Consider the following 57,671-nt stretch of genomic DNA (forward strand, 5'->3'; position numbering starts at 1 on the left):
ATATTAAGGCTGCTACGGGTTCGAAAACGCTGATTGTCGTGCCAAAGGGAACTCTACTGAAAGATGTATACTGGGGAAATGGCAGCAAATACTCTCATTGGGCTCTGGTACAATACAAAAACAAAACAGGCTGGATATACGGCAAATTCCTGACACCAAACGATATGCGGATAAAATAATGAAAAGCCATTACAGTTCATCACTTGACTGTAGTGGCTTTTTACTGGTAAGGAATATTACTTTTGGAATGTTATCTTTTTATAGCTTATGCAAAACAACTTTTTTCGCTAAGTTAATTAAGATACGTTTATTAAGATACGTTTATTTTTATACCGATTGTAAGCGATCAGTTTATTAAGATCCTTTAACATTAACTTGTCAGGCGTCACTGCAAGAGTGTATTGATTACTAACTTTAGCGATAAGAGAGAGCAAATTCTATTTGCTTGGCAGTTAAAGATAAATCTTCAACAGCAGAGGATGGATGTTTTAGAGACAGCATGGTCTTTTAGCCGTGCATCCACCAATGCTTCAATTTCCTCCTGGCTGAATGGTTTCGTTTCTGTTTCCATGATCTTTTGCTTAGGATTTTTCAGCTTCTCTAGTAATCTTTTGAGCATACTTTCACATCACTTTCTTTGAATCAGACGTTTCTTTGGATATTTGAGTTCATCCTTTGATTTTAACATTATATATAAACTGATAATTATTTACATTTTAATATGTTGCTTTTAGAAAAATTTGAAGCATTAAAAAAAGAAGGGCAGGCAATTGGCCTATCCTTCTTTCAATATTTACATTCACATTTCGCCGTTGTCAAAGTTGATTTGCCAGTGAATGCCGAACTTATCAGTTAGCTGTCCATAAAGCTTGCTCCAAAATGTTTCCTGAAGCTCCATAGTAACCTTGCCATCATCGCTCAGCTTGCTAAACACCGATTTTAGTTCTTCCTCGTTTTGACTGTTATAAGTAAGGGTGATATTATTTCCTTCCACATAAGGCGAACCAGGCATAGTATCGGAGAACATAACTGTGCTGCCGCTTATTGTAAGCCTTGCGTGCATAACCAGGTTCTTTGCTTCCTCTGCGAGCGGATAATCCGGATGCTGTGGTGCTTCTCCAAATGTCATAATCTGCGGTTTCTCTGTGTTAAAAACCTCTGAATAAAATTCCACTGCGTCTCTCGTATTCCCGTTAAAATTCATATAAACATTAATAGACATCGGCGCCACTCCCAGAAATTTATAATAATACTCCATATATATTAAGCCATTTTAATAGTACAATCAAAATATTATTGAAATTTTCGTTCGACAATTACTATTTGAAAAATCTATGTTTTTTGACCAAAAGAGTGGTCAGTGTATCATGAAAAATGGTTATATAATATGGTGATGAATTTTTAAGTCCGGAAATTTTAAAATTGTACACAAAAAGCAATAGAACCTTAGAATCAAATGAAGTTCAAACCATCATTCAATCAAAAGAAAATGAAATTGATCTACATATTTTTGTGAAGAAGGATGATGACGAAGGGTCCGATTTTTATTATTTAGGTAAGGCCAGTCCAAACCAAAGCTCTGTACAGAAGGATAAATTGCAGGACGGCCAGCCGGTTGTCCATATGAATATGGTTATGGAACCATCAATTGAGAGCAAGCTTTACCATTACCTTGTAAATGAGAGCCAAAATTAAAGGGGGAACAGTTTTTTGCCGGTTTATAATAAGTTAGTCCGAGACAGAATTCCAGAAATTATTGCTCATACTGGAGTCCAGTTTTCTACTAGAATACTGGAGGATGAAGAGTACCTGCAAGAGCTCAAAAACAAGCTTAAAGAAGAGCTAGAAGAGTATCTGAACACAGATAACGATAAGGATGCTACGGAGGAATTAGCGGATTTGCTGGAACTTATACATGCACTTGCAGATAGGCATGGATCCTCCTTTGAAAAGCTGGAGGAAGTCCGTGAAAAGAAAGCAGAGAAACGCGGTGGATTTAAGGAGAAAATTTTTCTGATTGAGACTGGAAATGAGTAATCTTGAGCTCATCACCAATCAGCTCGGCCGGCATATTTTGAAGGAAGCGAAAAAAGCAGAAGCTATTTGTATACTTACGTCTTTTACCATGAAATCTGTTGTTGGGAAGTCTCGCTTCTTTATATCGGCATGACCCGGGCCAAGGAATATTTATGCTTGTCCTACTCAGGTGAATCAGTGTTCACAAGATATATGGATCATGTATTGAGAGAGCGGTGGGTTGCTGAACATATCATTAAGAGTGTGAAATAGAGGAAGGGTGAATCCAGGAATGTATCTGGGTTCACCCTTATTTTCTATCGTGATATAATAAAATGGGCTCTAAGGAGAGTATCCCGGCCAGAATGGGGGAGGAACGAATGAGCAATCTGAATACATTATTCCGCAGAAGAATAGGTTTCCCTGAACATGAAGAAATCACTTTTGAAAAACTGGATATCATTCTTGAAAAAACGGCGAAAAGTATTCCTTTTGAAAATTTGTGCATTATCGGTAATAGAACAACTTACATTTCGAAAGATCATTTAATAAATAAATTGCTTACAAAGAATGAAGGCGGGCTTTGCTATGAACTGAACGCACTCCTTTATTTCTTTTTAGCACAAAACGGGTTTGATATTACTCTTGTTCGAGGGGTGATATTTAATCAGCAGAAACAGCGGTGGAATACGATCGGCAAAACTCATGTGACAAATCTGATTACACATAATGGACAGGTTTTCCTTGCAGATACCGGATTCGGCGGAAACCTGCCATTAAGGCCTGTTCCATTGACGGGAGAAACGACCTCGTCAGCGACTGGGGAATTTTGCGTTAAGAAAGAAGAAAGTGATTATGGAGAGTATATCTTTTATATGAAACTGAGAGATAAAGATAAAGAGTGGAAGAAAGGGTATGCCTTTGATTCTGCCCAAGCGGTGGAGGATGCAGCTGAACTGAATGATGTTCAAAAAATCATATTGGAGCATCCGGAATCTCCTTTTAACAAGAAAAAACTGATTACTATGCTGACAGATCGCGGAAATGCAACTTTAACGGAAAGTTCATTTACCGTATGGAGAGATGGAAAATCTGAAAAAAAGGAAGTAGGTCAAAAGGAATTTACGGAGATAGCAAAGAAGTATTTTGGCCTTTCAGATTAATAACACTCAAATGTGTTCGTTAAATCAATCCGCTTTTAAGCCGGGACATCCATAGGGGTGTCTCTTTTTTGGAAAAAATCAGCCGCATTCTTGAAGGGTGCATTAGGGGCTGTAATGTGCTGGAACATGGTGGGAATCATTCCCTTCCTGTTTATCATGATATAGCGCGGGTATAAATATTCTAGAAAGTCAATAACGACTATGGAAATTCATCCAATATTTTAAGGGAGGAAGTTATCATGGCAAAAAGTATTGTTGGAGTTTATGATTCATCTGAAGAGACTGTTAATGCAATCGAAGGCTTGACTTCAAGAGGGTATGATGCCGGAAACATCTCGGTTATTACGAATAGAGAAGATACCGATTATGTAGAAGACAAAACAGGCACTGTTGTAACAAGTTCGGCTGATGATGGGAAGCAGCATGAATCTTTCTGGGATCGATTAAAAGAATACTTTGTTATGGATGACACTCCAGGTGCGGAAAGCGATAAATTTGCAGACTTGAATATTCCCAGAAATGAACTTGATGCATATTCTGCTGACCTCAAAGACGGAAAATTCCTTCTGGCTGTGGATGTAGACGCAGCGAATGATGCAGTAGTGAGATCTGCTATCAGAAATGAAAGCGGGGAAGCTGGCACTGTAAATGCCTTCACAGGCAATGCAACTACTGCTGGTAGGGAATTGCATGATGACAGCACGAACACAGCTTCACCAAATGGTCTGAAGAGTGTGGAAGATTTCCAAACAGATGGTTCAAGAACGGCCGGCAGCATAAATAACTCACAAACTGCAGGATTGGATGATAGTGAGAATACGGCCTCTTACAATAATCCGAGAACAGGCAAATTACAAAACAGCCTGGCAACAGATAATATAAATGGCATGAACAAAGAAAATTTCAATGATACCGCCAGAGCCCAGCGCGGGAATGACAGCCTCGGCACAGATTACGGAAATAATCTGGACGGAACAGATGATAAAGATAAAAGTGAAAGAGAATATGGTTATGCCCCAAACCCGGACACAGATAATAAGGATGGATTTGATGGCGAGGGAAAAAGAGAGAATGGGCTTTTAGAGAATGATGAAAAAAACCATGTAACTTCCCAAAGAGGTTTTGGAAGAGAATAGCATCAGCTAATTCGCACCGTAAAACGATGCGGCAATATATATAATCTATCAAACGGCAGGCACTCAAAGGGGTGCCTGCCGTTTTTGTATAATAACCTCTTCTCCTGATGGATTCCTCTGTTTAAGGACTTTTCTGCCAAATTCCAATTTTTAAAAAAATTTTTTTAGAAAAATGGTATGCTTTATCAGCTTTAAAAAATAAAAATTAAGCCGATAAAGAAATGGTCACCGTATTGTATAGATATGTAAAGAGAGGATAGTTGATCCATGGCATTATTTGAGACCAATCAAAAAGCGAAGGCATTCATTATTACACTGGGCGGTTTTGCTGAAACAGATAAAGCTTCCAACTTTGTTGATTTATTAAAACAAGAAACTGCAAAATTGCATGTGAAAGATTTCACGTTAATTGTGGATTCATCCGAATTGAGGACGTTCAAGCACTCGATACTGCCTGTCTTGGAGCAAAGCTATGCTTTGTATATGAGTCTGGGCTTCAAAAAAATACTAATGGTAAAGCCGTCACATGTAACACCGCGTTTGCAGCTGAAAAGAATAGCCAAGAATACAGGGTTTACCGGCCAATTTGTGGATAGCCGGCAGGATGCATTAAGCCTTTCCGTGAGCCAGTAAACGAGACACCTTTCAAGCGGCTGAATACGGCCAATCTCAAACAATCACTTAATAAATAAAGGAGAGCAAATATAATGTCAGCCAGCATCGTACTGAAGGAAGTATCTGTATACCACCCCAAAAAAGCTGTAAATAATCAATATTATATCAATCATTTTAACAAGCAGGGTTCCGATATTACCCGTTTGCTGGATGCTCTTGGCAGAGAAAATAGATTTGTGGCAGATGATTCTGAAAATGCATTAACGATGGCGGTTGAAGCGTCTAAAATAGTCCTTGAAAAAGCGGGTATGACCGGACAGGACATGGACATGATTGTTTTTGTTTCTGGTACACCTGAGTACCTGTGGCCGCCGAATTCAGTTGCGGTCCATCATGCGATTGGCGGAAAAAGAGAAGCGGTTGTGTATGACATGAATACAGCATGTGTCGGCATGATCACTGCGGCAGAGCAGGTGAGCCGGAATATGTTATCAAGCCCCCACATACAGCGTGCATTGATTGTCGGCTCTGAACTGATGCACAGATACAGCAGGCGTGAAGAAGCAGTTACATATGCAAGCTTTGGAGATGGTGCCAGTGCTATCATCTTAGAAAAAAACGAAAATAGCAAAAGCGGCTTTATAGATTCGGTTTTTAGTGTAAATACAGAGTCGCTTGAGCGGATTGTATTTCCCGCCTGTGGGATATCTAACATGTATGATGAACAGACAAGTGATTTTGAAAAAAGGGTTCAATGGGAAAATGTCAACAATGACCGGGCATTTGAATCCACCTTGGAGCTTATCGGCACTTTATTAGATAGAAACCATTTAAAAGCTGCAGATATTTCTGTCTACTGCTTATCCCAGCTTTCCCGGAAGAATATCTATAAAATACAGGAAGCACTGAATGAAAGTATAGAAAAATTTCCTATAACAGGGACTGAATATGGCTATACTGGCGCTCCCAGCCCCTTCATGGCTTTTGAACGTGCCATAAGCAATGGCGGGATTCAAAGGGGAGATTATGTCATTTTCTGGTCAGTTGGCGCAGGCTCCGTATCTTGCGCATTATTGTTTAAATATTAAGGAGTGAAAAAATTGGCAGGCAAAAAAACAGCGAAAATAGCGGAAGCAAGCCCGTATAAAATAATCATGATGCCTTCAGTTATTTTAGGGATTTGTATACTTCTCAGCACATTATTCAAAAACCGGCATATTGAAATAACCCTATTAATAATCAGTGCAGCAGCTATCATTGGGCTGGGCACCTGGATATCTGTAATCCTGGCAAACAACCTGAATAAAGTGAAAGAATATGCAAAAGCACTGGAAGCAGGGAATTTAACAGGAGTCACAGATACGGAAGGCTATGATGGTTCTTTGATTCGTTCCCTGCATGATGCAGGAAATACAGTCAGGCATTTTATAGCTGATCTGAAAAAAAGAATTGAACATGCAGATGGTAATTCTGATGAACTGACTGCAATCATGACAGAGCTCATATATATTATGCAGGATATTAAAGAAACCACGAAGGAAATGACAGAGGGTTCAATCGAATTAAGTGCAGCCACTCAGCAATTAGGGGCTTCTGCGGAAAGTATTGAATCATCAACCAAACAATTAGCTGTAAAAGCAAACGAAGGGGGAAGCATAGCTGAGGAAATCAAATCAAGAGCATCCCAGGTAAGAGAAGATGCCAAAAACTCTGCCCTTGCTTCCTACAATATTTATACAAGTCATGAAGATAAAATAACAAAGGCAATAAATGAAGTGAAAGTTGTGGAAGAAATAAAAATTCTGGCAGATACCATTGGCAGCATTGCCGGACAGACCAATTTGCTGGCTTTGAATGCTTCCATCGAGGCAGCAAGAGCAGGAGATGCCGGTAAGGGATTTTCTGTAGTAGCGGAAGAAATACGCAAGCTCGCTGAACAGTCCACTAAATCAGTGGAAAACATCCGCAATGTGACTGGACAGGTGCAGACAGCATTTACAAATCTCACCATCAATGCAAAAGACATTTTGGAGTATATGGATAAAAAGGTAAAACCGGATCTTGAAAAAATGGTTCACATCGGCGTTCAATATGAAAAAGACGCAGAATATATAAGCCAGATGTCTAATGGAATTGCTCAATCTTCAGACGAAATGGCGAATGCCATACAAGAAGTAAACTCGGCCATTCAAATGGTATCCTCCACCTCCCAGCAAGCAGCATCAGGTGCCGAAGAAATCCTTGAGAACGTGTCAGAAGTTTCACTGGCCATCAAAGAAGCACAAGAAAATGCAAAAAACCAGCAGGGAAGCATTGAGCAGATTCAAAAGCTTTCACAGAGCTTTACCGTATAAGCTGAACGGAAAAATGGGTATTTGTGAACATTGCCGATTTTGGGATTTCCTAAACATTCATAAAGCCGTACTTATTCACATTTTTTGAGAATAAGTATGGCTTTTTTCATGTCTATCCTTTAACGCGAAGTGGTATGGGGGATTCCTGTAAGGACTATTAGTACGCTGTCATTATGAGAACTTGCAGAGGGTAATATCCATTTTATGGTATAGTTTAGTGTAAGTAGTTTGTTAAACAAACAAGGCAATTTAGTTAGATGAATAGTAAGATGACCACCCAATATATCAATGAAGTAAGAGTGGAGGTATGGACAATGAGACAGATTATTGCCTTGGGCGGCGGGGGTTTTTCTATGGAGCCGGAAAACCTTTTACTTGATAGGTACATAGTAGCTCAAGTGAAGCAAAACTCACCTAAGGTATGCTTTGTTCCAACAGCTAGTGGAGATCAAACAAATTATATTGAGAGATTTTATAAAGCTTTTAAAAATCTTCCTTGCCAGCCATCCCACTTATCTTTATTTGAGCCGGAATTTACCGATTTAGAAAACTATGTTCTTGAGCAAGATGTCATTTATGTCGGCGGCGGAAATACGAGAAATATGCTTGTACTATGGAAAGAATGGGAATTAGATACGATTTTGAAAAAGGCATATGAAAATGGAGTTATTCTTGCAGGATTAAGTGCTGGTTCCATTTGCTGGTTCGAAGAAGGATTAACGGACCCTCTGAATGCCCCTTTGTATAAATTGGATGGGTTAGGGCTTTTAAAGGGCAGCAATTGTCCCCATTATGACGGAGAAAGCAAAAGAAAGCCTTCCTATCACCAATTAATCTTAGAAGGCAAAATAAAAGGGGGCTATGGGGCTGATGACGGTGCGGCTCTTCACTTTAAAAATGAAACCTTATCTGCTTCTGTAAGTTCCGGGCCGAAATCAAAAACATACTTTGTTAATTGTATAGATAGTGAAATTATTGAAAGGGAGCTGGAGACCCATTACTTGGGGACATGATTAGAGGTGCAATTAACAAAAAGGGCGTGGAAGTCTGCAATCTCAGTAATACTTTCATTCTGGTAACTCATGATCCCCTTAATAAGATCTTTTTTATATGATTTATTAATGCATATTGGCCTCCTGGCTCTCATAGATACACGTAAGAAAGCTGACGCTGAAAAAAGACATAGATATGGTATGCGATGAACACTTCCCTTTTTTGAGGAGAGGTGTTTTCTTTGTGACTATTTACCTGTTTTGGACAATTGAAAAGAAGTCAAATTTCCTATTAATTTAAACAACTATGTACCCTATAATGTAAAATATGGAAATGATTGAATGTGCTGTTATTCTATTAAGATAGGATAACCGTTTAGGTATGTTCAATTATTCAGGGATCAATGGGAGAAGATTTTTAGAATGTCGGCCATTATTTATAAGATTTGAGCAATATGGTATGTAATGGGAGCTGGAGATAAAGCTTAAGCGTTTAAGTGTAAACAGTCAGCTGTTAAAAAAAATTTAGAAATTTTAACACTGCATGCTCCGGCAATACTAACCGTTTTCACAAGTCATGGAGGTGGAAGTATAGCATTATTGGCCAAAGGCGATATGCTATCGTCCCAAAAAAACGAGGATACAAAAGCAGATGCTGATTTAATGCAGCACCAGAACGAGGGGATAATCAGGAAATAAACAGGGAAGGGCCTGATACAATGGCAAATGCCAAAATTTATGAACATAGTACACTGATAGCGGCCATGAAGGAACGCGCCAAGCAATATGAAGAACTTGAAAAGCAAATCACCGCGCTCAAAAAAGAATTTGAAGCCATTGTCAACATGGATGATGAGCTTCAGGGAAATGGCGCAAAATCGATTAAGGGATTTTATGGGGCGCAAGGAGATCTTGCGGATGCCTGGCTGGGGCTGATAAAGGCCAACATCGCCTTTTTCAAAGGAGTCAGCGACTCTGCCGAGGATGTCAAGCTCTCAGGAGACACCGTCGTCATGGAACCTTTTCTAGAGGACGAGGTTTCAAACGGACTGAAAAAGTCAAAGGAAATCGTAACGGCCCAGCAGGACGATTTGAAGAAGATTTTTCAGACAATAGATGATATTCTATCTTTACAGGTATTTTCAAAAGAAACCTTTGAAGATGAAATTGATAAAGCGGATAAAAAAAGAGACAACACCATTAAAGCGGTCAATAAGTTCGATGCCAATCTGCTGACTGAATATGGGGTTTCCGAGCAGCAGGAAAACTACCTGATTAGACTTCTGGGCACCATCATGAACTCAAGCAGTCAAGGCGGCAAGATCTCGCCCATGTACTTTGACAGCAAGGCCTATAAAAACAATGACGTGTACAAGCAGATGGATGATGTGAGAAAAGCGAACAGCGATTATCTGACATTTAAAAAGGACCAGGCTAAGGCCAGGAAACAGGCAAAAGAGCTCCAGGAACAGGAGAATCGCCCATGGTATGAAAAAGCCTGGGACACAACAAAGACCTTTACCGGCGAAATAACCGGATATTACGATTTTATCAGGGCGACAGAAGGCGTCGATCCTGTTACACATGAGAAACTGACCACGGCGCAGCGTGCTGCGGCCGCGGCCATGGCGGCAGCCGGATTCATCCCTGTAGTAGGCTGGGCAGGCCGTGCAGCAAAGGGCGGAGTGGCCATCTACAGAACGGCCAAAGTCCTGAACGCCGCCGATCATGCCCTGGATGCCTATAAAACCACCAAAGGCTTCGCGGCGCTCCAGAAGACTGAAAAAGGGCTCTATGGGATCACCGCAGCGAACGGCATGGCAGAGGGTATCACAGGAAGAGACTTTCAAGGAAACAAGCTGACAGAAGAACAAAAGCAGCAAAGCCTGATTCAGGCATTCAGCATACTCGGACTTGGGGCAGCAAGCAAATTCATTGGCGGAAAGCCAGCAAATATCCCGTTCAACACCTACAGCAAACAATACGCCCAAGCCACAGCAAAAAATGCCCAAAACATACTCCGGGAAATCGGCAAACAATTCGGCAAAGTCGATGTCCCAGTGGGCGCAAAAGTACTGAAAATGGCAGGCAACGGTCCTATTCAGCCTAAAGTCCTTGTGGTCGAAACCAAAACCCTTAGTGAAGTGAAACAGGGTCTGGGGGAGAAGCTTGCGAAGAAGAAGGAACAAAAGCAGGTTAATAAGGAGTTAAGTGGTGGTAGAGATAATGGTATTACAAAAGATGAATATAAGAATTTGAGGAAAAAGACACCAAGTAACGATATACGTAAAATGGTTAATCCAGAAGGTCCTAAAGTAGATCCAGTGTACGGGTATGAGGTTGATAAGTTTGAAGCAGATCATATTGTTTCGATGAAAGAAATAACTGAAATGGATGGATTTGGTATATTAACCAGAGAACAACAAATAGAAATTTTAAATCTAAAAGATAATTTTGTTGGTCTTGGAAAATCTTCGAATGCATCTAAGGGGGCTCATAGTTGGGCTGATTGGAAAGGACATTCTAAGATGGGAGAGGTTCCTGTAAATGTTAGAATGGAAATGCTAGAAAAAGAGAAACATGCTAAAGAAGCTCTAAAAGTAGCTATAGAAGAGAGGTTGAAAAAATGAAGAAATTTGAAAAGGTTTTAATGGATAAAACCATTATAGTAAGTGCCGAAAAAGAATTAGAACCTCAAATTGAAAGTTTGTTCGCTATATTAGAAAAGGTAGACCGTAATAAATTAATTCATGGATTCTCTTTACAAGTTGGTTGGTCAGTCTATTATTTACATGAGAGAGAAACCGGGAATTTTATATTGACTACTCCTGATTACACTAGAAATCCATTTGAAGATATAACAGAAGATTTAACTTTAGCATTATGGGTACAACTTGAACAAGGACATTTTTTAAGAAAGATGAATGTTAATGGTTTATCAATAAAATTTAGTGATAAAATCATACTTTCTAAAGGTGTACTAGAACTAGAAAAAATATTTTTACAAAGAAATGGAGATGTTGAAAAAGGAGACTCAGGTTGGTATATAGGTCCTGTAGAGGATGATAATACTACCGATTTTTATGCTCTTTATGCTTATCAGCTTCTAAAAATTAAACCAGAAATCATTCAAGTTCTTGCTTTACCAAATGACTATATGGTTGTTTTTGAAGGTAAAGAAATAAAAGCAGTGCTAAACGAAAATGATGTAGATGTTTATATAGGCTCTAAATAGATTTTAATTTTATTTGCAGAAATATCAAATTATACAACTTAACTTTACAGAAATTAGAACATTGAATATGGCACTTGAATGTCTACTTTAGGCAACAAGTGCTTTTTGTTTTTGGGAAAGAACTTTATGTTGCTACCGCTTAATATTTGAGATTTATTTACTAATGACGGTTTTATAATACTAGCTATCATTATTGCAGTTTTTTTAATTGAATTCAGTATGAAAAAGTCTAGGACATAGCGAAGACCTTTACCGGGGAAATCACCGGATATTACGACTACATCAGGGCGACAGAAGGCGTCTATCCTGTTACACATGAAAAACTGACCGCAGCCCAGCGTGCCGCAGCCGGATTCATCCCAATAGTAGGCTGGGCCGGCCGGGCAACAAAAGGCGGAGTGGCGATCTACAGAACGGCCAAAGTCCTTAATGCCGCCGATCATGCCCTGGATGCCTATAAAACCACCAAAGGCTTCGCCGCTCTCCAGAAAACTGAAAAAGGCCTCTATGCGCTCGCCGCCGCCAATGGTTTGGGGGAAGGCATCACAGGAAGAGACTTCCTAGGAAACAAGCTGACAGAAGAACAAAAGCAGCAAAGCTTGATTCAGGCATTCAGCATACTCGGACTTGGGGCAGCAAGCAAATTCATCGGCGGAAAGCCAGCAAACATTCCATTTAACACCTACAGCAAACAATACGCCCAAGCCACAGCGAAAAATGCCCAAAACACACTCCGGGAAATCGGCAAACAAATCGGCAAAGTCGATGTCCCAGTCGGTGCAAAAGTACTGAAAATGGCAGGGAACGGTCCTATCCAACCCAAAGTCTTAGCCGTTGAAACCAAAACCCTCAGCGAAGTGAAGCAGGGTCTTGGGGAGAAGCATGCGAAGAAGAAGGAACAGAAGCAGGTTAATAAAGAGTTGAGTGGTGGTAGTAAGGGTACGGGTAAAATTGATTATAGTGACATCAGAGCTTATCGTTATATTGATATCGAAAAAGTACCGATAGAATATAGAGCGGATCCTAGACTTGTCTCTGAAATGAACTATAAAGGAAAGAAAAAAAGTGGAGCAAATGCAGCAGGATGGGAAAGGAGTGCCTCTAAGCATTTTAATGAATTATTAGACAAGCACCCTGAATTTTTTAGTGAAGCAAATATTGAGAGAATTGAAAACGGATTAGTTCCTGTAGTAGATGATCACTTTATTGAGCATTTTCCTCAATATAAAGATTGCAAGGATGATAAATTGATACATCATCATATAGGTGGTGGAGGTCAAGCTGCTGCTGTGCCACAATCATTGCATAAGGGCTTTGGGGGCATACACAATTTTGAGAAAGAACACAAAATTAGAGACAACGACCCTTTGACTAAGATTGGGGAGGTATTTACGTCTCAAAAGAAGCCGTAAATACTAATATAAACATGAATGAATTGAAAATTAATGATATATAGTGGAGGTATAAAAAATGATTTCACCACAAGATTTTTTAGACGATTGGAATAAAGACCTATATGGTTTGATCAATTATGATGAAAAAATAATTAAATCATTTACCTTATCTCAAGAAACTAAAGATTTTTTAATTGAAGCAGGTTTTCCTGAGTCTGCTCCTCCGTTTCTAACATTTGAATCTGCAGTTAACGGTGGTGGAGAAAAATTAATTAAGAGAAATAATAAATTAAGCAAGATGTATGACAAGTTTATATATTTTGGATTTACTGGTAGCGGATATCCAATATGTATTGATGAATCCAACTCAGAGCTCGTATATATAGATTATGATAATGAGAATAAGGTTGTACTAATAAATTCTACGATAACAAAATTTGCGGAAGCTTTACTTGTCTACGTAGATTTTATAAAGAAAGTAAAAGCTGTAAATGGAAGAAGAGCGTATCTCGAGAAAAATGCAACTAAAGATTTGTTAGAGTGGATTTCTGGGGCACTTCAAAAAATCGATGCTATCTCGTTAACTGAAGGGGCTTTTTGGGAAGAAGAGCTTAGTAGTTTTGGCGAATAGACTATATAGAGTGAAAGTGAAAATGCAGTCGGGTTTATTATTATGATATTCAAATTGCGATTTATCCTAAAGAATTTTCATGAAAAATAGAAGAGAATTAAAATTATAAATATTACATGGAGTTACTCGTTGATAAAAACATAATAAAACTCACACCTAGATTGGCTTTATGCCTTTTAAGGTTTTTTACTTTAATTTGATATTTAAATGGGACAATAAGAAATTGATGGTAAATGGTATAGAGAAGTTTTCATAAATTAAACTTAGGAGTGAAAAGTTGCATGAAAAAATTTGAAGATCAGTTTAGCGAATTGCAAGCGGATATGATTTCAATCTGTATGGAATTTGTTGAAGACCGAGCAGATAAAGTGTATGTGTATGCTTCATGTGAAAAGCCAGTTTTTTTATTTAATTAATAATATGTATGTCGAGCCCCATAAAGTGAATGATGCCCTGGAGTATGGAGAAGAACCATATGATGCATCTTCAGAACGTGGGTTTATGGTTTTAGATATTTTAAATAAAGATATTGAACAGTTAAAGGTATTATGTGAAGAGTACGTTCGAGACATGCCAACCGAAATGAAATTAATTTATGATGTTAAAACAGGCCACTTTAAAGCTGAGTACAAATATGATTTAGTGTATCTAAATGATGAGTATAAAGTAGCTAGTGACATTGCTGTTGAGTGGTTTGTGGCAGTGAAAAATAATAATCTTTAATTTTGTATGTATAGTTCCCTGAATGATACATGATACTTGGGCATCGCAAGACTGAAAGTAGACAGAAGAAATTTAGATTCGCTCAAGGGTTCAGTGTTTTATATACACTGAACCCTTTTTCCTTCTAAAGAGGTTAAAAGAGTTCGAAAGCTTAGTAATGCAACTACGGAATCACTCATATAGCTCAACAAACCGCTCGAGAAGAAGCATTTTCTGATAAGATTGCAGAACTTATGGCTCACGGAAAATCGTTTGATGAAGCAGAAAAAGAATCTACAGAATGGCTGAATACACAAGCAGCACTTCATAATCCAGATCAAATTGCAGGTGGAAAACCAGATAAAATTGGTGGAATGGGTCATAAGGGCATTAATTCTTCAATTGGTTCCCAATGGAGATATAGAATTGATGTGGTTGATGAACAAATAAGGGAAATGGCAAAAAATATGACACCTGAGCAATTAATAAACACTTATTTGAATGTAAAACTGACACACTAAGGAGAATTATTTATGGAATATTAATGAATTTGATATGGCTATCAAAAAATTAGGGCTCAATCCAAAAGAGGTGGAAGGAACTTTAGTAGTTCATCAGTCAAACCCAAGAGGTGTATGCTCGATTTGTACTCAAGGTATGACTAATCCGAATAAAGAGGCAGGAATATTTATGAAGTTAACAAAAAAATCCTAATTTAACAATTAAAGTTACAACTGAAGTCAAAGATGGCATAAGGGTTTCGGGAAAGGAAAATTTTATTTTACGAAATGGAAAATTAGTTGAGTAAATGAGGGATATATTATGATAGATATTTTTGAAAAATTGGAATCGGATAGACAAGTTGCATTTTTGTTAGGGCTAAGTGAAACAGTTGTTGATTTGTTAATTTCTTCTTCAGCATATAAGGATATAAATAGCGCTCTGAAAGTTTGCTGGGAGTGGCTAGAAAATAAGCGATATTCTGGAGATGAAATCTATTACTTATTAGACGATGGGACGGAATTCACGGGGTTATTTATGCAAATGCAGGATGAGAATGATCCATTAAAAGAATTAGTTTGGGGTTGCATTGTAGATGCAATATCTTTTTCTAATTGGAGAGCTTATCAGTTTGATAATGAAGAATATTTACCTGCACCAATAGAAAATGTAGACGAAAGTATATTACAGCAGTTTCTAGATGGTTTTTATGACATAAAATTGATAAATAAAATAGTGGCTAAAGAGTTCATGAATTATTTAATGGATAGCAATAATTCCTTAAAGAAAGACGATATTATCAACTTTTTAAAAGGGTTGCAATAAAATTCAAACACACTTGACTGTCAATTGAAGGTAACAAGTGTTTTTTTGTACATAACACCATGCAGAAGTTTTTCAAATGAGAAAGACAAACAACCAAAATACTATGACCAAATAAAAGGAGAAATTCTTTGGGCGCCTAATGATTGATTTGTTTCGGGAACTCAAAAACCTCGAAGCATTACATACTGGAATGAGATTAGATGATAGACGATAAAGCCCGGTAAACCAAGGTCGAACTTTACTCCGCCTGTGCAGGAGCCAATGATTTCGTGATTAAAGAGAGCAATAAAGACACAAATGTATTGCCATTTTCCATTGACTCTTACATAGGTTAAGTCGCTTACCACGAACGGAAGCTCTTCTGCCTGGTTGTCAAGGGCGGAAGGGCCATGCAGAGGAAGGAGTTCTGAATGAATTTGATACAGCAGTAATAAAAGCAGGTATAAAACCAGAAGACGTAGCAGGAACATTAAAACTACATCAATCAAATCCTTCAGGTGTATGTAGAAAGTGTTATCAGGGTTTAGCGAACGATAAAGTCCCGCCAGGTGTGTTTAAGCAATTAAGCGCAATTAAGTATAAAATACCCTAATCTAAAATTGAAGTTACATCAGAAGTTGATGAAAGTATTAAAGAAACAGGTAGGCTTTTACGATTAAAAGTGGAAAATATATAGATTAAATGGAGGTTAATTATGGCTAATACTAACTTTAGTAGCTTAACACAAGATGGTAAAGTGATATTTTTTCTTGGACTTTCAGAATGGATTTTGCCAGTGTTTTCTAAAGAAGAAGATCAAATTATAGCCCGGGAAGTTATAAGTAAATGCTGGGAGTGGTTAAAAGGAAAAGAAAATATAGGAGATATTCTTTACGAACTATTAGATGATGAGGAAAATGGTATAACAATAATTCAAGAAATGTCAGATAATGAAACAGATATCACAGGTTGGAATTGTATTATTGATGCAGTTGCTTATACCAGTAGAAAAGCATTTGATAGAGAAGGTGTAATATATTATCCAGAACCAATTGCTTTAGTAGATGATACAGTAGTAGACCATTTCATGGATTGTTTTGAAAAGTGTATTGAGAACTCAGACATTTATATTCAAAGAATAAATACTTTATTGAATGATTATAAAAATGGGGATATTGAAGCTGACTTGCGGACAGAAGTTTTAAGGAAATTATAAATACAAGTTAACTATTATTCTATTATTTTGTGACCTTTGTTGTGTTGAGGTATCTAATTATAAAAGGCTGTTTACTATTTTGAGTGTTGAAGAATTCACTATAATGCAACGAAAAGACTTGATATCTTTTTAGGTAACAAGTGTTTTGTTTTCTAATAAAGTACTGCTTCCGTTTCAAATGGTAACTACAAGTAAAATACAGAATATGAACTTGGACGTATAGTCAATGTTGAGGCTCCTGAACTTATATTAAAAAGGCTGACAGAAACAAATATCCACAAGCAAATGTAGGAGATAAAGATAGATTACCAGATGATGATGGTGGTCATTTAATAGGTACACAATTTAATGGCCCTGGAGATATTGATAATCTTGTACCCAAAAATAGTCAAATAAACAGGAGGGGTGGAGTTTGGAGTGGCGGATGCATTAAAATAGGTGCCTCCTAAGAAAGTATCTGTTAACTTTGAAACCATTTAATTCTAATAATTCTATGCGGCAGGATTCTTTTATGGTTGAATACGAAATTGATGGCAAATTACCGATAATTCGTGAAGTTGCAAATAATCCTGGAGGTTGAAACTAATGAGTTTTGAAATAAAATTAAATAGGTTATATCATAAAATTGCTCAACAGATTAGTGATATGATTCCAACTGAATGGGATAGTTTTAGTTTTAATGGAGAAGTTATGGAGGAATCAGGAGGGGTTTTCTTCTTTTTTAAGCCTAAAAATGAAGAACAATATATTTATTCTCACTATATTCCTAAATTATATAGTGTAGATAAGCGAGCTTACAATAATGAACTGCATAGATTATTTGAATTAGCCATTGAACTCCAAAAAGTTTTTATTCAAAACGATCAAGAACCATGGTTTTCTGTTACATTGTTGAAGATAAACGTAAATTGACCGTGAATTTCGATTACACTAATTGGCATAATAGCGAGTTTGGCCCATCAGCTAGAATTGAATATTTTGAGTACAAGTACTTAAACAAAAATAATGAACAGCTAGATTTAGATTTAATGGATAGAATGAAGAAATATGAAGAAAAATTACCATAAAACACTTGATTGCCGTTTGGGGCTTCAAGTGTTTTTTTAAAAAGAAAATGACAATGTAAAAAAACAAGAGTTATGTATTAATAATGACTAAGTTGGCAAAAAATTAAGGTTAAATAGTAACAGATATTGTGAGATTTAATGCCAGTCTTGTGAGGCTAATACTCTTCCAGCGTTATATTTTGGTAGTTAAACAACTATCAGGTGTTGCTAACAATCTTCAATGTGGCTTTACCTCATCGGTTAATTTTCATCTTAGCGGTTACAAGTAATATTTAAAATTCTATTATTCCCTTAAGGCAAGCAAAAGGAAATGGAAAGAGATAATATCATGAAAGTGGTTTCGAAAACTGTAACAGAAGCGAAAGTTTTATTTAATTTAATAGAACTATTTAAAACAGGGGATTTTACTCAATTAATGAATATAAAAGATGATAGATGAGTTTAATAACATAAATAAAAAGGAGTAAATCTAAATGGATAAATTGTCTTTTCTAAACCAATATAGAAAAAGCATCGAGTTTGTGTCTAAAGAAGACTTAGTCAATATTGAAAAAAAGCATATTCCGGAAAAGTGGATGGAGGTACTTATTGAAACTAATAAGGCTGAAAGAAAAAATAAATTAATAGCTTTATGGAATAGTGTATGTAAAGAAGAATTAAGTAATACTATAATGTACTTGCAGGAGAATCTTTTAGAGTTCGAACTTATTATAGATAATGGACAATATGCTGTATTATATAGCGTTAAAAGTGAAAACGATGAGATTCTTTATTATGAAGGGGGATTACCGAACAAACCCTTTTATAATTTAAAAATGCAACCAGTCTGGTCGAGTGTTCCTAAATCCATTAATAAATTTTATGAAGAGTTACACAACGGATTTTATTATTTTCCAAGTCGAGCAATGGGCTTAATACCATTAGAGCGAATAACTCATTTTAAAGAATATGAATGGGGAATTCTCGAGGATTTAGATGAGCCATTAGGAATTAATATTGATACTACCTATGGATTTTTTGAAAATGGGATGGGTGGATATGTTGCGGTAGATTTAAACAATTGCCCGGAAAACTTAGCAACACTGTGGTTTACCAATGATCAGCCTGAATATAATGTTGATTTCTGGGATATTATTGATGAATGGATTGTAATAGGTTTACAAGATAGTTAAAACAATAATTCAACAAATATACTGCTTTAGTTGGAACACAAAAATGATATTAAATCAGAAACCATATAAAAATCATAATCTTAAGGTATAATATTTTCTATTATTTGAGTTGTAAGCTCACACAACAGGACACTTGATTATCTTTTAGGTAACAGGTGTTTTTGTTGTTTTATTCAGTATTTGGTGGAACTAAATACAATAGAGGACTCTATGGGAAGTGAAGGAATTTGGGAGAAGCATGCGAAAAGAAAGTAAACCGGGAGTTGAGTGGTGCTAGTGGTATAGAAAAAGGAATAGATTTTTAGGGACTACTATAAAAAGACATTCTTTATTGAATATCCTGACCTTTGGGGTAGTGTTGTAGTTCATCATGCAATAGAGCAACATATTTTTAAAAGGCATCCTAATTTATTTTCACTTGATGAAATACATGCTTTACAAAACCTGAGAGGGATACCAAAAGAAGTAAACAATGATATGCATTTATCAAAAATAAGAAGGGATTGGAATAGGTTTTATAGAAAAATTTAAATCCTACAAAAGAGGAAGTAATAAATTATATGATAGAGTTAGATAAAAAATATGGTGAAATTTTTAATCCGCCAATGAGAAGGTAAGTATGTGGAGGTAGAAGTAACTAATGATATTATATTTTTTAGAACCAGAAGTATCAGGCGGTCATGGTGAATATACCATTTATGGAACAGATGATGAAATTGCAACAGAGGGTATATCAGGAAAGGTAAAATATTTGCATTATGAATTCGAAGGATGGCTAGGAGATGACCTTTTAGAGTCCACACCAGCCTTCATTGTGTCAAGTGTACTTGTAACAGAATTAAAGAATTGTGATTTTATTGATTACAGACTTGAAGAGTGTTTGATTACAACTACTGATGAAATGTATCCAAACAAAGAAATTCCTGCATTCAGCAGATTTATTCCGCTCGGTAAAATTGAAGTAGAAGGAGAGAATTTTAAAAATTGGTCAGGACATCAATTCTGTTTATCACCAAAAGGTGAGTTAGTTGTAACTCAAAAAGCATTGGATTTTTTAAAAAGATTTTCATTAGATAATTGTTTTATTACACCTCTAACAAAGGAATAAATTATAAAAACCTTAGAGACATTAACATTCTCTAAGGTTTGTTATTGGTGCGGGAAAGCTGTAAACGAGCACATTATTTCAGATACTCTCATTCACAATAATCCAGGAAATCATCGGATATTACGATTTTATCAGGGCGATAGAAGGCGTCGATCCTGTAACACATGAAAAACTGACCACAGCCCAGCGTGTCGCCGCAGCAGCCGGATTCATCCCAGTAGTAGGCTGGGCCGGCCGGGCAGCAAAGGGCGGAAGAGCCATCTACAAAACGGCCAAAGCCCTGAATGCCGCCGATCATGCCCTTGATGCCTATAAAACCTCCAAAGGCTTCACAGGAAGAGATTCCTTAGGAATCAAACTGACAGAAGAAACAAAAGCAGCAAAGCCTAATTCAAGCATTCAGCATACAATAACAGGTAGTAAAACTACTCCACCTACTAGCCATGTGATTGAAAAAACCGAGCTAAAGGAAAGTCCTTCTATTACAGCCCATGCCATTCCAAACATACCACCTAAATAAAATATCAATATAAGCACATAATGGAGTTTACTTCCCTTAATATAAACGTTTTCTCCAGACTGTCGTATATTTAACAGACCGATTCCTCCTGTCAAATAAATTTACATCCTTGAAGATTGGTCATCACGTTTGTACCTTGCAATTTCAAATAAATGATTCAAATTGACTTTCGTATCCCAAGCTGCCTTGGATTCAGGAGTCATATATGGGTAGACGTACTTGTCAATCATTATAGATACGTCATTATCACCTATTAAATTGTAAGTGGAATTTCGATATTGCTTTCGATCGTGCGTCGTGATAACTAATACATTAATTAAAGTAAAACCATTTCGTCTCAGTTCTGCATCCTTAATCGCCGAAAACGGGACATTTCCAGCTTTTGTTTTAATATACCCATTAGGCCCTTTTACAAGAGAAACAATGGTTTTCCCTGGGAGAAGTCCAGGTATAAACCAAATAAATAAATAAATCAATATAGGAAGTAAAATTACTCCGCCTGCTATCCACATTAAAGAAAAGGCTGAGCTAAAGGTTAGCCCTTCCTTAAGCACCCATGACATGCCTGCTATTCCACCTACATAAAATATGAGCAAAATAACATAATAGACTTTACTTCCTTTAATATCAATCTTCTCTCCAGATTGTCTTATATTTAGCAATTAATATCCCCTCACTATTAAATATTTATATTCACCTTAAATATAGAAGAAGGAATAAACGTTTTCAAGAAAGCTTCATTCGTATGCTCTAAATTAAATCGATGGTCCTTATTTCTAGTGATCATCCAATCTCTTTGCTGGCCTGGAATAAAGAAACAAATGTCTACAGTTTCAGGACTATTGTGTTGATCATAGGACATTAGTAACATTGTATTTAATCTAGCGGACCTACTATATACATCCAATAAAAAGCTGCTAACTCCCTGTATATCTTCTGTTGCAATCTGTGATGACCAACGACTAATAAAGCTTGAAGGATGGTCCGTCTCACTTGCTTCTTCAAGAAGGTTTTCAAACTCTTCAGTAGACATTTCAGCTATAATCGTTCTCTCACTTTGAATTTCCTTGGAGGATAGTTGTGCAAGTATAAGTTTTTGAGCATCTTCATCCGCAAGGCATTCTATAGTATGGACTTGCTCATCAAAGTGTAGTTTATGTATATATGCCTGTTGATTTTTAAAATGGATGGATAGCGTTTCTTCTTTCGTCAGATCGGCTGAAAAACACGAAAACTGCAAGGTAAATTCTGCTCGATTTAAAACATGAATAAATTCCGCTTCTTCCTCTTTTAGTCTGTATCGGTTGTCTACTTCCCTAATCATATCCTTAGCCATTAAAGACCTGGAAGCAATTTCGAGCAACAATTGTAGCTGCCTATCATCTAAGTCCGGAAAATAAGTGTCCTTTAATTGAATTCCTGACTCGAATAGTCCCTCACTGTAAAATGCAAAAATAAGTTCTTCTAAGCTAAGTTTAATTTTATTCATAACGTCTCCTTAACTGAATGAGAATTTACCTTTCATAAAACTGGTCGCACCATCAACAAGCGATTTAGCAGTATCTTTTGCTTTTGAAATCCCTTTGCTTACTTCCTTAGTCACATCTTTCACCTTCCCAATTGGGTCTGCAAGGGTTTCTTTAATTTGTTTGTTAGCGTAGTCCACTCCGTCATTAAAAACTTTTACACCCTTACCAGCAGCTTCCCAACCGCTTCTTACCGTATTTATTGCATGATGTATGGGCTCTTTAAATATTACAGCTGCCTTCTCTACAAACGGAGCAGTAAACTTCGCAAGCTTTTCACCAGCTACTCCTCCAATGAATGAACCAACGGCTGATCCAGCTACGGTGCCGACTGGTCCAAGCAAGCTTCCTGCTGCACCACCAATTACGCCGCCCACTACAGATGCTGTACCGACAACAACCGTATCGTTTACAGCTTTACCTATGGCTTTAGCATTCTCACGTTTTAAAACCTCTGTATTATTACCATACTTTTCATAGTTTTCGGCAATTTTTAAGCCTGCACCAATCCCAGAGGTCGCTCCAGTGACTAAAAAAGTCGTAGCTCCATTAACTTTTGCAAATTTTAAACTAGATTTACCAAAAGCTTTAAGAGACTCCTTAGTAACTGCATTACTGCGTACTTTATCAAATAACCCTCTGGACACATTCGTATAATCTACTACCTGAGATGGGGCATACTTAGCAAATTTTTTGTGAAGTAAGTCCGCAAAAGAATAATCATTAAATTTTGCTCTCATATATTTAACTTTTAGATATCCTCTAGCTAACTTCTTATATTTCGAGTTATCAACTACATCGGAAAAATCCTTTAAAGCTTTCATATGTTTAAAATTGTAGGCCCCACTGGCATCTTTCGGAAACTTGGTTAAACCAATTCCGTAATAAGCAGCTTGGCGAGCACTCAAAGCACCTAATGCCGTTAGGTTTCCATATTGCTGATGTAGTTCGAATAATTTCCCAAGTTTATTATCTGCATCTGCTAACTTGTTGCCTGCTGAACGCACATAAATTTCTAAGTCATTAAGCTTGTCGGCCAATGAATCTCCTGTTCCAGAAGGATCACCAACTCCAGAAAAGCACTGTTTGTATTCAAAGGGAGCCTGCATGATTAAGTTATGTAGATCTGAATTTAGTTGTTGATAATCATCTTTTATGTTAGTAAGCGAACTTACAAATGTATTAGCAAGTGAATCCAACTGGTCGGGATTTACAGAAATCTTTTTATCCAAGGTTTTAAATCTCCTTTCATTTGTTTCATTGTATTATTACGCAAGGTGAAAAAACTGATATCCTATTATTCCTATTTGAAGAAAAATAATTATAATGCCAAGGCATCCTAGAAAGCCTTCATCATATGGAATAGTTTCGTTTGCTTCTTTCTTCTTTTGATTTTCCTTTTTTGTTTGGTCACTCATACCTTACACTCACTTTCTTTAGCGAATATCCAGATGCTTTAACAAGAGCGTTTGATTGATTCTCTCCAGCTCTTTTTGCCTCTCAATCTCTTCGCGGACACGGTCGACAGAATCAGCAGCAGCTTCCAGTTCACGACTAATTTCATACAAATTGTCGGAATGCTTCTGAAAAAGTGCTTTTGTATCGTCCATATTGGCTTCAAACTCATCACGAGATTTTCCGCTCCATGTAGCTGCTTTTTCATTGATATCTTGAATAAGTTTCGATTCTTGTTTTTTTACGTCGTTAGACGCTTCAGCGAACGTCTTGGCAAGAGCTCTCACTTGTTCTGAATTCATTTCTTTTTCCCCTCTGCACCTAAACTTTATGTATGTATGACATTTATTCTTTATTTTTCCATATAAGAAAATACTACTAAAACCAAACACTTATTTCCATAAGTCTCCAGTAACAAATCCTTTCACTTCTGAGCCTATCATATATGTAAATAAAGTAACGCGCCGCTTTTAATAGCTATAAATACCGTAATTAGAGGATAATATATCCATTAAATTGAATTTTATATGCCTAATGTATTAATCACATTACCCTATTAATAGTTATAAAAACCTAGAATTTTTATAATTAAAATGTTACTTAAGAATTACAGAACACGAAAACCCCCTATAAAAATGGTATAGCTTTATTTTTTAACTATGTCTCATCCCAAATTAAAAAATCTTGAAAGCCAACAACCATCAAGATTGCCACAAGAATATTTTACTTTGTTTGGCAATTTCTTTTGTGTACTACGTTACTTCGTAGCCTCATTGAAGTGAATCTACATCCATGGCTGGAAAGTATACAATAGGAGGGTTGGGAGATGAAGGAATAAATTCATCAATAGGTAGTCAATGGAGGTATAGAATTGACATTGTTGATGAACAAATTAAGGAATTAGCAAAATGTATGACACCAAAACAACTAGTGGGGGGAGTTTAAGTGGAAAAAGTGAAATCATTGAAAAATATACGAAACTGGTACCGAATGAAATTATAGATTTATGGAGTAATTATGGATTTGGTACATTTATGCAAGGGTATTTTAAAATTGTAAACCCAGAGGAATTTAAAGAGATTTTGGGGGAGAGTAGTCAAGGGATACAAGGATTCGGTTGTTTTGTTTGCTACAGGTATGGGTGACCTAGTTATTTGGTCAGATGGATACGTTAGACTACTTAATTACAAGTATGGTGTGGTAAAGACAATTATGTTTACATTTGAATTTTTCTTTCAAAATATTAATGATTTGGAATTTAAAGATGAAGATTTGTCTTGGCAACCTTATCCTGAAGCCTTTAAACAAAATGATGAGTTGGATTATGAAGAGTGCTTCGGCTATACACCACTATTAGGTTTAGGTGGACCAGAAAAAGTCGAGAACTTAAAGAAAGTAAAATTGAAAGAACATATCCTTATTATTACTGAATTTATGGGACCAGTTCAGTAATGTTTAAGAATATGCTATAGAATCAACGATCAGCACTTGATTGCCTTTTAGGCAACAGGTGTTTTTTGTTAGATTGTTAAAGCTTAGAAAGACATTGGATGATTCTTTACTAACATTCATAATTCATGATTGTTATACCATCATGTGGTAAGGTTTAAATCTTTTGTAGAACTGAATAACAGTGAGAGGAGAGCATCAACTCTATTTTAAAATTTATCTGTTGTAAAATAAAAAAGTGTATGATAATCTATATGTGTAATCGGTTACATATTTGAGGTGAGATTTTTGGCTACGATTAAGGATGTGGCCCGTGAAGCGGGTGTTTCTGTAGCGACGGTTTCGAGAGTTTTGAATAATAACGGATATGTGCATGAAGATACTAGAGTTTTGGTAAATGATGCAATACGCGAGTTAAATTATAAACCGAATGAAGTCGCGAGATCTCTATATAAAAAGAAGTCCAGATTAATAGGTTTGCTGCTTCCGGATATCCGAAATCCGTTTTTCCCTGAACTTGCCCGGGGTGTGGAAGATGAGATGCAGGCCAAGGGCTTTCGGCTGATTATCGGAAATGCAGATGAAAAGCCAAGCAAAGAGCTTGATTACATCGACACCTTTATACAGAATAATGTAATCGGTATCATCTCGGCCACAAACCATACGAAAAGGGATCATTATAATAATCTCTCCCTGCCGGTTGTGTTCCTCGACAGAACATCGAATGACCATCCATCGGTTTTTGCCAATGGAATGGAAGGCGGGAAAATTGCCGCAAGGGAAATGGTGAAAAGGGGCTGCAAAAGAATCACCCTGCTTAAAGGGCCGGGTGAACTGCAGACGGCGCAGGACAGATTTAAGGGAGCCATCGAGGAGCTTTGTGTTTCAGATGTGAACTTTAATGTCATGGCCACCTCATCTTTTTCTTTTGAAGAAGGAGAGAAGTCGGCCAAAATCCTTTTTAAGGACTTCCCGGATACAGATGGTGTTATCGCAAGCAATGATGCAGCAGCTGCTGCTATCCTGCACGAAGCATTGAGGATTGGAAAAGCAATACCGGAAGATCTTCAAATTATCGGATTTGATGATATACCGCTTTCGAGCCTGCTGTTTCCTCCGCTGTCAACGATTAGGCAGCCTGCATATGAAATGGGAAAAGAAGCGGCAAAGCTCCTTATCCGGCTAATCAATAATGAGCATGTAGCTGAGAAGAACATCCAGCTTCCTGTCAGCTTCATTGAAAGGCAAACAACGAGAAAGGTTGATGACAATGGCTAAAATTACGGTAATTGGCAGTGCATCCATGGACTTGGTGGTCACAGCGCCTAAACGACCAGAGGCAGGGGAAACGATTTTAGGACATTCATTTAAAACGGTCCCTGGAGGAAAGGGAGCTAACCAGGCAGTTGCAGCAGCAAGACTTGGAGCAGATGTGCACATGATCGGCTGTGTTGGGGATGATGCATTTGGTGCAGAAATCCTGGCAAACTTAAAAAACAACCATGTATATGTGAATTATATGGAACCGGTTACAGGTACTGAAAGCGGCACAGCACATATTACTCTTGCTGAAGGTGATAACAGCATAATCGTAGTGAAGGGCGCCAATGACTTTGTAACACCGGAATTTGTTGAAAAGGCGGCAGATGTAATCAAAAACTCTGATATCGTGCTGATTCAGCAAGAAATTCCTGAAGAAACGGTTGAATATGTCAGCAGGCTTTGCTTTGAAAGCGGTGTTCCTCTTTTATTGAATCCCGCTCCGTCCAGGCCTATCAGCCAGGAAGTGATTAGCAAGGTAGCATATCTGACTCCCAACGAGCTTGAGGCATCGGTTCTTTTCGAAGGGATGGATATTCACGCAAGCCTGGCAAAATATCCGAATAAGCTCTTAATTACAGAGGGGAAAAATGGCGTGCGCTATCATGATGGAGAAGAGGAAAAGCTTGTTCCTTCTTATAAAGTAGAAGCTGTAGACACTACAGGTGCAGGAGATACATTTAATGCAGCCTTTGCTGTTGCGCTTGCAGAAGGAAAGAGTATGGAACAAAGCATACAGTTTGCTAACAGGGCGGCTTCGCTATCTGTTACTAAATTCGGTGCACAGGGCGGAATGCCAACAAGAGCTGAAGTAGAGGGGAGTCTGTAAAATGAAGCGGCATGGAATGTTAAACAGCCATATTTCAAAGGTCCTTTCAGACCTGGGGCATACAGATACAATTGTCATCGCGGATGCGGGTCTTCCTATCCCTGATGGGGTGCTGAGGATCGATCTGGCCCTCGTTCCGGGAATGCCTTCTTTTATAGAAACGGTCAAAGCCGTTTCAGAGGATATGGTGATTGAAAAGATTACGCTGGCACAAGAAATCGCCGAAGGAAATCCTGATACCCTTGAATTCATTCAGAACTCCTTTGGAGATATTGGGATCGAACAGGTTTCACACGAGGAATTCAAGCAAAAAACAAAGCAGGCAAAGGCGGTAATCCGAACAGGCGAAATTACTCCATATGCGAATTGCATCCTGCACTCAGGTGTATTTTTCTAAAAAAAAGAGGTGGATAACATGCAGATTTCCATGAAGAACATTTATAAAGCTTTTGGAGCCAACCGCGTTTTAACAGGAGTCGATTTTGAATTGGAGCATGGCGAAGTGCATGCTTTAATGGGTGAAAATGGAGCAGGTAAATCAACACTTATGAATCTGCTTACAGGCCTTCATTCCCTTGACGGGGGTACAATCGCAATTGACGGGAAGGAAACGCTTTTTGCCAATCCGAAAGAAGCCGAAAAAAACGGCATCACCTTCATACACCAGGAGATGAATATCTGGCCTGATATGACGGTTCTGGATAACCTTTTCATTGGAAAGGAACTGAAAACGCCGCTCGGCTTTTTAAAAATAAAGGAAATGAGAGCGCTCGCACAAAAACAGTTTGAAAGGCTGGCTGTGTCCATTCCATTGGACAAGGAAGCGGGAAGCTGTTCGGTCGGTGAGCAGCAGATGATTGAAATTGCAAAAGCTTTAATGACTGACAGCAAGGTCATTATCATGGATGAGCCGACTGCAGCCCTGACAGAAAGGGAAATCTCAAAGCTCTTTGAAGTAATCGCTTCACTTAAAAGCCAGGGAGTTTCGATCGTCTATATTTCTCATAGAATGGAAGAAATATTCGCCATCTGTGACCGCATTACCATTATGCGTGATGGAAGGACAGTTGATACAAAAGCCATTCCGGACACCCATTTTGATGAAGTTGTGAGAAAGATGGTGGGGCGGGAATTGACGGACCGTTTTCCTGAACGGCAATCAAAACCTGGAGAAGATGTTCTGCAGGTGAAAAACATAACAAAAAAAGGCCAATTCCGGGATATCAGTTTTACAGTCCGTGCGGGAGAGGTTGTCGGGTTCTCAGGGTTGATGGGAGCTGGACGGACGGAAATCATGCGTGCCATTTTCGGCCTTCAGTCTATTGACGGCGGAGAAATCTGGATGAATGGCAAAAAAACGGCAATCAAATCTCCAGATCAGGCAGTTAAGCTTGGCATGGGGTTCATCACGGAAGACAGAAAAGATGAAGGGCTGATATTGGATTTCTCCATCAGGGAAAATGTCGTTTTGCCTTCTCTTTACAGCTTTGCCCCTAAAGGAATCATTAATGGAAAAAGTGAAAGTGATTTCGTGAACATGCTGATTAAGCGGCTGACTGTCAAAACAGAAAGCGCTGAAAATAGTGCTGGAACATTATCCGGAGGAAATCAGCAGAAAGTGGTAATCGCCAAATGGGTCGGCATCGGACCGAAGCTGCTTATACTGGACGAGCCGACAAGAGGGGTGGATGTCGGAGCGAAGCGGGAGATTTATCAGCTCATCAATGAACTGACCGAACGCGGAGTAGCCATCATCATGGTATCCTCTGAACTGCCCGAAGTTCTCGGTATGAGTGACCGGATCCTTGTGATCCATGAAGGGAAAATTACCGGTGAATTATCTAAAAATGAAGCAACGCAAGAAAAAATTATGACATTCGCAACAGGAGGCCAGTGAGATGAAATCTATTAATGAAGGTGCTGCAGCTGCTAGACCCAATTTTGTCTCTTCGATGACTCAAAAGCTTGGACCGCTGCTTGGATTGCTAATCCTGCTAATCATTGTATCTATATTAAATCCGAGCTTTCTAGAACCATTGAACATTCTTAATCTATTAAGGCAAGTTGCCATCAATGCGCTAATCGCTTTTGGCATGACCTTTGTCATTCTTACAGGCGGCATTGACCTTTCCGTCGGCGCCATCCTTGCGCTGTCAAGCTCGTTAAGCGCTGGAATGATTGTAGCGGGCCTTGATCCGATCCTTGCCATCATTGTCGGCTGCGTTCTTGGCGGAATCATGGGAATGGTCAATGGAATTCTTATTACCAAAGGAAAAATGGCGCCATTTATCGCAACTCTAGCAACAATGACAGCTTTTAGGGGTCTGACCCTTGTTTATACAGATGGAAATCCGATTACAGGCTTAGGAGATAACTATTTGTTCCAGTTATTCGGCCGCGGATATTTCCTTGGCATTCCGGTGCCTGCCATCACAATGATTTTGGCGTTTGCTGTTTTATTCTTCGTCCTTCAAAAAACTCCTTTTGGCCGGAAAACCTATGCCATTGGAGGTAATGAAAAGGCCGCATTGATTTCAGGAATAAAAGTTCCGCGTGTTAAGGTCATGATTTACGGTCTGTCAGGCATGCTTGCCGCTTTGGCAGGTGCTATCCTGACTTCCCGCCTGAATTCAGCACAGCCTACTGCAGGTACATCTTATGAGCTTGATGCAATCGCTGCGGTTGTATTGGGCGGCACAAGCCTGTCAGGCGGAAAAGGAAGAATATTCGGCACACTGATTGGTGCCTTGATCATTGGAACGTTAAATAACGGCTTGAATCTTCTTGGTGTATCTTCCTTCTATCAAATGGTAGTCAAAGGAATTGTCATCATCATTGCGGTATTACTGGACCGCAAGAAATCAGCATAAGGAGGGGCTTTTATGAAAAAATTACTGGTTTTGATTGTTTCTTTAACACTTATGCTTTTAAGTGCCTGCTCATTGGAACCGCCAGGCTGGGCAAAGCCTGCTGAAAAAAAGAATCTTAAGGATGTTAAAATAGGTCTTTCTGTATCCACATTAAACAATCCGTTTTTCGTTGATTTAAAGAATGGTGTCATAAAAGAAGCAAAAGCGCTTGGCATGCAGGTTAAGGTAGTCGATGCGCAAAACGACTCTGCCAAGCAGGTGAGCGATGTGGAGGATTTAATTCAGCAGGGCTCCGACATATTGCTGATTAATCCTGCTGACTCTGCTGCTATATCGGCAGCGGTGCAGTCTGCCAATAATATTGGCATCCCGGTCATCACCCTTGACCGTTCCGCAGATAAAGGAAAGGTTAAAACTCTTGTTGCCTCCGATAATATTAAGGGCGGAGAAATGGCAGGAAAGTATCTTGTTAAAAAGCTTGGGAAAAATGCCAAGGTTGCTGAACTCGAAGGTGTACCAGGGGCTTCAGCTACACGTGAAAGAGGAAAAGGCTTCCACAATATTGCGGATAAGAACTTAAAAGTCACTGCCAAGCAATCAGCAGACTTCGACCGGACAAAGGGCTTGAATGTCATGGAAAACCTGATTCAGGCACATCCGGACATAAAAGCGGTTTTCGCCCATAATGACGAAATGGCTTTGGGAGCAATCGAGGCCATTAATAGTTCAGGAAAAAATATTATGGTCATTGGCTTTGACGGAAATGAAGATGCAATAAACAGCATCAAAGCAGGCAAAATGGAAGCGACTGTCGCTCAGCAGCCTGTACTGATCGGACAGCTTGCGGTGAAAGCCGGAAGAGATGTCTTGAAAGGCAAAAATGTTGAGAAAATGATACCTGCTCCGCTAAAGCTTGTAACTAAAAAATAACGAAAAAAAGGAAGCTTGCAAGAGAAGCTTCCTTTTTTCGTGTATATAAATCCGTTTATAGAAGAGATTCAGCACCATCGATATATACCTTTGTGCCGGTAATATGCGAAGACATGCTAGAAGCAAGGAAAAGGACTAAATCGCCCACTTGCTCAGGAGTCCCTGACTTATTTTCCAGCGGCTGGCTGCCTTCTGGATATTCAATCGGAATCTTGATTTTCTTAAGGTTTTCGTCTTCGGGAAATGTATTGCTGTCAATATTTGTATCAATAGCTCCTGGACAAATGATATTGACCCGTATCTTGTATTTAGCCAATTCAAGGGCGGCCATTTTTCCAAAAGCAACCTGGCCTGCCTTTGATGTACTGTAGGCAGAGAATCCAAAGTTGCGGAATGTCCGGTTTCCGTTGATAGAGCTTGTGATTGCGATGCTTCCTCCTTTTTCCTTCATATAAGGAATGGCATATTTAAGGGTAAGGAAGGTTCCTCTCAAATTGGTATGTATCGTTGTATCAAAATCCTCTGCTGTAATATCCTCAATAGGGGCGATGACGCCATTGATGCCAGCATTTGCAAAGACAAAGTCAATTGTTCCAAATTCCTCGCTTGTGCGGTGGAAAGCATGCTCCATCTGCTCTGGTACGGAAACATCCGCTTCGATAATGATTGCTTCTGCTCCAAGAGCTTCAACTTCTTTTTTTACCTCAACAGCATTGTCTTCTTTTATATCCACCAGGATGATTTTTGCACCATTTTCAGCAAGCTTCAGTGCAGCAGCCCTGCCGATGCCTGAACTTGCACCTGTAATTAGTGCCACTTTATTTTTCATGATTTCTCCCATAACATATCATTCTCCTTTTTTGATACATCTTTTCCCCTAAATAACTTGGCAGAAACATATTTGAAAATCTTTTTTTTGAATGAGTTTTGGGAGGCGATCCCATTGTTAAGCCAGGTTGATTGGAGTGTAAGATGAGACTCCTGCTTAGATTAGCGGAACAGGTGAGACCTAAGCAGGCATTGCTGTGGAGGCTCACCGCTTGCGTGGAAAGCGAGCAACCTGGAGCGGAAATCAACAGCCTTGTTCCAAAGCACAAAAGTTTACAAAAACAGCCTTTTGGATTGGAAAAAGGATAAATGATGCCAGATCGGCCTAATAACAGGCAAAAAAATAGACATCCTATAATAGAAAGAGTATAAAAAAAGAAGCGGCCTTTTAAGGACGGATATTACTTATTAAGAAAGCGGTGTACTTATGAACGTTAAAATTAACCGTAATGCAGCTAAAGTATTGAATACGATTCTTGCGAGCAAGGAAGCAGAAGGCGGAAAAATGATCCGTGTCGTGATTTCTCATATGCACGGCGATCACGCACACTATGACATCGAGCTTGATACACCAAAAGAGCATGATGAAATCGTTAAAACTGACAAAGATATCGATATCCTTTTGGACAGCCGGGAAGAATTTCTTGATGGCGTCTGGATTAAATACTTTTATGTTCCGCAGGAAGGCTTTGAAATTACCAATCCTTCAAAAGATGGACATGCTCATTCCCACAATCACTGATTAATAAATGGTTAATATATCTGCAGAGAAGGGCTTGTGTTCTGAATGGAACGCAGGCTCTTTTTTTTTGTAAGGCTATTTTCGTAAACTTTGTTGCTATGGAACAAGGTGGCTGATTTCCGCTTCAGGATGCTCGCTTTCCGCGGGGCGGCCGGTGAGCCTCCTCGGCTGCGCCTGCGGGGTCTCACCTATTCCGCTAATCCCGCAGGAGTCTCGCACCTTACGCTCCAATCAATCTGACTTAATACTGGGACGCTTCACGGAACATAAAAAAACAACAATTTTTAAGAAAAGAGCCTCTTGTAAAAAGAGGTGTAAACTGCTGCAGGTAAAGTTATACATTTTGAGTTAGCATTTTTCTAAGTAATCTTATTTGGCCTCTATGATTAATTTCATCTTCAAATACGTGAAACCAGATAAAGTAGTTATTAGAGGGGTGGTTATCCCATAGTCTATTTTCATACAGCCAATTATCATTGAGATTAGTAAATTCCCTCAACGTTCTATTTCTAACTTCCTCAAGTTTAGCAATATAGTATTCTAAGGGATTTCCTTTAATACAATTTCTCCCTTGTTCTCCGAGGCTGTAAGGTGCACCCCATTCTTCCATTTCTTGTTCATTCGGCTTTCTGCCCTCAAAAATCTCAATTTGAAATCCCTTTTCAACAGCCGCCATATGTAATAAAAGTCCTCCGATACTATTACCATTTTTGATCGGTAAAAAGTCTAATTCTGTAGTAGTTAATCCATAAACAGCTTCTAAAGTTGTTTTTCTTGCATAGTTCATTTGTGAGACAAGATGCCCTAATTGAGGGCTGAACCCTCTTAGCTTTTCAATCAAAAACTCCATAAATTCCACCGCCATTGTTTAAATTGGTATCTTGGTGTCTGTTTTTTGCTGAATATGCTTCCATAATAATAGTACCATTAAAGGTGAGTTTATCCATATTTGAGGGCGTGAATAAAAGAAAACAAAAAATTTCAAGACGAATGTAATACTGGCAGTATACTTGCAGATTTTGGGACTTTTATATTTCCACTGATACTACAAAAATGTGAGAAAGTGATTGAAAAAACTAATGCTATTAGTTATCATTAAACTAATTCTATTAGTTTTAGTGATTTGGGGGGATATTAATGAAAATGACTCATATGAAGTCCTTGTATCAGCTCACATTTCTTCCGGGAGTTTTTCCTGTAAATTGCTACTTTGTTGAGGAAGAGGATGGCCTTACTTTAATTGATGCAGCACTGCCTTACAGTGCAAAAGCGATTCTTGAGGCTGCGGGTAAAATAGGAAAGCCGATTACACGCATTCTTTTAACACACGCACATGGCGATCATGTCGGTGCACTCGATAAATTAAAAGAGACATTAAAGGATGTTCCCGTTTATATTTCTGAACGGGATGCCCGGCTGCTTAGGGGAGATGTTTCGCTTGATAAGAATGAGCAGGATATACCGATTCGCGGCGGGGTTCCGAAAAGCCTGAAAACCCGCGAAGACTTTACATTAAAGGATGGAGACAGAGCGGGCTCTCTGCTTTGTATATCAACACCAGGCCATACTCCTGGTTCAATGTCTTTCCTGGATACCAGAAACAGGACATTAATAGCAGGAGATGCTCTCCAGATAAGAGGCGGCATAGCAGTCTCTGGCAAAGTGCGTCTATTGTTTCCTTTCCCTGCCATAGGGACATGGAGTAAACAGGTTTCGATTGAAAGTGCAGAGAAACTCGCAGCCTATGATCCTGCAATACTTGCCGTCGGGCATGGAAGTCTTTTACAGACACCGGCTGAAGCCATGAGGCGGGCCATTGAAGCTGCACGGAAATACTGAAAGGAGAATTGATATGTCACCACGAGCAGGGCTGGACGAAAGCTCCGTTATTTTAGCAGCAGTTGAACTTGCTGAAAAAAAAGGCACGGAGAATGTCACGATGGCAACACTGGCAAGAAAGCTTGGGGTAAAGACACCTTCGCTATATAACCATATCGCAAGCTTAAAAAGCCTGCAGAATAAAATGGCTATTCACGCTCTCCGCCACCTTTATGCAGATGTCTCGGAGGCTGCAAAAGGAAAAAGAGGTGATGAGTCCGTCGCTAGCATCGCGAGGGCTTACGTAAATTTTGCCAGGCAAAAACCTGGCTTATATCAATCTACACTTCAGGCTCCGGATGTAAACGATCTTGAATATCAAAAAGCGGGCAGCAGTCTGGTTGACCTTATTCTTAAAAAAATGGCCTACCTGGAATTGGATGAAGACAAGGCACTGCATATGGTAAGGGGACTGCGGAGTATTCTTCATGGTTTTGCATCACTTGAACAACTGGGAGGATTCGGTCTGCCGCTTAAAATCAATACAACGCTTGATGTAATCATACAAACATATTTAACGGGAATAAAGACTCAAAAAGCACATAACAAGAAGAATGAATGAGATTTGCCTGGCAGGATTTAGAACCCGGTAAAAATTGCTATAACTCTTTAATAAAGGGTTATAGCCGCTTTGTTTTATTCGGGCTTTTAAAGTCCATTATTGATTTTTGCACTATGCTGAATGTAGAGCAGGAAAATCAAATGAAAAATCAGAATAATTCAATTTAGGGGTTGCTGATTTTTCCAGTATGTCATATAATACGATTAACAATTAGTTAATCATTAATCCTGGATGTTTGGAGATGCCGTAATAAATGGATAAAGAATATATTCACCATGCTGATGCCTTAAAGGAATATGATGTGAAAAAATACCGCACACCAGATGGCTATACAAGCGACATCGCCATATTTACTATTGCAAGTGATGAACATGCTGAGTATGGTCGCAGACTTAAAATTATGCTCATTAAAAGGGCCCTTACAAATAATGAGGGAAAACCTAATATTGAAGGCGGGAAATGGGCGCTGCCAGGAGGTTTTGTGAACCCTGATGAAACAGCATTGGAAGCAGCTGCAAGGGAGCTTGCTGAGGAAACCGGTGTTTTGCATCTTCATTTAAAACATTATGCGGTTTATGACAAGGAAGGGCGCGATCCCAGAGGCTGGATGATAACAAATGCCCATTATGCAGCACTGCCTGAGCATCTCCTCAGCAATCGAAAAGCAGGAGATGATGCGGCTGAGGTCAATTTGTTTGATGTGGAAGAAGCTTTACATCTGCCATTAGCCTTTGATCACAAACAGGTTATTGAGGATGCCCTAAGCCGCATCAAGCTGGATATGGTGCAGACCACTTTGGCAGGCAGGTTTTTGCAGGAAGAATTTACTTTATCAGAATTGCGCAGTGTTCTTTTATGTACCGCAGAGGATATCCTCGATGAAGTGGTTAAATCGGAGCCGTTTTTCTGGAGAAAGGCTCCAAAGCTTCCTTTTATAGAAAATGTATTGAACCCTGATGGAAGCAGCAAAACCACTCAAAGAAATTCAAAATATAAAACGAAGCTTTACCGCTTTAATGATTATGAGCCAGTAAAAAGCATTTACAAATAAGTTCGGTAAAGAGGAGGTAAATCGATGGCAAAAAGAGCATTGATAAATATTGATTATACAATTGACTTTGTTAATGGAGCGCTTCCTGCCGGGGAACCTGCTGAGGAGATTGAACAGAAAGTTGTTGCGCTGACAGAAGAATTCCTGGCCAATAAAGATTTTGTGGTTTTAGCTATTGATCTTCATAAGGAAAATGATGTACTCCATCCGGAAACAAGATTATTCCCGCCTCATAATCTGGAAGGGACGAAGGGCAGGGAGCTGTATGGAAGTTTACATGAACTGTATAAAAGGAACAAGGATGATGAAAACCTTTATTATATGGATAAAACCAGGTATTCGGCTTTTGCGGGAACAGACCTTGACTTAAGGCTTAGGGCACGGGGAATTACTGAGCTTCATTTAATTGGAGTCTGTACGGATATCTGTGTCCTTCATACAGCGATAGATGCATACAATCGTGGTTATACTATTATCATCCATAAAGAAGCTGTGGCGAGCTTTAACCAAGAGGGCCATGAATGGGCACTGAGCCATTTCGAACATTCACTTGGCGCAAAAATTATGTAATCCGGAGGGACTGCTATGAACAAATTGTACAGTGATGATAGTTTGGCGTTGCACACTGATTTATATCAAATCAATATGGCTGAAACCTACTGGAATGACGGTATACACGATAAAAAAGCGGTTTTTGAACTGTTTTTCCGGAAACTTCCCTTTGGCAACGGCTATGCCGTTTTTGCGGGTCTTGAAAAGGCAATAAGCTATTTAAAGAATTTCAGGTTCAGTGACAGTGACATCCGGTATTTGCAGGACTTGGGATATAAAGAGGATTTTCTTTCCTATTTGAAGAATCTGACGTTCACGGGATCTGTCAAGTCGATGCGCGAAGGCGAAGTTGTATTTGGCAATGTGCCGCTGATGAGGGTGGAGGCTCCGCTCGCACAAGCCCAGCTTATCGAAACGGCATTGCTCAATATAATAAATTACCAGACATTGATTGCCACAAAAGCTTCAAGAATTAAGCAGGTGGTTGGAGATCAGACAGCGATGGAATTTGGCACCAGGCGGGCGCAGGAGATGGATGCGGCGATTTGGGGTACAAGGGCTGCCTTTATTGGGGGCTTTTCTTCCACAAGCAATGTAAGGGCAGGGAAATTGTTCGGCATACCTGTTTCAGGTACGCATGCCCACGCGTTGGTGCAGGCATATCGTGATGAATATACAGCTTTCCGTAAATATGCAGAACGGCACAAAGATTGTGTGTTCCTTGTGGATACATATGACACCTTAAGATCCGGCGTCCCAGCTGCGATTGCTGTTGCAAAAGAGCTCGGAGATAAAATCAATTTTATTGGCATCAGGCTTGATAGCGGTGATTTGGCTTATTTATCAAAAGAAGCCCGAAGAATGCTTGATGAAGCAGGATTTAAAAATACAAAAATTATTGCATCGAATGATCTGGATGAATATACGATCATCAACTTAAAAGCCCAGGGAGCAGCAATCGATATCTGGGGAATCGGTACAAAACTGATCACCGCATATGATCAGGCCGCATTGGGAGCTGTGTATAAGCTTGTATCCATTGAAGCTGAAAACGGTGAAATGCTTGATACGATAAAAATATCAGGGAATCCGGAAAAGGTATCCACCCCTGGCCTTAAAAAAGTGTACCGGATAGTAAATAAAAGCAGCGGAAAATCAGAAGGTGATTATATAGCCATGGAAGATGAAAATCCTTCAGAAGAAGAAAGACTGAAGATGTTTGATCCGGTCCATACCTATATAAGCAAGTTTGTTACAAATTTTGACGCCATTGAGCTTCATCATCCCATTTTTGCAGATGGTGAGTTGGTATACGAGGAGCCCCAATTGGCTGATATTCAAAAGTCGCTGGAAGAAAATCTCGGGCTGTTATGGGAAGAATACAAGCGTGCCCTGCACCCGGAGAAATATCCGGTAGATTTGAGCCTGAAGTGCTGGGAGAACAAGATGAAAAATATCGAAGAAGTAAAGCAAAAAATAGAAGAGAAAATAAATCGGTCCAGATAAAGTTACGAGATCTGTTTAGGGAGGAGCGGCATGATGGCAAAAATCGGCATTTACGGGTCATCCTTTGATCCAATAACAAATGTTCATCTGTGGACGGCATCAACCATTGCTCACCGTGCGAAGCTGGATAAAGTGATTTTTCTGCCATGCACGAGCCGGAGAGCTGATAAAGAGATGAAAACGGGCAATGAACACAGATGGAATATGCTGCAGCTGGGGATTAAAGATAACCCGATATTTGAAGCGAGCGATTATGAAATTAATGAACATGCAGGAACAGGGAAACAATATACCTTTTATACGATGGAATATTTTAAGAAGCATTACCCGGAGGATGACGTTTTCTTCATCATGGGCGCAGACTTATTACAGGATATCGATGATCAGGAGGTTCCTGTTTATAAACGCTGGAAGCATAGAGAAGAACTGATTGCCAACCATAAGTTTATTGTTATGGCCAGGGACGGCATCGACATGCTCAAAGTCATTTCAAAAAGTCCGCTACTGAGAAATTACGATAATGGCAGTACCTTTCATTTAATTGATAAGGGGTTATCCATGGAGATTTCCTCCTCATATATCCGTGATGAATTTTCTATGGGAGGGGAACCCCGATATCTCATGCCTGAAGCATGCTATCAATATATTATGGAAAATGGTCTTTACCAGAAGGGTTAACGGGGGACTTGTTATAATGTTGGCAGTTCATTAGAATAAAACGTCATTAAGAATCAAGGAGCCTCTAATGGCTCCTTGATTTAATTTTCTCCTAGTTCCATATGTCCAAGGGTTCAAAATGTCAATAACTATCATAGCCGTCTAAAAGGATGGATGGACAGGTTTAATGGCGTTGCAACTATATACCTCGACTATTATTTGAGTTGGTTTCAATTCCTGGATGTAATCAGATTCCGTAATGATAATACAACGGTAAGCAAAATACTTATTGATAGTTGCATATTATCTTCCAGTGATACTTATGAAAGATTAAGAACAATGACATTTAAGTTATAGTATTGATGTTATCAAAAAGTGGGAGGGTTGTTATGTTTCAATCACATATTAATATTAATGATTGTATGAAGCATCATAATGTTATTGGTGTAAGTGTTTCTTTAATCAATAGTGGTCAAATTAGTCGAATTGAAAATTACGGTTTGTTAGAAGTAGGAACCAACAAAAAAGTAGACAATAATTCTATTTTTAATGCTTGCTCAATCAGTAAGTTTTTAACAGCAATAACTGTTTTGAAGTTAACAGAACAAGGTATTCTCGATTTAGATGAGGATGTTAACAAAAGATTAAAATCGTGGAAAATTCCAAATAATAATTTGACCGATAAAAAAGTTATAACATTACGAAACTTGCTGAGCCATCAATCTGGAATTATAGACCCTGAAGATAGTTTTATGGAATTAAACCCCAATATAGGTATCCCTTCACTGCCAGAGATATTCGAGGGAACTACACCATATTGTAAAGCACCTATTGAAGTTAACTATGAACCAGAGAGCGACTTTCAATATTCAGACGCAGGATTTTGTATTATACAACAACTAATAGAGGATGTGACTGGGAAACCTTTTGAAAAAGTCGTAAAGGAACTAATATTTCTTCCATTAAAAATGACAAATAGCACATTTTTACAAAATATTTCTGAAGAGATAGATAGGGATTTTTCATCTGGTCATAACAAAGAAGGTAAATCAGTAGATGGAAAATATCCAATATATCCTTATCCCGCAGCTTCCGGACTATGGACAACTACTTCAGACTTATCTCAATTAATTCTTGAATTAATGGATGCACTCAATAATAAAAGTAAGATTGGGATTTCTGCAAATAAAGTAAAAGAAATGATAAACTCACAAGGTTGTAAAAGCTGGACTGGACTTGGGGTGTTTTTGGACGGTTCAGAAAAAGAAATTGAAATTTCATCACTTGGTTGGGGATTAGGCTTTCAATGTATGCTGGTAGCTTATCCTCATTTAGGAAATGGCTTAATCATAACGACAAATACAGATTTAGGAGTTCATCAATTAAAAGGTATAATTGGTGAAGTTTATCATTCCCTAAAACCGTTGTTAAATCTTGCATAACTTTTATAAGAATAAAAAAACAGGACCTTATTAAAGCTAAGGTCTTGATTTTACATATAGCATCGACAGTATTCTTTAACAGAGCCAATCAAAAAGTAGCCTCTGTAATCACCGGTGAATAAATAGTTGTATCATACAAACAAGTGGTTGTATAATACAATCGTATGAAAAACTCCAGATAAGGAGATAACAGATGAGTGGAAACAAGCGAATCAATACCGGGAAAGAGTCCTTGGAGGTTATTGAGCATGAAATTGCCATGCTTCTTCGCAGGGCAGACTTTAAGCGTACGTTAGATGGGAAGAAAGACAGCCTGGACCGTTCGGGATACATCTTGCTCGACGGACTTATGCAGAATGGGCCTGCATCGTTTCGTGCTCTTTCACTCCTGCTGCAGCTGGACATTTCAACAGTCAGCAGACAGGTTGCGCCACTTGAAAATAAGGGATTTGTAATAAGAGGAAAAGACGAAAAAGATGCAAGGATCTGTACATTATCCATTACAGAAAGCGGAAAAGATGCACTTCTTGCTGCGAAGCATGACCGTAAAGAGGCTTACCAGGAGATACTATTTGAATGGACTTCTCAAGAAAAAGACATTTTTGCTGAGCTGCTGACACGATTAAACAGAAAAATTGCAGACAGGAAAAAGCTCGAACAAAATTAATAACATCTGGAGGTAACACAATGCAATCATTACAGTTAGACTTTAAAAAGACAGCACTAGTTATTATCGACCTGCAAAAAGGAATTACAGGATTTCCGGGCGGAAGTGAAGTGGTTGTACAATCAAAAAAATTAATCGATAAATTTAGGGAAAATCAAGGTTTTATCAGCTTTGTGAGGGTGGATTTTCTTGATGGAAAGGACGCTCTGGTTCCAAAAACAGACCAGGCTGCTTCAGAAGGTATGGAACGGGCTGCTGATTGGGCGGAGTTTAACCCATCCATGGAGGTTGGGCCAAATGATCATATTATAACCAAACGCCAATGGGGTGCATTTTTCGGAACTGATTTGGATATCCAGCTTAGAAGAAGAGGAATCGATACGATTGTTCTCTGCGGCATTGCCACAAATATTGGAGTGGAAAGCACTGCAAGGGAAGCATTCCAGCATGGCTATAATCAAATCTTCATAACAGATGCTATGACTACCTTCACAAAGGAAGAACACGAAGCAACACTGAAGTATATTTTCCCGCGGATCGGCCAGCTTCGATCAACTGAAGAATTTCTGTCACAGGTGAAATGATGCGCGGCGGCAAAAATGGCCGCTTTCTGTTTCTTACAGCAGTGGCAACAGGCACCATGCTTAATCCGCTGAATTCATCGATGATTTCATTAGCTCTTCATAGTATACAAAAGGATTTCCATCTCACTTTCAGTACAGTATCCTGGCTGATATCTTCCTTCTATCTGGCAAGTGCCGTTGCACAGCCCATAACAGGCAAACTGGGAGATTTGGCCGGCAGAAAGAAAATTTTCTTATTCGGGCTGCTATTGGTAGCTGTTTCGGCTATTGGCGCCCCATTTGCTCCAACCTTTATGGTTTTGTTATTATTGAGGCTTTTTCAATCGGTTGGAAGCAGTGCGATTTATCCTTCTGGCATGGCGCTTTTGAGAAACAACATTCAGGAACGGCAGGCTTCAGCATTAGCGGTATTGTCAATTTTTGCTTCTGCTATGACAGCCATTGGGCCGACTGCGGGCGGATTTCTGATTGTATGGGGAGGATGGCCAGCCATCTTTTTAGTCAATTTTCCATTTATCATCATTAGCTTTGTACTGGGATGGAAACTGTTTCCTGATGATTCCAAAAAAGAACGAACTTCTTTTAAAGAAATTCTTCATCTTTTAGATGTCTGGGGGATTCTCCTGTTTTCAGCAGGGCTTATATGTTTATTATGGTTTCTGCTGTCGCTTGGCACCTCGGTTCATTACGGATCAGGAGCTGCAGGCATCGCGTTTATTTTGTTATTTGTCTGGAGAGAGTTAAGGGTAAAAGATCCTTTTATTAATATAAGGATCTTTAAATCACATCCTGATCTTTCATGGGTGTATTTGCAGTATATTTTGTTGAATGTTTTTAACTATTGCCTATTCTTTGGCCTGCCAAGCTATTTTCAGGATGAAATGCATTTCAGTGTGCAAAAAAGCGGGCTTCTTATGCTTTTCATGGCAGGAGTCAGCATTTTTATCTCTCCAATTACAGGAAAATGGGCCGACAAGTCAGGCGCTAAGCAGCCTATTGTAACAGGTGCTGTTTTAATGGTGCTTGGAGCTGTTATTATGAGTATTTTCTTTATACATGTCCCCGTAATAATTATGGGCCTAATTTTGTCCCTGCTGGGAATCAGTTATGGACTTGGAAATGTTGCCCTTCAGGCAGCGATGCTTGAGTCAAGTCCACGGGAGCTTGTTGGAACGGCTTCAGGGCTTTTTCAGACCTGCAGATATTTAGGATCCATATTCTCTTCCGTTGTGCTCGGTCTTGTGTTTGGAAAAGAAATAACGGCGGGCCATATGGAGATATTAGGAATGATTTTAACCGCAGCGGGTGTGCTCAGCTTTGTGTTTAGTTTGTTTTACGTAAAGTCACTCAAAAATAACTGCATCCGTGCTACAGAATAAATATCAAACAATAAAGGAGCAGATTCCATGGAATCTGCTCCTTTATTATGACGCTTAAAGCAAGTACTTTTCTTCAGGCAATCTATTTACCCTTGACCTAAAGTTGACAAGCAATAAAACCAGTATATTAATGGTCTCTATTCAGATCTAAAGCAGCCCGGGGAAGGGAAGCAAATATGCTGCTAATAGCGGATTAAAAACAGGTTATCAGAAACAATCCATCACCTTCATAGGCCATTAGCTATTCAACTCATATACCTTTCTTTGAAAAATCCTCCAAAGGTAGCTGTTTTATTATTTACAGAATTGTTAAAATAGTCTTACATCAGGGATTGCCTTCAAACTTACTTTATCCGGGAGGGAATGAAGATGGAGAGAAAAATGCATTTATATCCGTATCAGGTGATTGCAGAGACCGAAACAGCTTCTGAGATTCCAAAAGGTGTGGAGCTTATCCAGGCCCCTAAAGTATGGGATAAGACAAAGGGCGGCGGAATAACGATTGCCATTTTAGATACTGGATGCGACATCACCCATCCTGATTTAAAAGAGCAGATTATTGGCGGAAAGAATTTTACCGGGGATGATCAAAGCAATCCTGATATTTACAGAGATTATAATGGCCATGGAACACATGTGGCAGGCACAATGGCTGCATCTGAAAATAATGCAGGGGTAGTCGGAGTAGCTCCAGGTGCAAAATTGCTGATTGTTAAAGTGCTGGATAAAAATGGATCCGGTCAATACGAATGGATCATAAATGGCATTCACTATGCAATTGAACAAAAAGCAGACATCATTTCCATGAGCCTTGGCGGTCCAGTTGATCTTCCTGAATTGCATGATGCCATTAAAAAGGCTGTGGATAATAATATCCTGGTTGTGTGTGCAGCGGGCAATGATGGAGACGGAAAAGATGTAACAGACGAGCTGGATTATCCCGGGTGCTACAACGAAGTAATCAGTGTCGGAGCAGTAAACCTTGAACGGCGCTCTTCAGATTTTTCAAACTCCAACAATGAAATTGACCTAGTGGCTCCAGGAGAGGAAATACTATCCACCTATAAAGACGGGAAGTATGCCACACTCAGCGGAACCTCTATGGCAACACCGCATGTATCAGGTGCAATGGCACTCATTAAGGATTTTGCTAATAAAAGCTTTGAAAGAAAACTGACGGTACCTGAACTATATGCACAATTAATCAAAAGAACGGTTCCTCTCGGAAATTCACCTAAAGTAGAGGGCAATGGTCTTTTGTACCTTACTGCAGCGGAATATTTGTCACAGATGTTCAAAGAAAAGGCAGCAGCATTAGTGAAGGAGCTCCAAAACCATTAATATCAGCTGATATTTTTACCATGAAAACTGCAGAGAAGTTCCACGAACACATTGTCCTAAAGCAGAGGCAGTGTGTTTTTTTATTTGACCCTTTTCTTCAAGAATGTGGTTTTTACTATTTTCTGTGAAGCGATCCCGTTGTTAAACCGGGTGTCATGAACATATCATTAATTTATGGAAAAGATTGAAAATTTTATAATTTAAGTGTAAAATTACACTAAAAATATAAAAAGTATGCAAAGGATGATGGTTTTGAAAGATTCCATAAAGTTTTTTGTGATTTATTTAGGATTTGTTCCTTTCTTTGTATCACTGGCTGCACTGGTGATTTTGATGACAGGAATCATCCAAAATGAAGCAGTCGTCATTCTGGGTACTTTGATAGCGGGCGGTGCAGCAGCAGGCATTTTGACCGGAAAAGAGAAGCAAATGCATCCTGGTTTCAAAAGAAGGTACCTGCCATGCATCGTGAGCATCTTGTTTACAGCTGCATGCTGGAGTTTGTGCATTTTTATCAGCGGCGGCTTCTATGGGCATAGAGTTTGGGATATTTATGGATTTATACAGCTTCCGTTCATCCTGGTAAATTTCATTGCGGCTTTTATTGGAGATGGACCGCTTTTCTTGTATGGGCCGCTTTCCTATGAACTTGCCTTTACTGCCGGATTCTTTTTCAGTGAAAGGCGAAGAAAAGACGCTTCCCCTGCTGAGCTGAAGAAAATACTGCCTTGGTCTGCAGCAATTACTCTGATATTTGCTGCAGGGAGTGCTGTATTGTGGCATAGAAGCCTTAATGTGCTTCCGTCTTATGGAATGGAGTATGGAAACGGATATTCGAGTACAGATTTGACTCCATATGAAGTGACGAATGGATCTAATATCTTGCCGAAGCTGGAAGGGGAAAGTTTGTATAATATCAAAGACAAAAAAGATATGCCTGTACTCGACGGGGCAGAGGCCGCTTTTCCTGTATACTCTGCATTTGCCCAGGCTGCATACAGGAATATTGGCAGTATTGATCAAGAAAGAGAAATAGTGAGTTTTAATAATACCATTTACGCGTTTGAGCGGCTTGTGGATGGAGAAGCTGACATTTATTTTGGAGCAGAGCCATCCATCGATCAAATTAAGCTTGCTAAAAAGAAACATAAAGAAATAGTTATGACACCTATCGGCAAAGAGGCATTCGTTTTTTTTGTTAACAAAGAAAATCCGGTAAAAGGCTTGACCTCCGCAGAAATTAAAGATATATATACCGGCAATATTACAAATTGGAAAAGCCTTGGAGGCAAGGATAAAAAAATACTCGCTTTTCAGAGGCCTGGAAATTCAGGAAGCCAGACAATACTGGAAAAATTAGTCGGCAAGGAACATTTAAAGGAACCGCTTAAAGAAGAAGTCCCGGAAGGCATGGGAGGCATTATTGAACAGGTTGCCGATTATAGAGACTATGACAATAGTATTGGTTTTTCTTTCCGTTATTTCGCTTCTAAAATGAACAGCAGCAAAAATATTAAATTTCTTTCCATAAATGGAGTCGATCCCAATACAGCAAACATTTCAAATGAAACATACCCATTTACCGCCAATCTTTATGCCATTACATTGCGCGATAATCCTAATCCGGAAATCCATCCATTTCTAAAATGGATGAAAGGCAAGCAAGGTCAAGAGCTCGTTGAAAAAGTGGGCTATGTTAAAGCACAATAAACCGAAACTCCAAGGTAAGCTTGAGGAAGAGCTGGCCTTGGAGTTTTTTGTTTTTTTTGAAGAATGTAGTTTAATGTAATGTTTGTAATATAAATGTAATAGTTTTATTACTTAATTGACAAAATTTGATGGTATACTACTTTTGGGTCGAAAAAAGGATGAATTTGGCTTTTTTGTTTAACTTTCGCCTTAGAACATACATAGGAAAGCTTTCACCTGAATCCTTAATTATAAATTCATGAAGAAGTACTGTCTAAAGCTGTTTCTTTCATAAAGTCTCTTTTAAAGTAATGAGCATGCTCGACTGCAGGGAAAGTGAGTCTCTGAAGAAGAATCAAATGCAAGATTAATAGAGCCTTCATTTAAGAAAGACAGCTTATCTAATAAACTAAAAAAATGGCTGGAAAAATCTCTTGGTTTCACAGTTGGATGTGCGGTCCGCCGGCGTTAGTAAGAGAGAAAATTTGCATTTAGGCCTATAGAAACTCAGGGGGAATAACGTGTTGAAGAAAAGATTAATTGCGATTAATACGACAATAGTACTTGGTTTGGGAAGCGTCTTTTCCATTCCTGCTGTACATGCTTCATCTATTCATGAGCTTCAGGGCCAAAAAGCCCAAATCAGCGGAAAACGTTCTCAAGTGCAGACTAATATTTCTGCTGCAGTTAAAAAGATTACTAGCCTTCAAGAAAGCCAGACAAAACTAAATGCGCAGATTAAGCGGATTGATCAGGCTATCGCGGATAACAATACAAAAATTGAAGAAACAAAAGAGAAAATTGCCCAAACACAGATTGAAGTAGATGGCTTAAGATCTGATATAACAAAGCTGAATGAAAGAATTGCAAAGCGGAATGATGTGTTAAAACAGCGTGCACTTTCTTTCCAGGAAAGCGGCGGAGATGTGGATTACCTGAGTGTTATTCTGGGTTCCTCAAGCTTTAGGGATTTCGTTGACCGTGTAGGTGCAGTTGCTACTATCGTTGAAGCTGACCAGGATATCCTTAAGCAGCATGAGGCCGATAAAAAAGAACTGAAGGAAAAAGAAGCAGCGGTTGAAAAGAAGCTGGCTGAATTAACCAGCACAAAAGTTGAATTTGAAGGAATGATCGCTCAAATCCAGGATCAGAAAAAGGAAAGCCTGATTCTTAAAGCAGATCTTAAAAAGAAAGAAGCAGAAACACAAGCACTGAAAAAAGGCCTTGAAAAAACAGACAGCAAGCTTGCTGCACAGGAATTTTCTATTCAAAAGCAAATGGAGCAGGAACGTAAGCGCCAAGCAGAATTGGAGGCTGCAAGACTCCGTGCGGCAGCTGAAGCACAGGCCCGCAAAAAAGAGATGGAAAAAAGAATGAGTGAGCAAAACCGCTCGCAAGCACAGTCATCACCAACACCATCTCCATCTCAATCACAATCTCAATCTGTCCCTGCATCAGACGACAGCCCGGCACGCAGCTCTGCTGATTCTGTGCACGTCATAAGCGGAGGCGGCAATCCTGTGACTGCCGGCTACCGGTATATCGGAAATTCCGTTTATGTTTTTGGCGGCGGAAGAAGCGACAGCGATATTGCTAACGGCAGATTCGATTGTTCAAGCTTTGTTCACTGGGCATATGAGCAGGCAGGAATCTCGCTTGGAGCAAGGGGCTCTGTTAGCACAGATACCCTGAAAAACATGGGCAGCCAGGTTTCATCTTCTGACATGCAGCCAGGAGATCTAGTATTCTTCAATACGTACAAAACTGATGGACATGTTGGCATTTACGTGGGTAATGGGAAATTTATCGGAGCACAAAGCTCTACAGGTGTAGCAGTTGCTGATATGACAAGCGGTTACTGGAAACAGAAGTTTAACGGACGTGTAGTCCGAATCAGATAATTACAAAAAAAAGCACGAGCTTCCTTCCTGGGGAGCCCGTGCTTTTTTGCTGTTCCTGTGGTAATAGAACATCGAAGAATCCTTAATGATGGAAGGTGAGACCCCGCAGGCATTTGCCGAGGATGCTCACCGCCCGCCCCGAGGAAAGCGAGCATCCTGGTGCGGAAATCAACCCCCATGTTACATAGCAGCAAAGCTTACGAAAACAGCAAAATGAAAATACGATGCCTATTTTTAGATGATATGTGTTTTGGATAATGTTGATTGGGGAATATTATTCAAAATAATATTTGATAATGGAATGAAACTTTATATCTTTTTATCCGTATATAAGATAGAGGAAAGGTGATGCGATAATATTATATTGTACAAACATTCTTCTTCATCTCAAGCTAAGTCAAAAAACATTCATGGAGGAATAAAATGATAAAAAAAATACTGGCTGCGATGCTCACCCTTACCCTGGTGTTCAGCCCGGCAGGTGCTTCTGTATTTGTCGACCATAATCATACTAATACGGCGAGTGCCAAATCGTATAAATCCGGCAAGAGATCCTTTAACAGCAATCGCTCAAATTTCCAGAATAATAACCGTTCAAACTATCAGAGAAATAATAGATCGTACAATTCACCAAGCAAAAGCAATTCGTTCCGTAAAGGCGGCTTTGTGAGAGGCATGCTGTTTGGCGGTCTGGCAGGCATGCTGTTTGGAGGCTTGCTTGGGCATTTGGGTGGCTTTGGAGCCATTTTCGGACTGCTAGTCAATGTAATAGCCATATTGATCATTATTATGATCATCAGCAAAATCTTTAGCCTTTTCAGAAGAAATCGCCGTCCAGAGGACAGAGATTCATGGAGAAGATAAAAGCTGAAGAACAGGATATCATTAATGCAGTCTGTCTTTATATTGCAGATAAGAAGGGGATTGCACCTGAAGAAGTGGAAGTAGAGCTTATGTTTGACGATGATTATGGCTTTTCTGCTGAAGTTTATACAGGCGGAAGAAAGCAGGTACTCATTACTGTAAACTTAATCGAAGCCCTTCGTTTATGGCTTGATCAGGAGCTGCATCGAAACCCGTATGCCGGTATTGAACTGGTCCTCGATGATGATGAAGGCATAATTGCCTACATTACCGAATGATTATTTAGAAAATGAATCTCCTCATGAAGAGGAGATTCATTTTTTTTGCTGAAAAACAGGCAAGATACGTTTTATAAAATAACGTGGATAAAAGAAGGTTCGCAAGAAAACGATAAACAAAACGGTGCAACATGAGGCAGTGTAAATTTATGTCATAAAAAATGCTCTGGCATGAAAGACCAGAGCATTTTTTATAATGGATGACAGTGCTAATTCGATTTGGTTTTAGGCTTTCTCATTAAGACCGGATAGAGAATAAGTCCGAAAACAAACAGCCCGATTCCTAAACAAAATGTTCTTAAGTCTGCAGTGCCTGATTTGATTACCCATAGAGAATAAATAAGGGCAAGGATCGTAATCAATCCGTCCAGCTTGCGTGAACCTTTTATGGTTTCATATGTTTCGCCAGTAATAACAAGTTTTAGCTGGTAAATGGCAGAAACCAGATATGGAATCAGATAGGCTAGTGTAGCTACGACTATGACAAAATTATAGGCTTTTCCTATTGTGCCGGAAATGGTAGTGAACAAGAAAACCTGTGTCATGATATTGGTTAAGGTCAAGGAACGGATTGGACTTCCGTTTTTATTTGTTTTGGCAAAAAAAGCAGGAAATAATTGATCCTTGGCAGCCTGATAGGGAACCTCTGAGCTGACAACGATCCAGCCAATCGTTGAACCTAGAAGGGAAATAAGTGCAAGGATTGCCATTACGGTAGCGCCCTGATGTCCCATTGCTGCCTCTAGAGCATCAACTAACGGCTTTTCTGAGTGGCTTAATTGGTCATGCGGCAATGCTCCCATCGTAAGAAGTGTAATGCCTACATAAATAACTAAAGAGACGATAAGGCCAATAATGGTTGCTTTTTTGACATCATGCTGTGATTTGGCCCTGTTTGACAGCATAACGGCTGATTCTATGCCGATGAACGCCCAGAGCGTTGAGATGGCTGCATGATTTACTTGACTTCCCAGAGAGAGAACATTGCCTTTTGCATCAATGAATGCCTTGCCGTTTCCAAGGTTGGCTGCATCAAAAATGAAAACTGTCACGATAATGAAAAGCGCAAAGCCGAGTACCTTGGCAATGGTTGTAGTAAGATTCATTGTGCCGGCACTGTTAAAGTTTTTTGCTAAAATGGCTTGAATGCCCCATAACATGACGGTGCAAACCATAAAGGTGATAAACTTACCCAGTTCTATAGTAGATGATCCCAGGTAAAAGAGCGGCTTAGTGCTTTGCATAATTGGAAAGAATGCAGATAGATAACCTGCGAAGGATATAATGACAGAAGCAGTGGCCGCCCAGTTTGCCGCCCAATATCCCCATGCCATGCTGTACCCCGCTGCCCTTCCGGCTCTGGGGGAAGATGAAAACATAGCTTGTGCATAGCTTTGGGGCCCTGCTTTTAGTTCAGGTTTTCTGATTGCCAGATTCCCAAAAACTAACGCAATTAAAAATACGCCAATTCCTGTAATGCCCCAGGCTATTGAAGATCCCATGGAACTTGATTGCTGTGCCAGATTCGAGGGCAGCATAAAAACCCCGCCGCCAACCATATTTCCAATAACGAATGTAGCCAAGACCCACATTCCCCATTTTTTATTTTGCATAATAATCGACCTTTCTGCTGAGTTCATTTATATGTTAATAAGGAAAAAGATAAGTGCATGTTTTATTACTTTAGTAGTATATAATAATATTTTAGTTTGGTAAAGTGATAAACAGATAAATCACTAAAGAATCGATGGGTAATTAAAGGGAATTTTCTTTATATCTTAGGAAGACGGGAATAAATGTGTAATATGAATTTTACTATCATGATTGTAAAATATTAATAACGCTTAAAAAACTTGATTTTTCCGTGAATTTAAATTGACAAAAATCAGCCGCGGATTTATTCTGTAAATATCTAAAAAAACCAAGTTTTTTGATAAGTATTGTAAATATTAAGATGATAATTGAATATATTGCATTGAAAGCTTATCTAGAGAGGTGGAGGGACTGGCCCTTTGAAGCCTCGGCAGCAGATTCATGGGGAATACTGTGCCAACTCCAGCAGGCGTGAGTCTGGGAGATAAGAAGAGACCTTATTAAGGCATTAACCTCTTCTTTAAATATGAAGGGGTTTATTTTTTTCTCTGTAAAGCACAGTCTTGGCTTTTGCAAATGCAAAATGGTGAAGGAATTCTGACGAAAAAGCAGGTTAAGAGTAACTGGAGCAAAACTGATTTATGCCTACCCGCGGGACCTGCGGATGATGGGCGAATGAGTGAAAAGTGTGGATACATAAGGGGGAGCCGCGAAAATGGATGAGTCAAAAATAAAATATATTCTTTCAAGTCTTAAAGAACTAGAATTCGGTTCCATCTTGATTACGGTCCATGATGGAGAAATTACACAGATTGATACCACGGAGAAAAAGCGTTTTTCTATTATCAAAAAACAAAATGAAAGAAAGAATTGAAACAAGGAGCACCTTCTTCGGAAGGCAGCTCCTTTTTTTCTTGGCTCTTTTCTAATTGCTCTTTTCTTAAAGATTGTTGTTTTTTTAATTTGTTATGTGAGACGTTCCCTTGACAAGTCAGGTTGATTGGAGCGTAAGGTGCGGGACTCCTGCGGGATAAGCAGAACAGGTGAGGCCTAAGCAGGCGCAGCCATGGAGGCTCACGCGGAAAGCGAGCATCCTGGAGCAGAAATCAACCACCATGTGTCATAGCAGCAATGTTTGCGAAAAACAGCCTTTTGATTCATGCAGAAGAGAGATCAATCCAGTATATCTTATAGGTTTTGTTGGTTCGAAACGGTTTGTAAACGATACTAATTTTTTATTTCGAGATAATAAAGTAATGAAGACAGGAATTGAAAATTTTTTATCTGAAAGAAAAAACCCCATGCTAGCGGCTTTTACTGCAGGCTAATGCTATTTATTAAGCCAGATTCAGATTGCAAGAAATAGTATTATAATTTATAATTTTAAGAAAATTATAACTTTTTAAAAAGGGAGTGAATTTGGGGATGAAGTTATATGTGTCTGTTGATATGGAGGGAATCACTGGTTTAGCCGACCATACTCATGTTGACTCTTCTCAGCACAATTATGAACGAAGCCGGATCATTATGACGGATGAAGCAAATAGTGTAGTTTCGGCTGCTTTTGAAGAAGGCGCAAGCGAGGTAATCGTCAATGACAGCCACTCTAAGATGAACAATTTGCTTATCGAAAGGCTCCATCCTGAAACACAGCTGATTACAGGAGATGTAAAGCCGTTTTCCATGGTTCAGGGACTCGATGATACATATACGGGAGCCATGTTTGTGGGATATCATGCACGGGCAGGCATGAAGGGGGTTATGTCCCATAGCATGATTTTTGGAGTGAGGAATTTCTTTATTAATGATACACCTGTTGGAGAATTGGGATTTAACGCATATGTCGCAGGATATTACGATGTACCAGTCATTATGTCGGCTGGAGATGACAGGGCGGCTTTAGAAGCTGAACAGCTGATTCCAAATATCACAACCGTTACAGTAAAAGAAAGTATTTCCCGGTCAGCGGTAAAATCATTGACCCCTGCGAAGGCGGCAGCACTTCTCCGCGAAAAAACGACATATGCGATAAAAAATAAAAATAAGGTGAAACCGCTTACCCCGCCGGACCGCCCTCTGCTCGCAATTGAATTTTCTAATTACGGAGAAGCCGAATGGGCGAACCTGATGCCAGGTACGGAAATCGTCCCGGGCACTTGCACGGTGCGTTTCCAGTCAAAGGATATCCTTGAAGCTTACCAGGCTATGCTTGTCATGACAGAATTAGCGATGAGAACTACATTTTGTTAAGGGGAGCTTTTAGATGAAATCATACATAATCAAAAGGCTTGTTTCCATGATTGTGACTCTTTGGCTGATAGTGACCATGACGTTCTTTCTTATGCATTCTATCCCGGGGTCGCCTTTTAATGAAGAAAGAGCTACAAATGAAGCTGTTCAAAAGAACTTGAAAGCTTTTTATCATTTAGATGACCCTCTTTATGTACAATATGGTGCCTATTTAAAATCGCTTGCGGTTTTAGACTTCGGCCCATCCATAAAAAAACCATCTCAGACAGTAAACGATATGCTCGGGAGGGGCTTTCCCATTTCCTTTGAATTAGGCATGTGGACCCTTATTGTGGCTGTCTTTTCAGGATTGATACTTGGTATAGCTGCAGCACTGCGCCATAACGGGATAATCGATTATGCAGCCATGGCCATTGCCGTGTTTGGGATTTCCATTCCCAATTTCGTGCTGGCGACTCTATTGATTCAGCAGCTGGCAATAACCTGGCCGATTTTCCCTGTATCTACCTGGCAAAGCCCCATGCACATGGTTTTGCCGATCCTTGCGCTTGCAACTGCACCAATGGCGATTATTGCAAGATTAACAAGGACGAGCATGCTGGAGGTTTTAACGCAGGATTATATCAGGACTGCCAGGGCAAAGGGCCTTTCCCCTCTTAAAATTGTCATTAAGCATGCGCTCCGCAATGCTTTGCTTCCAGTAATTACAGTGCTTGGGACTCTCGCGGCAAGCATCCTGACAGGAACCTTTGTCATTGAAAAGATTTTTGCCATTCCTGGCATGGGGAAATACTTTGTCGACAGCATCGGCAATCGTGATTATCCCGTCATCATGGGTACAACGGTCTTTTACAGCTGCATTTTAATTGTCATGCTGTTTTTGGTGGATATTGCATATGGCATTTTAGATCCCAGAATCAAGCTGCATAGAAAGGATGGCAATTAAATGGAACTTCATAAAATGAATGAATCCCATAGAGCCCCGGACATTCCTGATGAATGGTTCCGGCCAAAAAGTAAAGATGCGCATCAGGCGGAAAAAGTGGTCAGGCCAAGTCTCTCATATTGGCAGGATTCATTTCGCAGGCTTTTAAAAAATAAACTTGCTGTCGGGGGCCTGCTTTTCCTGATTTTTCTTGTAATTATGGCGATTTTTGGGCCGCTGCTTCCGCACCATGCGGAAAATTTGAGAAAACAAAACCTGCCTCCGTCCAGTGATTACTGGTTTGGCACAGATTCATTTGGCAGAGATGTATTTAACAGAACATGGATCGGTGCGAGGGTATCATTGTTCGTGGGGGCTGCTGCTGCTCTTGTAGATCTCATTATTGGTGTTGCATATGGCGGATTTTCAGGATATAAAGGCGGAAGAACAGACAATTTCATGATGAGAATCATTGAAGTATTATACGGACTGCCTTATCTGCTTGTTGTCATACTGGTTATGGTTGTGCTTGGGCCTGGGCTTTTTACCATCATTGCGGCACTTTCGATTACTGGCTGGATTGGTATGGCCCGGATTGTCCGCGGGCAGGTCCTGCAAATCAAGAACTATGAATTTGTGCTGGCTTCAAAGACGTTTGGAACGAAAACATCCCGGATTATAAAGAAAAACCTGCTTCCAAACACAATGGGGCCAATTATTGTCCAAATGACGCTGACCATCCCGTCCGCCATTTTTGCTGAGGCCTTTCTAAGTTTTCTTGGCCTTGGCATACAGCCTCCGAACACAAGCTGGGGCATGATGGCAAATGATGCTTTGTCGGCAATATTAACAGGGAATTGGTGGCTTCTTTTCTTCCCGGCATTTTTTATATCAGCGACAATGTTCGCTTTTAATGTACTCGGAGACGGCTTGCAGGATGCATTTGACCCTAAGCTAAGGAGGTGAGCAGGATGGAAAAAGTATTAAAAGTGAAAAATCTTGAGGTGAAATTTGATACATACGGCGGTCAAGTCGAAGCAGTAAGAGGTGTAACCTTTGATTTGTTCAGGGGAGAAACGCTGGCCATTGTCGGGGAATCGGGCTGCGGGAAAAGCGTGACTTCACAGAGCATAATGGGATTGATTCCAAATCCCCCCGGCAGGATAACGGGAGGTGAAATCCTGTTTAACGGCAGGAACTTGGCAAAAACCAGGGAAAAAGAAATGCGGAAGGTCAGGGGAGCAGATATTTCGATGATTTTTCAGGATCCCATGACAGCACTGAATCCTACATTGACAATCGGGGAACAAATCATTGAAGGCATTTTACAGCATGAAAATATATCCAGAGGAAAAGCAAGGGAAAAGGCGGTTGAAATGCTTTCTCTTGTGGGCATTCCTGGACCGGAATCCCGGCTTAAGCAATATCCCCATCAATTTAGCGGGGGAATGAGGCAGAGGATCATGATTGCCATTGCCTTGGTGTGCAATCCTGAAATCCTGATTGCCGATGAGCCGACCACAGCTCTTGATGTTACCATACAGGCTCAGATATTGGAGCTGTTTAAGGATATACAAAAAAAGACCGGGGTTTCCATTATTCTTATTACACATGATTTAGGCGTGGTGGCTCAGGTAGCAGACCGGATTGCGGTCATGTATGCCGGGAAAATAGTGGAGACAGGATCGAGGCGTGATATTTTTTACAACCCGCAGCATCCATATACAAGAGGCCTCTTGCGTTCTGTTCCGCGGCTGGACAAAGAAGATGCCGAATTATTTCCTATTTCAGGGTCTCCGCCAGATTTATTTTCGCCTCCAAAAGGGTGCCCTTTTGCAGCAAGATGCGAATACACCATGGAGGTTTGCGACAGGGTGTATCCGCTGAAAACAGCACTTTCCCAGAATCATGAGGTGGATTGCTGGCTGCAAGATGAGCGTGCCCGACACATGCTGCCAGCCGCTCCATAAAGATTAACGAATAGACGGCATCACTGTCCGCACGGCTCCTGGCCTTTGCGGATATAAGTATAGCTCTAAAAATTTGTTCTGTTAAAACTTTATGCTGATTTGGCCAATTGCTGTTTACTGGCACTTGCACCGGATATCTGCAGACAAGATTATCAGAGCTAAAAATTAAGGGGGAAGAATATGAAGAAACTGGGAACGATTTTTATGGCTGCAACTCTGACATTAGCACTTGGAGCATGTACTGCAACAAAGGATGCAGGCTCAGAAGCGGATGGAGGGAGCAAAAAAGGCGGGGAAAAAGTGCTGAACCTGAATAATGGATCAGAACCCACTTCGTTTGATCCGGCGATAGGCTTTGATGCTGTTTCATGGAATGCTCTGAATAACCTCATGGAAGGACTGACCCGTTTAGGAAAAGATAATAAGCCGGCACCTGCGGCGGCAAAATCCTGGGATATTTCTAACGATGGAAAAACCTATACTTTTCATCTTCGTCCTGATGCCAAATGGTCAAATGGGGATAAAGTGAAAGCGGGAGACTTTGTTTATGCATGGAAGCGCCTGCTGGATCCTAAGACAGGCTCATCGGCTGCATTCCTTGGTTATTTCATTGATGGAGCCGAGGCATATAATACCGGCAAGGGTTCTGCAGATGATGTAAAGGTTGCGGCAAAGGATGACCAAACCTTTGAAGTAACACTGACAAGTGCCCAGGCCTACTTTTTAAGTGTTATTGCTAATCCAGCCTTCTTCCCGGTAGATGAAAAAGTGGCTAAGGAAAATCCTAAATGGTTTGCTGAAGCCAAGTCCTTTGTCGGTAATGGCCCCTTTAACCTAACCGGCTGGACACATGACAGTGAAATGACGATGAAGAAAAATGATAAATACTGGGATGCCAAAAATGTAAAGCTGGATAAAGTGCACTGGGCAATGGTTGATGACACAAATACCGAATATCAGATGTTTAAAAAGGGCGATCTTGATAAGTCAGATGTTCCTTCAGATCTGGCCGAAAGTCTCTTTAAAGATCCCAAGCTTCACATCGAGGACCAGGCAGGTGAGTATTTTTACAGGTTCAATCTTACAAAAGAACCGTTTCAAAATGCAAACATCCGCAAAGCTTTCGCCATGGCTGCAGATCAAAAGGAAATGGTCAGTTATGTGACCAAGAAAAAAGAAAAAGAAGCGTATGGGTTTGTTTCTTACGGCTTTAAAGATCCTTCCGGGAAAGACTTCCGTGAAACAAATGGCGATCTGGTCAAAACAGATCCTAAGCAGGCAAAGGAGCTGTTAAAGAAAGGAATGCAGGAAGAAGGCTACTCTAAGCTTCCGCAGGTCACCTTAACTTATAGTACGGATGATGTTCATAAGAAAATCGCTGAAGCACTTCAAGGCATGTTTAAGAAAAATTTGAATGTCGATGTAAAGCTTGCCAATATGGAAGCGAACGTGTTCACCACTGAGCAAAAAGCAATCAAATTGCAGCTGTCCCGATCCTCTTTCCTTGCGGATTATGCAGATCCTATCAACTTCCTTGAAAACTTCCAGACTGGTCATTCCATGAACCGCACAGGCTGGAGCAACAAGGAATATGACCAATTAATCAAGGATGCGAAAAGTGAGGGAGATGAAACTAAGCGTTTTGAGTTGATGTATAAAGCTGAAAAAGTGCTCTTCCAGGACATGCCCATTATTCCTATCCATTTCTATAATCAAGCGTACTTACTGAATAAATCTGTTACAGGTGTTGTGTATCATCCAGTAGGTTATCTCGAATTGAAATGGGCAGACAAAAAGTAATGACCATGACTTGCCATCAATGTAAGTCACCATAGCTTCCGCTTATTCTTTAAGGCTGTTTTCGTAAAATTTGCTGCTATGGAACAAGGGGGTGATTTCCGCATCTTTAAGAAAAGAGCCTTCTTTGAAAAGGGAGTGTTTCCTCGAACACTCCCTTTTGTTTCAATGGGGGAAAAGATCTCCTGGAATCAGAAAATCTATCCCGCA

The 57,671-nt window shown here is 39.6% G+C and carries 60 protein-coding genes, 7 pseudogenes and 1 riboswitch (1 of these 68 cut by a window edge); of the genes and pseudogenes, 56 read left to right on the plus strand and 11 right to left on the minus strand.

What is annotated here, in order from left to right:
- Positions 1-179, plus strand: partial view of an SH3 domain-containing protein gene (locus tag BM126_RS01705; protein WP_090987600.1) — the final stretch only. 361 nt of this gene lie to the left of the window's left edge; the window shows 179 of its 540 coding nt (coding positions 362-540); its start codon lies off the left edge, out of view; the stop codon is at positions 177-179.
- A gap of 620 nt (positions 180-799) precedes the next feature.
- Here the strand turns inward: BM126_RS01705 and BM126_RS01715 are convergent.
- Entirely contained in the window at positions 800-1,222 is a 423-nt protein-coding gene (locus BM126_RS01715; RefSeq protein ID WP_090987602.1) for a VOC family protein, read from the minus strand.
- A 164-nt stretch (positions 1,223-1,386) separates the two neighbouring features.
- Between BM126_RS01715 and BM126_RS01720 the strand changes: the two are divergent.
- The 18 genes and pseudogenes from BM126_RS01720 to BM126_RS01795 all read left to right on the plus strand — a co-directional run.
- Positions 1,387-1,695, plus strand: a pseudogene (locus BM126_RS01720) (DUF3427 domain-containing protein); the annotation flags it as partial.
- 15 nt (positions 1,696-1,710) lie between these two features.
- Complete coding sequence (locus tag BM126_RS01725) at positions 1,711-2,037, plus strand: nucleoside triphosphate pyrophosphohydrolase (RefSeq protein ID WP_090987606.1); 327 nt, start codon at positions 1,711-1,713, stop codon at positions 2,035-2,037.
- Complete coding sequence (locus BM126_RS22100) at positions 2,030-2,170, plus strand: hypothetical protein (protein ID WP_177201271.1); 141 nt, start codon at positions 2,030-2,032, stop codon at positions 2,168-2,170. The genes BM126_RS01725 and BM126_RS22100 overlap by 8 nt, the downstream gene beginning before the upstream one ends.
- 226 nt (positions 2,171-2,396) lie before the next feature.
- The gene (locus BM126_RS01735) at positions 2,397-3,179 is read left to right on the plus strand and encodes an arylamine N-acetyltransferase family protein (RefSeq protein ID WP_090987610.1); all 783 of its coding nucleotides are present in this window, start codon (positions 2,397-2,399) and stop codon (positions 3,177-3,179) included.
- A gap of 239 nt (positions 3,180-3,418) precedes the next feature.
- Positions 3,419-4,315: a general stress protein gene (locus BM126_RS01740; protein ID WP_090987612.1), complete on the plus strand. Its 897-nt coding sequence runs from the start codon at positions 3,419-3,421 to the stop codon at positions 4,313-4,315.
- A gap of 267 nt (positions 4,316-4,582) precedes the next feature.
- Positions 4,583-4,948, plus strand: coding sequence for a hypothetical protein (locus BM126_RS01745; protein ID WP_090987614.1), 366 nt, complete (start codon positions 4,583-4,585; stop codon positions 4,946-4,948).
- A 74-nt stretch (positions 4,949-5,022) separates the two neighbouring features.
- The gene (locus BM126_RS01750; RefSeq protein WP_090987616.1) at positions 5,023-6,018 is read left to right on the plus strand and encodes a 3-oxoacyl-[acyl-carrier-protein] synthase III C-terminal domain-containing protein; all 996 of its coding nucleotides are present in this window, start codon (positions 5,023-5,025) and stop codon (positions 6,016-6,018) included.
- A gap of 453 nt (positions 6,019-6,471) precedes the next feature.
- Complete coding sequence (locus BM126_RS23210) at positions 6,472-7,284, plus strand: methyl-accepting chemotaxis protein (protein ID WP_371261399.1); 813 nt, start codon at positions 6,472-6,474, stop codon at positions 7,282-7,284.
- Positions 7,285-7,598: 314 nt separating this feature from the next.
- Positions 7,599-8,297 (plus strand): Type 1 glutamine amidotransferase-like domain-containing protein, encoded by a 699-nt coding sequence (locus BM126_RS01760; protein ID WP_090987620.1) that lies wholly within the window; start codon positions 7,599-7,601, stop codon positions 8,295-8,297.
- Between the two features lie 698 nt (positions 8,298-8,995).
- A complete protein-coding gene (locus tag BM126_RS01765; RefSeq protein ID WP_090987622.1) occupies positions 8,996-10,906 on the plus strand; it encodes a ribonuclease YeeF family protein in 1,911 nt (636 codons plus the stop codon).
- Entirely contained in the window at positions 10,903-11,511 is a 609-nt protein-coding gene (locus BM126_RS01770; protein WP_090987624.1) for an immunity protein Imm33 domain-containing protein, read from the plus strand. Before BM126_RS01765 ends, BM126_RS01770 begins: the two co-directional genes overlap by 4 nt.
- 236 nt (positions 11,512-11,747) lie before the next feature.
- Positions 11,748-11,894 (plus strand): annotated as a pseudogene (locus tag BM126_RS23125) (pre-toxin TG domain-containing protein); the annotation flags it as partial.
- 15 nt (positions 11,895-11,909) lie between these two features.
- On the plus strand, positions 11,910-12,923 hold the full coding sequence (locus BM126_RS23130) for a hypothetical protein (RefSeq protein WP_090987626.1): 1,014 nt from the start codon (positions 11,910-11,912) through the stop codon (positions 12,921-12,923).
- Positions 12,924-12,981: 58 nt separating this feature from the next.
- The gene (locus BM126_RS01780) at positions 12,982-13,536 is read left to right on the plus strand and encodes an SUKH-4 family immunity protein (RefSeq protein ID WP_090987628.1); all 555 of its coding nucleotides are present in this window, start codon (positions 12,982-12,984) and stop codon (positions 13,534-13,536) included.
- 281 nt (positions 13,537-13,817) lie between these two features.
- Positions 13,818-14,259: pseudogene (locus BM126_RS01785) on the plus strand (DUF600 domain-containing protein).
- A 179-nt stretch (positions 14,260-14,438) separates the two neighbouring features.
- Positions 14,439-14,759, plus strand: a complete 321-nt coding sequence (locus BM126_RS01790; RefSeq protein ID WP_256212972.1) for a polymorphic toxin type 15 domain-containing protein — start codon at positions 14,439-14,441, stop codon at positions 14,757-14,759.
- A gap of 34 nt (positions 14,760-14,793) precedes the next feature.
- Positions 14,794-14,952, plus strand: coding sequence for a hypothetical protein (locus BM126_RS22115; RefSeq protein WP_177201273.1), 159 nt, complete (start codon positions 14,794-14,796; stop codon positions 14,950-14,952).
- 108 nt (positions 14,953-15,060) lie between these two features.
- Complete coding sequence (locus tag BM126_RS01795; RefSeq protein ID WP_090987631.1) at positions 15,061-15,564, plus strand: Imm6 family immunity protein; 504 nt, start codon at positions 15,061-15,063, stop codon at positions 15,562-15,564.
- Between the two features lie 161 nt (positions 15,565-15,725).
- Here the strand turns inward: BM126_RS01795 and BM126_RS01800 are convergent, their stop codons facing one another.
- On the minus strand, positions 15,726-16,034 hold the full coding sequence (locus BM126_RS01800) for a hypothetical protein (protein ID WP_141770018.1): 309 nt from the start codon (positions 16,032-16,034) through the stop codon (positions 15,726-15,728).
- Between the two features lie 224 nt (positions 16,035-16,258).
- On the opposite strand from BM126_RS01800, the gene BM126_RS01810 reads away from it, so the two are divergent.
- The 6 genes and pseudogenes from BM126_RS01810 to BM126_RS01835 all read left to right on the plus strand — a co-directional run.
- Positions 16,259-16,759 carry an Imm6 family immunity protein gene (locus BM126_RS01810; protein WP_090987635.1) on the plus strand — a complete coding sequence of 167 codons (501 nt, stop codon included), beginning with the start codon at positions 16,259-16,261 and terminating at the stop codon, positions 16,757-16,759.
- A gap of 248 nt (positions 16,760-17,007) precedes the next feature.
- Positions 17,008-17,208, plus strand: coding sequence for a DNA/RNA non-specific endonuclease (locus tag BM126_RS23215; protein WP_371261400.1), 201 nt, complete (start codon positions 17,008-17,010; stop codon positions 17,206-17,208).
- Positions 17,209-17,404: 196 nt separating this feature from the next.
- Positions 17,405-17,826 (plus strand): annotated as a pseudogene (locus BM126_RS01820) (immunity protein YezG family protein).
- A 473-nt stretch (positions 17,827-18,299) separates the two neighbouring features.
- Entirely contained in the window at positions 18,300-18,998 is a 699-nt protein-coding gene (locus tag BM126_RS01825; protein ID WP_090987638.1) for an SMI1/KNR4 family protein, read from the plus strand.
- Between the two features lie 640 nt (positions 18,999-19,638).
- Positions 19,639-20,106 (plus strand): hypothetical protein, encoded by a 468-nt coding sequence (locus BM126_RS01830; protein ID WP_090987640.1) that lies wholly within the window; start codon positions 19,639-19,641, stop codon positions 20,104-20,106.
- Positions 20,107-20,212: 106 nt separating this feature from the next.
- Positions 20,213-20,482: pseudogene (locus tag BM126_RS01835) on the plus strand (pre-toxin TG domain-containing protein); the annotation flags it as partial.
- Positions 20,483-20,505: 23 nt separating this feature from the next.
- On the opposite strand, the gene BM126_RS01840 reads toward BM126_RS01835, so the two are convergent.
- The 6 genes from BM126_RS01840 to BM126_RS01860 are packed head-to-tail and all read right to left on the minus strand — an operon-like array spanning position 20,506 to position 23,909.
- Positions 20,506-20,721 (minus strand): hypothetical protein, encoded by a 216-nt coding sequence (locus BM126_RS01840; protein ID WP_090987642.1) that lies wholly within the window; start codon positions 20,719-20,721, stop codon positions 20,506-20,508.
- A gap of 6 nt (positions 20,722-20,727) precedes the next feature.
- The gene (locus BM126_RS01845) at positions 20,728-21,288 is read right to left on the minus strand and encodes a DUF5381 family protein (RefSeq protein ID WP_090987644.1); all 561 of its coding nucleotides are present in this window, start codon (positions 21,286-21,288) and stop codon (positions 20,728-20,730) included.
- A gap of 17 nt (positions 21,289-21,305) precedes the next feature.
- Positions 21,306-22,115 carry a hypothetical protein gene (locus BM126_RS01850; protein WP_090987646.1) on the minus strand — a complete coding sequence of 270 codons (810 nt, stop codon included), beginning with the start codon at positions 22,113-22,115 and terminating at the stop codon, positions 21,306-21,308.
- A 9-nt stretch (positions 22,116-22,124) separates the two neighbouring features.
- Complete coding sequence (locus tag BM126_RS01855) at positions 22,125-23,384, minus strand: WXG100 family type VII secretion target (protein ID WP_090987649.1); 1,260 nt, start codon at positions 23,382-23,384, stop codon at positions 22,125-22,127.
- Between the two features lie 36 nt (positions 23,385-23,420).
- The gene (locus tag BM126_RS22120) at positions 23,421-23,570 is read right to left on the minus strand and encodes a hypothetical protein (protein ID WP_177201275.1); all 150 of its coding nucleotides are present in this window, start codon (positions 23,568-23,570) and stop codon (positions 23,421-23,423) included.
- 18 nt (positions 23,571-23,588) lie between these two features.
- The gene (locus BM126_RS01860; protein WP_090987651.1) at positions 23,589-23,909 is read right to left on the minus strand and encodes a WXG100 family type VII secretion target; all 321 of its coding nucleotides are present in this window, start codon (positions 23,907-23,909) and stop codon (positions 23,589-23,591) included.
- Positions 23,910-24,399: 490 nt separating this feature from the next.
- On the opposite strand from BM126_RS01860, the gene BM126_RS01865 reads away from it, so the two are divergent.
- The 8 genes and pseudogenes from BM126_RS01865 (at position 24,400) to rbsB (ending at position 31,005) form a co-directional block, all read left to right on the plus strand.
- A complete protein-coding gene (locus BM126_RS01865; RefSeq protein WP_371261390.1) occupies positions 24,400-24,552 on the plus strand; it encodes a polymorphic toxin type 15 domain-containing protein in 153 nt (50 codons plus the stop codon).
- Positions 24,516-25,059: pseudogene (locus tag BM126_RS01870) on the plus strand (T6SS immunity protein Tdi1 domain-containing protein). Before BM126_RS01865 ends, BM126_RS01870 begins: the two are co-directional and overlap by 37 nt.
- A gap of 285 nt (positions 25,060-25,344) precedes the next feature.
- Positions 25,345-26,334: a LacI family DNA-binding transcriptional regulator gene (locus BM126_RS01875; RefSeq protein WP_071353618.1), complete on the plus strand. Its 990-nt coding sequence runs from the start codon at positions 25,345-25,347 to the stop codon at positions 26,332-26,334.
- A complete protein-coding gene (rbsK, locus tag BM126_RS01880) occupies positions 26,327-27,205 on the plus strand; it encodes a ribokinase (protein ID WP_090988364.1) in 879 nt (292 codons plus the stop codon). Before BM126_RS01875 ends, rbsK begins: the two co-directional genes overlap by 8 nt.
- A gap of 1 nt (position 27,206) precedes the next feature.
- A complete protein-coding gene (gene rbsD, locus BM126_RS01885; protein WP_090987653.1) occupies positions 27,207-27,602 on the plus strand; it encodes a D-ribose pyranase in 396 nt (131 codons plus the stop codon).
- An 18-nt stretch (positions 27,603-27,620) separates the two neighbouring features.
- On the plus strand, positions 27,621-29,102 hold the full coding sequence (locus tag BM126_RS01890) for a sugar ABC transporter ATP-binding protein (RefSeq protein WP_090987656.1): 1,482 nt from the start codon (positions 27,621-27,623) through the stop codon (positions 29,100-29,102).
- A 1-nt stretch (position 29,103) separates the two neighbouring features.
- On the plus strand, positions 29,104-30,075 hold the full coding sequence (gene rbsC / locus BM126_RS01895) for a ribose ABC transporter permease RbsC (RefSeq protein WP_090987658.1): 972 nt from the start codon (positions 29,104-29,106) through the stop codon (positions 30,073-30,075).
- Between the two features lie 12 nt (positions 30,076-30,087).
- The gene (rbsB, locus tag BM126_RS01900; RefSeq protein WP_090987661.1) at positions 30,088-31,005 is read left to right on the plus strand and encodes a ribose ABC transporter substrate-binding protein RbsB; all 918 of its coding nucleotides are present in this window, start codon (positions 30,088-30,090) and stop codon (positions 31,003-31,005) included.
- 55 nt (positions 31,006-31,060) lie between these two features.
- On the opposite strand, the gene BM126_RS01905 is transcribed toward rbsB, so the two are convergent.
- A complete protein-coding gene (locus tag BM126_RS01905; RefSeq protein ID WP_090987663.1) occupies positions 31,061-31,846 on the minus strand; it encodes an SDR family oxidoreductase in 786 nt (261 codons plus the stop codon).
- 414 nt (positions 31,847-32,260) lie between these two features.
- Here BM126_RS01905 and BM126_RS01910 point away from each other — a divergent pair, with 414 nt between their 5' ends.
- A complete protein-coding gene (locus tag BM126_RS01910; protein WP_071352964.1) occupies positions 32,261-32,575 on the plus strand; it encodes a heme biosynthesis protein HemY in 315 nt (104 codons plus the stop codon).
- A gap of 334 nt (positions 32,576-32,909) precedes the next feature.
- Here BM126_RS01910 and BM126_RS01915 read toward each other — a convergent pair whose 3' ends face one another.
- Entirely contained in the window at positions 32,910-33,425 is a 516-nt protein-coding gene (locus BM126_RS01915; protein ID WP_090987665.1) for a DinB family protein, read from the minus strand.
- 287 nt (positions 33,426-33,712) lie between these two features.
- Between BM126_RS01915 and BM126_RS01920 the strand changes: the two genes are divergently transcribed.
- The 16 genes and pseudogenes from BM126_RS01920 to BM126_RS01990 all read left to right on the plus strand — a co-directional run bounded on the left by BM126_RS01920 (position 33,713) and on the right by BM126_RS01990 (position 48,926).
- A complete protein-coding gene (locus tag BM126_RS01920) occupies positions 33,713-34,414 on the plus strand; it encodes an MBL fold metallo-hydrolase (protein ID WP_090987667.1) in 702 nt (233 codons plus the stop codon).
- A gap of 13 nt (positions 34,415-34,427) precedes the next feature.
- Positions 34,428-35,015 (plus strand): TetR/AcrR family transcriptional regulator, encoded by a 588-nt coding sequence (locus tag BM126_RS01925; RefSeq protein WP_090988366.1) that lies wholly within the window; start codon positions 34,428-34,430, stop codon positions 35,013-35,015.
- 253 nt (positions 35,016-35,268) lie between these two features.
- Positions 35,269-36,066: an NUDIX domain-containing protein gene (locus BM126_RS01930; RefSeq protein WP_177201276.1), complete on the plus strand. Its 798-nt coding sequence runs from the start codon at positions 35,269-35,271 to the stop codon at positions 36,064-36,066.
- A 24-nt stretch (positions 36,067-36,090) separates the two neighbouring features.
- Positions 36,091-36,636: a cysteine hydrolase family protein gene (locus BM126_RS01935; protein WP_090987669.1), complete on the plus strand. Its 546-nt coding sequence runs from the start codon at positions 36,091-36,093 to the stop codon at positions 36,634-36,636.
- Positions 36,637-36,651: 15 nt separating this feature from the next.
- Complete coding sequence (locus BM126_RS01940) at positions 36,652-38,124, plus strand: nicotinate phosphoribosyltransferase (protein ID WP_090987670.1); 1,473 nt, start codon at positions 36,652-36,654, stop codon at positions 38,122-38,124.
- A 33-nt stretch (positions 38,125-38,157) separates the two neighbouring features.
- On the plus strand, positions 38,158-38,802 hold the full coding sequence (gene nadD / locus BM126_RS01945; RefSeq protein ID WP_090988370.1) for a nicotinate (nicotinamide) nucleotide adenylyltransferase: 645 nt from the start codon (positions 38,158-38,160) through the stop codon (positions 38,800-38,802).
- 111 nt (positions 38,803-38,913) lie between these two features.
- A pseudogene (locus BM126_RS22690) lies at positions 38,914-39,138 on the plus strand (IS1595 family transposase); the annotation flags it as partial.
- 32 nt (positions 39,139-39,170) lie between these two features.
- On the plus strand, positions 39,171-40,223 hold the full coding sequence (locus tag BM126_RS01950; RefSeq protein ID WP_090987672.1) for a serine hydrolase domain-containing protein: 1,053 nt from the start codon (positions 39,171-39,173) through the stop codon (positions 40,221-40,223).
- Positions 40,224-40,416: 193 nt separating this feature from the next.
- The gene (locus tag BM126_RS01955) at positions 40,417-40,890 is read left to right on the plus strand and encodes a MarR family winged helix-turn-helix transcriptional regulator (RefSeq protein ID WP_090987674.1); all 474 of its coding nucleotides are present in this window, start codon (positions 40,417-40,419) and stop codon (positions 40,888-40,890) included.
- A 20-nt stretch (positions 40,891-40,910) separates the two neighbouring features.
- Positions 40,911-41,474: an isochorismatase family protein gene (locus tag BM126_RS01960; protein WP_090987676.1), complete on the plus strand. Its 564-nt coding sequence runs from the start codon at positions 40,911-40,913 to the stop codon at positions 41,472-41,474.
- Complete coding sequence (locus BM126_RS01965; protein WP_090987678.1) at positions 41,474-42,853, plus strand: MFS transporter; 1,380 nt, start codon at positions 41,474-41,476, stop codon at positions 42,851-42,853. The genes BM126_RS01960 and BM126_RS01965 overlap by 1 nt, the downstream gene beginning before the upstream one ends.
- Before the next feature lie 369 nt (positions 42,854-43,222).
- Positions 43,223-44,194: a S8 family peptidase gene (locus tag BM126_RS01970; RefSeq protein WP_090987680.1), complete on the plus strand. Its 972-nt coding sequence runs from the start codon at positions 43,223-43,225 to the stop codon at positions 44,192-44,194.
- 252 nt (positions 44,195-44,446) lie between these two features.
- Positions 44,447-45,904, plus strand: coding sequence for a PstS family phosphate ABC transporter substrate-binding protein (locus tag BM126_RS01975; RefSeq protein WP_256212942.1), 1,458 nt, complete (start codon positions 44,447-44,449; stop codon positions 45,902-45,904).
- A 500-nt stretch (positions 45,905-46,404) separates the two neighbouring features.
- Entirely contained in the window at positions 46,405-47,784 is a 1,380-nt protein-coding gene (locus tag BM126_RS01980; protein WP_371261391.1) for a coiled-coil domain-containing protein, read from the plus strand.
- A 423-nt stretch (positions 47,785-48,207) separates the two neighbouring features.
- Positions 48,208-48,648, plus strand: a complete 441-nt coding sequence (locus BM126_RS01985; RefSeq protein ID WP_090987684.1) for a hypothetical protein — start codon at positions 48,208-48,210, stop codon at positions 48,646-48,648.
- On the plus strand, positions 48,636-48,926 hold the full coding sequence (locus BM126_RS01990; protein ID WP_090987685.1) for a YxcD family protein: 291 nt from the start codon (positions 48,636-48,638) through the stop codon (positions 48,924-48,926). Before BM126_RS01985 ends, BM126_RS01990 begins: the two co-directional genes overlap by 13 nt.
- Before the next feature lie 209 nt (positions 48,927-49,135).
- Here BM126_RS01990 and BM126_RS01995 read toward each other — a convergent pair whose 3' ends face one another.
- On the minus strand, positions 49,136-50,539 hold the full coding sequence (locus tag BM126_RS01995; RefSeq protein ID WP_090987687.1) for an amino acid permease: 1,404 nt from the start codon (positions 50,537-50,539) through the stop codon (positions 49,136-49,138).
- Positions 50,540-50,906: 367 nt separating this feature from the next.
- Positions 50,907-51,010: riboswitch (SAM riboswitch) on the plus strand.
- 224 nt (positions 51,011-51,234) lie between these two features.
- Between BM126_RS01995 and BM126_RS02000 the strand changes: the two genes are divergently transcribed.
- From BM126_RS02000 to BM126_RS02030, 6 genes are all read left to right on the plus strand, one after another.
- Positions 51,235-51,393, plus strand: a complete 159-nt coding sequence (locus tag BM126_RS02000) for a YezD family protein (protein ID WP_090987689.1) — start codon at positions 51,235-51,237, stop codon at positions 51,391-51,393.
- 551 nt (positions 51,394-51,944) lie between these two features.
- Entirely contained in the window at positions 51,945-52,769 is an 825-nt protein-coding gene (locus BM126_RS02010) for a M55 family metallopeptidase (protein ID WP_090987692.1), read from the plus strand.
- A 13-nt stretch (positions 52,770-52,782) separates the two neighbouring features.
- Positions 52,783-53,715 (plus strand): ABC transporter permease, encoded by a 933-nt coding sequence (locus BM126_RS02015; protein ID WP_090987694.1) that lies wholly within the window; start codon positions 52,783-52,785, stop codon positions 53,713-53,715.
- Positions 53,716-54,660 (plus strand): ABC transporter permease, encoded by a 945-nt coding sequence (locus BM126_RS02020; protein WP_090987696.1) that lies wholly within the window; start codon positions 53,716-53,718, stop codon positions 54,658-54,660.
- A gap of 5 nt (positions 54,661-54,665) precedes the next feature.
- Positions 54,666-55,664, plus strand: a complete 999-nt coding sequence (locus BM126_RS02025; RefSeq protein WP_090987698.1) for an ABC transporter ATP-binding protein — start codon at positions 54,666-54,668, stop codon at positions 55,662-55,664.
- 180 nt (positions 55,665-55,844) lie between these two features.
- Positions 55,845-57,464, plus strand: coding sequence for a peptide ABC transporter substrate-binding protein (locus BM126_RS02030; protein ID WP_090987699.1), 1,620 nt, complete (start codon positions 55,845-55,847; stop codon positions 57,462-57,464).
- Positions 57,465-57,671 lie beyond the last annotated feature (207 nt).

This window comes from Bacillus sp. OV322, assembly GCF_900112495.1.
Lineage (GTDB): Bacteria > Bacillota > Bacilli > Bacillales > DSM-1321 > Peribacillus.

Coding starts and splice junctions, on each gene's coding strand:
- BM126_RS01715 (WP_090987602.1), bottom strand. CDS start 1,222: ATGTCTATTAATGTTTATATGAATTTTAACGGGAATACGAGAGACGCA.
- BM126_RS22100 (WP_177201271.1), top strand. CDS start 2,030: ATGAGTAATCTTGAGCTCATCACCAATCAGCTCGGCCGGCATATTTTG.
- BM126_RS01735 (WP_090987610.1), top strand. CDS start 2,397: ATGAGCAATCTGAATACATTATTCCGCAGAAGAATAGGTTTCCCTGAA.
- BM126_RS01740 (WP_090987612.1), top strand. CDS start 3,419: ATGGCAAAAAGTATTGTTGGAGTTTATGATTCATCTGAAGAGACTGTT.
- BM126_RS01745 (WP_090987614.1), top strand. CDS start 4,583: ATGGCATTATTTGAGACCAATCAAAAAGCGAAGGCATTCATTATTACA.
- BM126_RS01750 (WP_090987616.1), top strand. CDS start 5,023: ATGTCAGCCAGCATCGTACTGAAGGAAGTATCTGTATACCACCCCAAA.
- BM126_RS23210 (WP_371261399.1), top strand. CDS start 6,472: ATGACAGAGGGTTCAATCGAATTAAGTGCAGCCACTCAGCAATTAGGG.
- BM126_RS01760 (WP_090987620.1), top strand. CDS start 7,599: ATGAGACAGATTATTGCCTTGGGCGGCGGGGGTTTTTCTATGGAGCCG.
- BM126_RS01765 (WP_090987622.1), top strand. CDS start 8,996: ATGGCAAATGCCAAAATTTATGAACATAGTACACTGATAGCGGCCATG.
- BM126_RS01770 (WP_090987624.1), top strand. CDS start 10,903: ATGAAGAAATTTGAAAAGGTTTTAATGGATAAAACCATTATAGTAAGT.
- BM126_RS01780 (WP_090987628.1), top strand. CDS start 12,982: ATGATTTCACCACAAGATTTTTTAGACGATTGGAATAAAGACCTATAT.
- BM126_RS22115 (WP_177201273.1), top strand. CDS start 14,794: ATGGCTATCAAAAAATTAGGGCTCAATCCAAAAGAGGTGGAAGGAACT.
- BM126_RS01795 (WP_090987631.1), top strand. CDS start 15,061: ATGATAGATATTTTTGAAAAATTGGAATCGGATAGACAAGTTGCATTT.
- BM126_RS01800 (WP_141770018.1), bottom strand. CDS start 16,034: ATGTTCCTGCTACGTCTTCTGGTTTTATACCTGCTTTTATTACTGCTG.
- BM126_RS01810 (WP_090987635.1), top strand. CDS start 16,259: ATGGCTAATACTAACTTTAGTAGCTTAACACAAGATGGTAAAGTGATA.
- BM126_RS01825 (WP_090987638.1), top strand. CDS start 18,300: ATGGATAAATTGTCTTTTCTAAACCAATATAGAAAAAGCATCGAGTTT.
- BM126_RS01830 (WP_090987640.1), top strand. CDS start 19,639: ATGATATTATATTTTTTAGAACCAGAAGTATCAGGCGGTCATGGTGAA.
- BM126_RS01850 (WP_090987646.1), bottom strand. CDS start 22,115: ATGAATAAAATTAAACTTAGCTTAGAAGAACTTATTTTTGCATTTTAC.
- BM126_RS22120 (WP_177201275.1), bottom strand. CDS start 23,570: ATGAGTGACCAAACAAAAAAGGAAAATCAAAAGAAGAAAGAAGCAAAC.
- BM126_RS01860 (WP_090987651.1), bottom strand. CDS start 23,909: ATGAATTCAGAACAAGTGAGAGCTCTTGCCAAGACGTTCGCTGAAGCG.
- BM126_RS01865 (WP_371261390.1), top strand. CDS start 24,400: ATGGCTGGAAAGTATACAATAGGAGGGTTGGGAGATGAAGGAATAAAT.
- rbsK (WP_090988364.1), top strand. CDS start 26,327: ATGGCTAAAATTACGGTAATTGGCAGTGCATCCATGGACTTGGTGGTC.
- rbsD (WP_090987653.1), top strand. CDS start 27,207: ATGAAGCGGCATGGAATGTTAAACAGCCATATTTCAAAGGTCCTTTCA.
- BM126_RS01890 (WP_090987656.1), top strand. CDS start 27,621: ATGCAGATTTCCATGAAGAACATTTATAAAGCTTTTGGAGCCAACCGC.
- rbsC (WP_090987658.1), top strand. CDS start 29,104: ATGAAATCTATTAATGAAGGTGCTGCAGCTGCTAGACCCAATTTTGTC.
- rbsB (WP_090987661.1), top strand. CDS start 30,088: ATGAAAAAATTACTGGTTTTGATTGTTTCTTTAACACTTATGCTTTTA.
- BM126_RS01905 (WP_090987663.1), bottom strand. CDS start 31,846: ATGGGAGAAATCATGAAAAATAAAGTGGCACTAATTACAGGTGCAAGT.
- BM126_RS01910 (WP_071352964.1), top strand. CDS start 32,261: ATGAACGTTAAAATTAACCGTAATGCAGCTAAAGTATTGAATACGATT.
- BM126_RS01915 (WP_090987665.1), bottom strand. CDS start 33,425: ATGGAGTTTTTGATTGAAAAGCTAAGAGGGTTCAGCCCTCAATTAGGG.
- BM126_RS01920 (WP_090987667.1), top strand. CDS start 33,713: ATGAAAATGACTCATATGAAGTCCTTGTATCAGCTCACATTTCTTCCG.
- BM126_RS01925 (WP_090988366.1), top strand. CDS start 34,428: ATGTCACCACGAGCAGGGCTGGACGAAAGCTCCGTTATTTTAGCAGCA.
- BM126_RS01930 (WP_177201276.1), top strand. CDS start 35,269: ATGGATAAAGAATATATTCACCATGCTGATGCCTTAAAGGAATATGAT.
- BM126_RS01935 (WP_090987669.1), top strand. CDS start 36,091: ATGGCAAAAAGAGCATTGATAAATATTGATTATACAATTGACTTTGTT.
- BM126_RS01940 (WP_090987670.1), top strand. CDS start 36,652: ATGAACAAATTGTACAGTGATGATAGTTTGGCGTTGCACACTGATTTA.
- nadD (WP_090988370.1), top strand. CDS start 38,158: ATGGCAAAAATCGGCATTTACGGGTCATCCTTTGATCCAATAACAAAT.
- BM126_RS01950 (WP_090987672.1), top strand. CDS start 39,171: ATGTTTCAATCACATATTAATATTAATGATTGTATGAAGCATCATAAT.
- BM126_RS01955 (WP_090987674.1), top strand. CDS start 40,417: ATGAGTGGAAACAAGCGAATCAATACCGGGAAAGAGTCCTTGGAGGTT.
- BM126_RS01960 (WP_090987676.1), top strand. CDS start 40,911: ATGCAATCATTACAGTTAGACTTTAAAAAGACAGCACTAGTTATTATC.
- BM126_RS01965 (WP_090987678.1), top strand. CDS start 41,474: ATGCGCGGCGGCAAAAATGGCCGCTTTCTGTTTCTTACAGCAGTGGCA.
- BM126_RS01970 (WP_090987680.1), top strand. CDS start 43,223: ATGGAGAGAAAAATGCATTTATATCCGTATCAGGTGATTGCAGAGACC.
- BM126_RS01985 (WP_090987684.1), top strand. CDS start 48,208: ATGATAAAAAAAATACTGGCTGCGATGCTCACCCTTACCCTGGTGTTC.
- BM126_RS01990 (WP_090987685.1), top strand. CDS start 48,636: ATGGAGAAGATAAAAGCTGAAGAACAGGATATCATTAATGCAGTCTGT.
- BM126_RS01995 (WP_090987687.1), bottom strand. CDS start 50,539: ATGCAAAATAAAAAATGGGGAATGTGGGTCTTGGCTACATTCGTTATT.
- BM126_RS02000 (WP_090987689.1), top strand. CDS start 51,235: ATGGATGAGTCAAAAATAAAATATATTCTTTCAAGTCTTAAAGAACTA.
- BM126_RS02010 (WP_090987692.1), top strand. CDS start 51,945: ATGAAGTTATATGTGTCTGTTGATATGGAGGGAATCACTGGTTTAGCC.
- BM126_RS02015 (WP_090987694.1), top strand. CDS start 52,783: ATGAAATCATACATAATCAAAAGGCTTGTTTCCATGATTGTGACTCTT.
- BM126_RS02020 (WP_090987696.1), top strand. CDS start 53,716: ATGGAACTTCATAAAATGAATGAATCCCATAGAGCCCCGGACATTCCT.
- BM126_RS02025 (WP_090987698.1), top strand. CDS start 54,666: ATGGAAAAAGTATTAAAAGTGAAAAATCTTGAGGTGAAATTTGATACA.
- BM126_RS02030 (WP_090987699.1), top strand. CDS start 55,845: ATGAAGAAACTGGGAACGATTTTTATGGCTGCAACTCTGACATTAGCA.